This window comes from Streptomyces bohaiensis, from assembly GCF_012033785.1.
Taxonomy (GTDB): Bacteria; Actinomycetota; Actinomycetes; order Streptomycetales; family Streptomycetaceae; genus Streptomyces; species Streptomyces bohaiensis.
In genome coordinates this window covers 1-48,366 of record NZ_JAAVJC010000010.1, presented here as the reverse complement: position 1 = coordinate 48,366, position 48,366 = coordinate 1, and the positions used below count along the sequence as shown (strand labels likewise).

Here is a 48,366-nt window from a genome sequence, read left to right as displayed (position 1 = left end):
GCCCTTGGGGCGGCCGGTGGAGCCCGATGTGTGGATCAGGTAGGCGGGGTCCTGGGGCCGCGGGGCGTCCGGGGCGTCCGGGGCGGCCGGGGCGGCCCGCAGCAGCCGCAGCACCGCCGGGCGGTGCCGCCGCCAGACCCGGGGCCAGTTCCCCAGCCGCCCGAACAGGTAGGCCAGCAGGGCACCGAACGCCACGTAGTAGAGGTAGGTGACGGACGCGTAGGTGCGGGTGCCGCTCCAACCGTCCGTGGTCACCCACTCCAGCGGCCACAGCCACACCCGGATGTAACCGTTCCAGCACAGCGACCAGACGAGGAGGCCGCCGAGCAGGGCCAGCAGCGCCGCGCCGTGCAGTTCCCGGTCCCCCAGTGGTTCGGCGTCCTCCGCGGGGCGGGGCGTGTGGCCGAACCGCCAGACGCCGGGGGACGTCGCGGGACGGGGGGCATGGAGCCATCCGGCGAGCGAGGGGGCTGCGGCGGGTGGCGGGGGCGGAGGGAGGCGCCGGTCGGGCGGGGTACCGCGGTCCGTGGGCAGGGTGCTGGGACTCTCGTGCGGTCCGCGCCGCGCGCCGTCCGTCGTCATGGCCTCCGCCGATCCCGGGCGGCCGCTGGGCACAGCCGCCCGTCACTGTGCTGGTCGTCCCCACCCTAGAGGCCCGGCACACCCCGAACGCGGTGTCGCCGCACTTCCAACTGCGCTCCTGTCGCGCGTGGTTGCCCGGGAGCTGCCGGGGCCTGCGGTGCGGCGCGGCAGGCACGCCCCCCCGGGGCGGGGTGGGCAGCGTGCCGCCCCGTGCGCCGACGGGGCCCCGGCCCCCGGGCTCGCGCGGCTGTACCCGGGTCGCGCCGCCCCGGTGCGGAGGATCGTGTGCTACGCCGCGGCCAAGACACGCGAGTGACTGTGCCGTGGCGGTGCATGTCGGCATTGCCCCGATGGCCCTAGCCTGCGAAGTGCAAGCACGGACGCCGGAACCGTGGTGCACGTGACCCCGTCCCGGCACCGAGGCGTCCGCCGCCATCACGTCCGGAGGAGCGCTTCCGATGAGCATCACCCAGGATCTGTCCGGAGGACCGGCGCTGGCCCAGGAGCGCCGTGTCGTCACCGAAATCCCCGGCCCGAAGTCCCGCGAGCTGATGGCGCGCAAGCAGGCGGCTGTCGCCGACGGCGTGGGCGCCGTCCTCCCCGTCTTCGTCGAACGTGCCGGTGGGGCGGTGATCGAGGACGTGGACGGCAACCGTCTGATCGACTTCGGCTCGGGCATCGCGGTGACGTCGGTGGGCAACAGCGCCGAGGCGGTGGTACGGCGGGCGACCGAGCAGCTGACCCGGTTCACGCACACCTGCGCCATGGTCACGCCGTACGAGGGGTACGTGGCGGTGTGCGAGGAACTCGCCGCTGTGACGCCCGGTGACCACGCGAAGAAGTCAGCCCTGTTCAACTCGGGAGCCGAAGCGGTCGAGAACGCCGTCAAGATCGCCCGGACGCACACCGGGCGCCAGGCGATCGTCGTCTTCGAGCACGGCTACCACGGCCGGACCAACCTGACGATGGCACTCACGGCGAAGAACATGCCGTACAAGAACGGGTTCGGACCGTTCGCGCCGGAGATCTACCGCGTTCCCGTCGCCTATCCGTACCGCTGGCTGACCGGTGCGGACAACTGCGCGCAGGAGGCGGCCGCCCAGGTCATCGACCAGATCACCAAGCAGGTCGGCGCGGAGAACACGGCCGCCATCGTCATCGAGCCGTTGCTGGGCGAGGGTGGCTTCATCGAGCCGGCACGCGGGTTCCTGCCGCGGATCGCCGAGTTCGCCCGGGAGAACGGCATCGTCTTCGTCGCGGACGAGATCCAGAGCGGGTTCTGCCGCACCGGGCAGTGGTTCGCGTGCGACGACGAGGGTGTGGTCCCCGACTTGATCACCACGGCCAAGGGCATCGCCGGGGGCATGCCCCTCGCGGCGGTGACCGGCCGCGCGGAGATCATGGACTCCGCGCACGTCGGGGGCCTCGGCGGGACCTACGGCGGCAACCCGGTCGCCTGCGCCGCGGCGCTCGGCGCGATCGAGACGATGCGAGAGCTCGACCTCGCGGCGCGCGCCCGGCGGATCGAGGAGATCATGAAGCCGCGGCTGCAGCAGCTCGCGGAGGAGTTCCCCGCGGTCGGCGAGGTGCGCGGGCGGGGTGCGATGCTCGCGCTCGAGCTGGTGCGTCCCGGCGGTAAGGAGCCCGACCCCGAGCTCACCGCCGCCGTCGCCCGACGGTGCCACCAGGCCGGCCTGCTGGTTCTGACCTGCGGCACGTACGGCAACGTCCTGCGCTTCCTGCCTCCGCTGGTCATCGGCGAGGAACTGCTGAACGAGGGGCTGGACGTCCTGCACGAGGCCTTCGCGGCCTCGGTCTGACGGAGCGCTCCGTGTTCCGCCCCGCGCGGGCGGAACACGGAGCCGCCCGCGCGGGGCAGGGCTCGAAGCGGGACGCCCTGCCCCCGTCCGTCGTGGCGGACGGAGCTGCTCGACGGCGACCTCCCCACCGGGCGCGCCCGTGGTCGACGACCGGGCCCGGTCAACCACGCCGCGACGCCCCACCGTCCGTCCCGACTGCGCCCGTAGCCGCACCGCCGTCGGAACGGCCGGCGACGGGGCGCGTGGTTCCGGCTTCACCCCCGCACAGCGGGGAGAGGGAACGGCGGGGCGCCCCCGGGGACTGGGCCGGCGCGGTGCGCCGGCCGAGCCCCGTGCGACGGAAGGTGAGGGCGAAGGCCTCGTGCATCGCCGACTCCAGTCGCCCGAGATCGGTGAGACGGCCGCTGCCGTCGGGACCGACCAGCCACCGCACCTCGCCCGCGACGACGTCCGGGCGCGGCGTGAGGAGGCGGGTGCCGGTGCCCAGCGCGCGCACCCCAGTGGCCAACCACGCCCCCGCGCTCCCGGGAGGCACGAAGTAGGCGACCGTCCCCGCGCCGCGATCGAGCAGCACGGGGCCGGCCCCGCCTCCCGTGCGATGCAGCACCGCCAGCGTCTCGATCCCCAGGTGCGAGGGCAGCACCAACGCGTCCCAGCGGGCGCCCGCCGACAGTTCGACCGGGCCCCCGCCCCGCGCCCACCGCCGGCGGCAACGCTCCGGGTCGGCCGCTGCCGCCGCGAGCCACAGGACCGCTCCGTCCGTACCGATCGCCCTGCTCATCGTCACTCTCCTCCCGTAGGGCCCCGCGGGGCCGCGTGCCGTCGCAGGGGAGAGGGGCCCGGGCGGGTGTCCTTACGCGGGTTCTCGAAGCCGAGCAGGTTCGACCCGCGTGATCCGCGTCACACCGCCGAGTCGAGTGATCCAACCCCAGGCTTCCGCCGCGGTGCCGGCCGCCTACCATGGCTGCGCCGCCGGAGCGGTGACCCGTCCCCGGGCAGCAGGCGCCCAGGGGCCTCACCGCCGGACTAGGGAGTCACCGATGGACCAGGCCCCGGCCACCACACCGGACCGCGCCACGCTCCGTGCCTTCGTCGCGGACCTGCCGAAGAGCGAACTCCACGTGCACCACGTGGGATCCGCCTCGCCCCGCATCGTGGCGGAGCTCGCAGCCCGGCACCCGGACTCCCCCGTGCCCAAGGATCCCGAGGCGCTGGCCGAGTACTTCACCTTCCGTGACTTCGCGCACTTCATCGAGATCTACGTGTCGGTCGTCGACCTGATCCGGGACGCCGAGGACGTCAGGATGCTGACCTACGAGGTGGCCCGCGAGATGGCCGCCCAGCGCATCCGGTACGCCGAACTGACCGTCACGCCCTACGGAATGACCAAGCGCGGCATTCCGGAGGAAGCGGTGATGGAAGCGCTCGAGGACGCCCGCGGTGCCGCTGCCCGCGACCTCGGCGTGCAGCTGGCCTGGTGCTTCGACATCCCGGGCGAGCTGGGCCTGCCGGCGGCGGAGGCGACCGCCCGGATGGCCTGCGAGCTGCGCCCCGAGGGGCTGGTCTCGTTCGGTCTCGGCGGGCCGGAGATCGGCGTGCCGCGCGGTCCGTTCAAGCCCTACTTCGACCGCGCGATCGCCGAGGGGCTGCACAGCGTTCCGCACGCGGGCGAGTCGAGCGACGCGCAGTCGGTGTGGGACGCGCTCGTGGAGCTGCGCGCCGAGCGCATCGGCCACGGCATCCGCTCGGTCGACGACCCCCGGCTGCTGCAGCACCTGGCCGAGCGCGGCATCCCGCTGGAGGTGTGCCCGACCTCCAACGTGGCAACGCGTTCGACACCATCGCTGGCCGATCACCCGCTGCCCCGGTTGGTGGCAGCCGGGGTGACCGTGACCGTCAACAGCGACGACCCGCCCATGTTCGGCACGGACCTCGCCACGGAGTACCTGGTCGCGGCGGAACTGCTGAACCTGGACGAGGCGGGCATCGCGGGGCTGGCGCGGAACGCGGTTCAGGCCTCGTTCCTCGACACGCCCGCGAAATCACGCCTCGTGGGGGAGATCGACGCTTACCTGGCGTCATGGCGACGCACCCAGGAACCGACGTGACGGCCCCCGCGGCGTGGACAGAGCCCCGCCCCGTGCTGGCGATCGCCCACCGCGGCGACCCCTTCCACCACCCGGAGAACACGCTTCCCTCGTTCCGGTCGGCGCTGGATGCCGGTGCGGACGCGGTGGAACTCGATGTCCGGCTGACCCGGGACGGTGTTCCGGTGGTGCTGCACGACGCCGGCCTGAAGCGCGTCTGGGGCCACGACTGCCCCCTGCGGGAGCTCACCCTGGCCGAGGTGACGGAGCTCTGCGGCGGGTCCGTGCCGACACTGCGCCAGGCCCTGGCGTCGACCTTCCCGAAGCTCACCCTGGTCGACCTGCCGGAACCGGACGGGCGGCTTGCCCGCGAGGTCGTCGCGACGGTCCGGGAGGACGGCTCCATGGGGAGGGTCCGGTACTGCGGGGACCCCGCCGCGCTGCGCGCCGTGCGGGAACACGACTCCGCCGCGGACATCGCCCTGACGTGGAAACTCCCGACACCGATCCGGCGCAGCCTGCTCGCCGACATCGCGCCGACCTGGCTCAACCTCCGCTTCGGGCTGATCGACCGGCGGCTGGTGGAGCGGGCCCATGAGCGCGGCTACCTCGTCGGGGCGTGGACCGCCGACACACGGCGCACCATGCGGCGGCTCATCGGTCTCGGTGTCGACGCCGTCACCTCCAACCGCGTCGCGGTGCTGCGTGAGGAGATCGACCGCACCGGGGACGGTGCGGCGCCGCGGCCACCGCTCTGATCCGCTCCGTCGCCGACCGACATGCCACGAGCGGAACACCCCGCGGGGGTCACGGCGCCCGACAGGCACCGTGACCCCCGCGGGTCTGTGGTCCGCGAGTCAGCAGAGCCACCCACCGGGGACGGGGTCGCAGTGGTTCGGGTGCGGCTGGTCGGCGGCGGCAGCCGTGGCGGCGGCGCCACCGGCGAACATGCCCAGGGCGGCGAGCACGACGGCGAGACGGGTCATGGCGCGGTGCCGAACGAGAGTGCGCATGGTGGGTCCCTTCGGGGGTGGGGGTGGAGCCCCTCGGCGTCGGTCCGGTGGCCCGGCGCGTCGGGACAGCCACCGAACGTAGCAACAGCCGATCCGCGCCACACACGCCCATCAGGCCAACATCTGCCCCACAGGCACCCTCACGCAACCGTCGCACGGGGTGACGGTCCCGGCGGCCCCGCGCCCCCGTCGTCGGGCCCGCACGCTCCGCCCCGCCCCGTGTCCCGGCGGGGAGCCGAGAGCACACGGCAGTGGCGGGGAACCGAAGCCCCCCGCCACTGCCGTGTGTTCGCGACCGGCGCCCTCAGAGAGCCGTCATGACGTGCTTGACCCGCGTGTAGTCCTCCAGTCCGTAGGCCGAGAGGTCCTTCCCGTAGCCGGACTTCTTGAAGCCGCCGTGCGGCATCTCACCGACGAGCGGGATGTGGGTGTTGATCCAGACGCAGCCGAAGTCGAGCGCCTTGGACATCCGCATGGCCCGCTTGTGGTCGGTGGTCCACACCGAGGACGCGAGCGCGTAGTCGACCCCGTTGGCCCACTCCAGCGCCTGGGCGTCGTCGGAGAAGCGCTGCACCGTGATGACCGGGCCGAACACCTCGTTCTGGATGATCTCGTCGTCCTGTCGCAGCCCCGTGACAACGGTCGGGGCGTAGAAGTAGCCCTGCTCCCCCACTCGGTGGCCACCGGTCTCCACCTTGGCGTGCGCCGGGAGCCGGTCCACGAAGCCGGAGACCTTGGCCAGGTGGTCCGCGTTGTTGAGCGGACCGTAGAAGCAGTCCGGGTCGGTGACGTCGCCCGTGCGGACCTCCCCGGCGGCCTTGACCAGCGCCTCGACGAAGGCGTCGTGCACCGAGTCGTGCACGAGGACCCGGGTGGCCGCGGTGCAGTCCTGCCCGGCGTTGAAGAAGCCGGCGTCACGGATGCCCTCCACGGCGGCTTCGAGGTCGGCGTCGCCGAACACCAGACAGGGGGCCTTTCCGCCCAGCTCCAGGTGGACGCGCTTGAGGTCCTTGGCCGCACTCGCCGCCACCTCCATGCCGGCCCGCACGGAACCGGTGATGGACGCCATCGCGGGGACGTCGTGCTCGACCATGAGCCGACCGGTGTCCCGGTCACCGCAGACCACGTTGAACACGCCCTTGGGGAGCACCGCCCCGATGAGCTCCGCGGCGAACACCGCCGAGGCCGGGGTGGTGTCGGACGGCTTCAGGACGACGGTGTTGCCCGCCGCCAGCGCCGGGGCGAACTTCCACACCGCCATCATCACCGGGTAGTTCCACGGCGCCACCTGCGCGCAGACACCGATCGGCTCCCGCCGGACGAAGGAGGTGAGCCCCGCCATGTACTCACCGGCGGACTTGCCCTCCAGCATGCGCGCGGCGCCCGCGAAGAAGCGGATCTGCTCCAGCATCATCGGCAGCTCCTCCTCCCGCGTCAGCTCGAGGGGCTTGCCGGTGTTCTCGCACTCGATCGCCAGCAGTTCGTCCGCGCGCTCCTCGAACGCGTCCGCGATCCGCAGCAGCGCCAGCTGGCGGGTGGCGGGTGTGGCATCACGCCACGCCGGGAACGCTGCCGCGGCCGCGGCCATCGCCGTGTCGACGTCCTCGGCACCGGAGAGCGGCGCGGTGGCGTAGGCCCTGCCGGTCACCGGGTCGACCACCTCGGTGGTCCGGCCGTCCCGGGCGTCCCGGAACTCTCCGTCGATGTAGTTGCGGAGCCGACGCAGTTCGCTGGTCACGGCACCCCTCCTGGTCGCCTTGCACGGGTCTGGAACCCCCAGCCTATGCACGCGCCCCCCGAATGGACACCGGAACAACCACCGAGATCCAGCCCGCCGACAACAAACTTTGCGGTTCACGGTCAGTGACACCGCGAAGCTGCCTGTCCAGAGTGGTCTGGCCGGTTCTTTTCGCTCCGGGACCACCCGATGGAGGGGTTGACGCCCCGAGCACCCCCATACGGCTGCATCTGCACTGTTTATCGCGGCACGACCGAATCCGTGACCATGATCCGACATGTCGCGTTGGTACTGTCGCTGACCAGCCGACCAGCGGAGGTGCCCCGGTGAGCGCCGCCTCATCCGACAACGACATGCTGTGGACTCGCGAGCTGCACTGCGTCCGCGAGGGCACCACCGCCCTGCAGGACGTGGAACTGTCGGTCGCCAAGGGCGAGATCGTCGCCCTGACCGGCCCTCGCGGCAGCGGCAAGACGACCCTGCTGGGGTGCCTTGCCGGCCTGCTCCCGCACCGCGGAGAGGTGTGGTTCGACGACATCCCCGTGCACGAGCTGCCCGCCGGCGTCCGCGACCGGCTCCGCCGCGAACGGTTCGGGAGGGTCTCCGACACCCCCGAGCTGCTGCCCGAGCTGACCGGCTGGGAGAACGTGGCACTGCCGCTCCTCCTCAACGGCACAGGCCACCGCACGGCGCGCCGCGCGGCGACGGAATGGCTGGAGCGGCTGGACGCCGGCGACTGCGCGCGCAAGCGACCCGCCCAGCTGCCGCGCCATCGGCAGCAGCGGGTCGCCATCGCGCGGGCGCTGGTCCACGGGCCCGCGGTCCTCTTCGCGGACGAACCGGCCGCACCCCTGCACCAGGGCGACCGTGCCCAGGCGCTTCGGACGCTCGTGGCTGCCGCACGGTCCCACACCATCACCACGGTCATCAGCGGTCGACCGGACGAGGTCGCGCCCCTGGCCGACCGCACCGTGCGGCTGCTCGACGGCCGCATCACCGCCATCGACGACTCGGCCACGGCGACGGGCTCCGCATGCTCTCTCTCCGCCTAGTGCGTGGGGCCCGGCCCCACGCACATCTGCGACGCCTGACGCTTGCCGGGGCGGCGGGGGGCGCGGGTTTCCTGCTGCTCGCCGCGCTCGCCCACGCGGCCGCCGCACCGGAGAACGCGGCCCAGGGCCTGGCTCTGCTGGCGTGGAGCGCCCTCCCGGTCGCCGCGACAGCGCAGCTCGCCGCCTCGGTGGCGCGCGCCGACCCGGTCAGCGAGCCGCGGTCGGCCCTGGACGCGGTCTCTCTGGGCGTGTCGAGACAGCGCACGCACGCCGCGCTGTCGACCACATTGGCAGCGGGGACGGGAACGCTGCTGGCACTGCTGCTCTTCCTCCAGTTGACCGGCCGTCTCGGCTCTGCGGCGTTCTTCGACGGCGCGGTGCTGGGGCTCCCGGCCGACGGTGGACGCGTGCCGCTGGGCGGGGCGCTGACACTCCTGGTGCTGGTCCCGGTGATCGTGGCCCTCGCCGCGGCCCTGGCGGTACCGGACCGGGAGGGCGGCGCCACCACGGGCGCGCTGCCGTGGGGCGCAGCCCTCGTCGCGGCAGGAGCAGCGGTCAGCGGTTACGCCGCCGCGGTGTCGGACGGCGGGCGGGCGAGCCTCCCGGGACCGCTCGGGGACGTCCCCTCGGGCGTGCCGGCGGGCTGGGGACTGAGCCTGGCAGGAGTGATGCTCGCCTCTCCCGGGCTCACCCGGGCCGCGTCCCGCCTGCTGACGCTGGGCAGCCCCGGCGCTCTGCGGCTCCTGGCGGGCCGCAGCCTGCAGAAGGAGGCCGGTCGGCTGGGCATGCAGCTGGGCACGGTCGCCGTGACCCTGGCGGCGCTGTTCGTCGTGGCGGGGCTGGGCCCGGCGGATTCGGGATCGGCCCCGTTCGGCGTGCTCGGAGCGCTGGGCGCCGTCGTGGTGCTCGTCGCCGTGGGGGGTGCCGCGCTGACCACGGCGGCGACGCTCCGGTCCGCACGCGCGCCGGTCACCCGCACCCTGCGCGAGCTCGGCGCCTCGCCGCGACTGCTCCGCCGCACGCGCCTGGTGCGGGCCGGGGCGCTCTTCGCCGTCTTCGCTCCCCTGACGTGGTCGACGGCACTGCTGCTGGCCCTGCCGCTCCCCGGGTGACACCGCGGGGTCGGCGCCTGGGGCACCGACGACGTGCTGGGCGGGCACCGCTGCCGGAGCCCGCCCAGCACGAGGCGGCGACCGCCGGCGCACGGGAGGCCCCGTGCGCCGGCGGCATGTCTCAGGAGAGGTCGATGTAGGTTCCGAGCCGCGCCTCCGTGACCTGGCCGCGGTCGACCTTCACGGCGGTCACCGGGGCTCCCACCACACCGCGCGGCAGGTCGACGGTCACGAGGTAGACCCCGGGATCGACATGGGCGAAGCCGAACCAGCCGTCGCCGTCGGTGGTGGCGGACACGGGCTGGGAGCGGTTGGTGAGCGGCTTCAGGGTGACGTCGGCCTGGTCGAGCACCCCGCCGCCCCGGACGGCGAGCCGTCCGGTGACATGACCGTCGGACGGCGTGTCCTTCCAGGTCATCGCGGGCACCGAGGCGGGTTCCGAGAAGGGTGCTCCCGGCCCCTGGGTCAGGGCCTCCGTGAGCGCGTCCCGCTCCGCGGACCGGTCCTGCCAGCTGCCGTCGACATGGGTACTGGACGGGTTGGCGTAGGCGTAGCCGCTCCAGCCGGCGACGGTGTTCCCGGCGGCTGTGGGGGCGAGCGCCTGCTGCGCCTGAGCAAGGCTGTCACCGACCGGGTTGAGGTAGAGGCCGGGCCCGTTCACGGTCTGGCGGCCCATCTGGTTGTCCGCCATGAACTCCGACCACTCGGCGAACATCTGCTGTTGGGCGGGCTGCCAGTTCCGCTTGTAGTTCATCGTCATCACCGTGTCGGTGACGCCCTCGTCCAGCCAGCCGACCCAGTCCTGCAGGACCTCGCTGTAGGTGCGGGTGTTCTCCCAGCCCCCGACGGCCTGCGGGCCGTTGCCGTAGGTGATGGCGTTCACGGACAGCCGCGCGGCGGGGTCGATGTCCCAGAGCGTGAGGTAGAGCTTGCGCACCAGGCCGGTCACCTGATCCCGACGCCAGTCGGTCCACTCGGCATCGTCCGGCTCGGGCACGTCGGCTCGACCGGCTGCCTCCTGGAACCGCGCGACGGAGACGTCGTTGTAGCCCCAGTCGCTGTGCGTCGTGGTGGAGTTGTGGTCCGGGTAGCGGATGTAGTCGAGGTTGACGCCGTCCACGTCGTACTCGCTGACGATGCTGCTGACAGCGCTCACGATGTAGTCGGCGACGTCCGGGTGGCCGGGGTCGACATAGACGTTGGCGCCCTGGACCTCCGTGCCGTCAAACTTCTTGTTCAACCAGCGGTCCGCGCCCTCGACATCGGGGCCGTGCTGGTTGTACACGTGCTCGGGTGAACGGGGCGGGGTGGTGCTGTTCCACAGCGTGTTGACGTTGACCCAGGCGTGCACCTCGAGCCCGGCGGCGTGCGCCTGCTCGATGATCTCGTCGAGCGGGTCGTAGGGCGCCGGGTCGACGGCCGCGTCCGTCCGCGGGTAGTCGGCGCGGTTGCAGAAGCAGTCGTACCGTCGGCCGACCTGGACGATCAGGGCGTTGGCGTTGATGTCCAGCGCGTCCTGGACGGTCCGGGCGGCCTGCTCCGGCGTGTAGAGCCCCTCGTTGAAGGCGTCGACCCAGTAGCTGCGCCACTGTTCGGGGCGGTCGTCCTCGGCCGGCGCCGCAGCGGCGGGTCCGGCGAACACCAGGCTGGAGGCCAACAGGCCGAGGCCGGCGGCGAGGGTGGGCAGGATGCGTCTCATACGGGAGAACTCCTGGGACGGTCGTGGCGTGTTCGGGTCAACGCCGCTCGGCCTGACAATTTAGATCGCCGAAGATGCCCCGTCCAGACGAAAACTTTCATCACTTTGCTTTTTCTTCACCAACGGTGACGCCGGATCACATGCTCGGCGGCAGCAGGACGGTCTCCGCGGGGTCGATCGCCACGCGCACGGCGGCCCCCTCCTCGGGGGCCGTGCGCAACGAGCAGGTCGCCTCAAGAGCGGGCCCTCGCTCCGGCTGGAGGTGCAGGACGACATGGTCGCCGCGGAACGTCCGGCTGCGGACGACGCACCCGAGCCCCGTCGCCGGCCCATCGGCGCCCGGGCGCCCGCGACCGACGGCGGGTGCACCGGTCGCGGCCACGTGGACACCGCCCGGGCGGACGAGCAGCGCGGCCGGTCCCTCGACTGCGCCCTCGGACACCTCGATAGCGCCCCAGGCGCAGTGCGCCGTGCCCGCGGCCACCGTCGCCGCCACCACGTTGGAGAAGCCGAGGAAGCGCGCCACGAACTCGGAGGCGGGACGGCTCCACACCTCGACAGGGGAACCGGCCTGCTCGACCCGCCCCTCGCGCATCACCACGACCCGGTCGGCCAGGGCGAACGCCTCTCCCTGGTCGTGGGTGACCGCCAGCACCGTCGTGCCCAACCGGCGGAAGAGCGACCGCAGCTCCACCACGAGCCGCTCCCGCAGCCCGCGGTCCAACTGCCCCAGCGGCTCGTCCAGCATGAGCAACCGCGGGCCGGGAGCCAGCGCACGGGCCAGCGCCACGCGCTGCTGCTCGCCGCCGGACAGCGCCGTGACGGTGCGGCTCCCCGCACCTGCCAGGCCGACCAGCCCGAGAAGTTCCGCCACGCGCGCAGCCCGTTCCGTCCGTCCCGCGCCCCGCACCCGCAGTCCGAACCCGACGTTGGCCGCGACGTCGTGCTGGGGGAAGAGCTGGTGGTCCTGGAACATCAGGCCCACACCCCGGCGGTGCACCGGCACACCCGCCTGGTCGTGTCCGCCCAGCAGCACTCTGCCCTCCGCCGGCGGCGCCAGCCCCGCCACGGCGCGCAGCAGCGTCGACTTCCCGCTGCCGCTGGGGCCGAGGACGCAGACCGTCTCCCCCGCGCCGACCGACAGGTCGACCCCGTCGACCACGGAGCGGTCCCCATAGCGCACCGTCAACGACTCCAGACGCACCATGCTGTCCGGTGGCTTCGGTCCGCTCTGCGGCACGATCGACTCCTTCATCAGAACTCCCCGGAGCGCGCGGGGCGGACACGTTCGAGGGCGAGCAGTGTGGTGGCGCAGACCAGCATCAGCACGGTGCTCAGGGCCATCGCCTGCCCGTAGTTCGCCTCACCGGCGCGCCCCAGCAGCCGGGCGATGGCGACCGGCAGGGTCGGCTCGTCGGGACGGGCGATGAACACGGTGGCGCCGAACTCCCCGAGGGAGACGGCGAACGCGAAGCCCGCGGCGAGCACGAGCGCGCGTCGCACGAGGGGGAGATCCACCTCCCACCACGCCCGCAGCGGCGAGGCCCCCAGCGTGGCGGCAGCCTGTCGCAGTCTGTCGTCCACGGCCCGCAGCACCGGGAGCATCACGCGGATGACGAACGGCACGCCCACGAGGGCCTGGGCCAGCGGTACGAGCAGCCAGGAGGAGCGAAGGTCCAACGGTGGCGAGTCCAGCGCGATGAGGAAACCGAACCCGACGGTCACCGCCGACGTCCCCAACGGCAGCATCAGCATGGCGTCGAAGCCCCGTACCAGCCGACCGGCGCCGCGGGTGAGCGCGGCGGCGGCCGACCCGCCGACCACCAGGGCGATGAGCGTCGCGACCGCCGCGATGCGCAGCGAGTTGCCGACCGCCTCCAACGGGGGGACGACGAAGGTCCCCGTCTCCGTGGTGGCCAGCGCCCGGTAGTGGTCGAACCCGTAGCCGTCGGGGCCGCGGAGCGAACGCTCGACGAGGACACCGAGCGGAAGCAGCACCAGCACGGAGACCGACGCGAGCACTCCGGCGAGCAGGCACCGTTCCCCCGCCCCCCGCGGCGGTCGGTCGGTGGCGGCCGCGTCCACGAGTCGCAACGCGGACTCCCGTCGCCGCACCGTCCAGGCGTGCACACCGAGCATCGCTGCCACCGCGGCGAACTGGAGCAGGGTCAGGACGGCAGCGGTCGGCAGGTTCAGCAGTTTGGCCGTCTGCCGGTAGATCTCGACCTCGAGGGTCGCGTAGCCGGGACCGCCGAGAATCTGGACGACCCCGAAAGAGGTGAAGGTGAAGAGGAACACCATGAGGGCCGCCGCGGCCAGGGCGGGCAGCAGGGCGGGCAGCGTCACGCGGCGCCACGCCCCGAACGCGCCGGCGCCCAGCAGCCGGGCCGCCTCCTCCTGGCGGGGGTCGAGCTGTGACCACAGCCCGCCGACGGTGCGGACGACGACCGCGTAGTTGAAGAACACGTGGGCCAGCAGGATGGCCCAGACGGTCGTGTCCAGCCGCAGCCCCCAGAGGTCGTCCAGCAGCCCGCCCCTGCCGATGAGGCCGAGGAAGGCGGCCCCGACGACGACCGTGGGGAGCACGAACGGCACGGTGACCACAGCTCGCAGCACCCGCTTGCCGGGAAAGCTGAACCGGGCCAGCACGTACGCGCCAGGCAGCGCGAGGAGCAGGGTCAGCACGGTCGACGCGGCGGCCTGCCAGGTCGTGAACCAGAGCACCTGGCGGATGCCCTCGTCGGTGAGCACCTCGCCGACCTGCCCCAACTCCCACTGCCCGTCGGGACGAAGACCGCGGTCGACGATCGCGGCCACCGGGTAGCCGAAGAACAGGGCGAAGAAGACCACCGGCCCGACCATCAGGGCCGGGGCGGTGAACCGACGCGGCCCGGCGCCCGCGCGGAGCTTGGCCGGCGGACCGCTCGGGGGCGGGGGGCCGGGGACGGGGGCGGCGTCACTCATCGCGCTGTCCAGCCGTATACGACGGCGCACGGGGCGCCGAAGCGGTGCACGGGGCGGGGGCAGGACGGGGCACGCCCCAGGCCGACGACACTCCGCGCCTGCCCCGGCGCCGGCCGGCCGCGGACGGGGCGGCGCCGCGTCGCTGTCAACGGACGACCAGGTTGGTCCACTCGTCCACCCAGTCGCTGCGGTGCTCGGTCACCGCGTCCGCGTCCAGCGTCAACGGGGACTCGACGGTCGCGCCGTGCCGGGTGAACAGCTCCGGCAGCGCGGCGTCCTCACGCACCGGGTGGACGAACATCTGCAGGGGGACGTCCTCCTGGAAGTCGAGGGAGAGCATGAAGTCGAGCAGCGCCGCCCCGCCTTCGGGGTTCTCCGCCCCCTCCAGCAGCCCGGCGAACTCGATCTGGCGGAAGCAGGTGCCGGTGGAGACACCGGTGGGCGCCTCCTCGATGTCCGGGTCGGGGCCGTACAGCACCTCCGCGGGCGGCGAGGTCGCGTAGCTGACCACCAGCGGCCGGTCCCCCTCGCCGGAGGAACCGGAGAAGTCCTCGTAGTACGCCTGCTCCCACCCGTCGACAACGCGCACGCCGTTGTCCGCGAGCTGCTGCCAGTACTCCTGCCACCCGCCCTGCCCGAACTCGGCAACGCTGCCGAGGAGGAAGCCGAGGCCGGGGGTGGAACTCGCGGCGTTCTGGACGACCAGCAGGTCGCGATAGGCGGGGTCGGCGAGGTCCTCGAGGTCCTGCGGAGGTTCGATGCCCGCCTCCGTGAACCACGCACGGTCGTAGTTGACGCAGATGTCGCCGTGGTCCACGGGCGTCACCCGCCATTCACCGGCGTCCAACTGGAACTCCTCGGGGACCGCGTCGAGCCCCTCGGCACGGTGCGGTGCGAAGACGTCCGCCTCCAGGGCGCGGGTCAGCAGCGTGTTGTCGACGCCGAACAGCACGTCGCCCTGGGGGTTGCCCGCGGACAGGACGGCCTGGTTGACCATGACGCCGCCGTCGTCGGCGCGCAGCACCCTGACCTCGTAGCCGGTGCGCTCGGTGAACCCGGCGAGGACGTCCTCCGACACCTCGAAGGAGTTGTGGGTCACCAGCGTCACGGTGCTCCCGCCGGCGGTCGTGGCGTCGTCCTCCGATTCCGAGCCGCAGGCGGCGAGGAACGTGGTGCCGAGGAGGACCGGAAGGGCCAGCGTGGCGGTGCGCCAGGAGGTGCGCTTCATGTGGCTGCTTTCGTCGGTACGACGAGGCAGCGGAGCACGCGTCGACGTGCTGTCATCCGAGCTCCCTACCCGGCGCCATGAGCTCCGGGCGAGGTTCGAAGGGTCTGCGGCGGATGCCGCACTCTCAGCGCTGGACGCGCTCCCCTGCCGGTCGATATGCGTGAATGGTGTGTCGTGCACGTGTGCGACCACACGATAGCCCACCGCACGGGGCAACCGCGTCCCCGGGGCGCCACGCCACGTGGCGCCCCGGGAGCGGGCCCGTCAGCGCTCCGAGGCGGCCAGCTGGCCGCAGGCCCCGTCGATCTCCTGGCCGCGCGTGTCGCGCACCGTGGTCGGCACACCATGGGCCTCCAGGGCCGCCACGAACGCCCGCTCGTCCTCCGGGCGGCTCGCCGTCCACTTCGAGCCCGGTGTGGGGTTCAGCGGGATCAGGTTGACGTGCGCGCCGCGCCCCTTGAGAAGCCGGCCCAGCAGGTCGCCGCGCCACGCCTGGTCGTTGATGTCCCGGATGAGCGCGTACTCGATCGAGATCCGCCGGCCGGAGCGGTCGGCGTACGCCCACGCGGCGTCGAGCACCTCGCGAACCTTCCATCGCGTGTTGACGGGGACCAGGGTGTCCCGGAGCTCGTCGTCGGGGGCGTGCAGGGAGACCGCCAGCCGGCACTTCAGCCCCTCGTCCGCGAGCCGGTTGATGGCCGGCACCAGTCCGACGGTCGAGACGGTGATGCCGCGCTGCGACAGCCCCGCGCCGTCGGGCTCCGGGTCGGTCAGGCGACGGATCGCACCGACCACGCGCTTGTAGTTGGCGAGGGGCTCCCCCATCCCCATGAAGACGATGTTGGAGAGCCGCGTCGGGCCGCCGGGCACGTCGCCGTCCCGCAGGGCCCGCATGCCGTCGATGATCTGGTGGACGATCTCGGCGGTCGACAGGTTGCGGTCGAGGCCGGCCTGCCCCGTCGCGCAGAACGGGCAGTTCATCCCGCAACCCGCCTGCGAGGAGATGCACATCGTCACCCGGTCCGGGTACCGCATCAGCACCGACTCGACCAGGGTGCCGTCGTGCAGCCGCCACAGCGTCTTCCGGGTGGCGCCCTCGTCACAGCTGATGTGGCGGACCACCGACATCAGCGGCGGAAGCAGTTCCTCGGCGAGCCGCGCCCGGGAGCCCGCGGGGATGTTGGTCCACTGCTCGGGCTCGGCCGAGAGCCGCCCGAAGTAGTGCTGCGAGAGCTGCTTGGCTCGGAACGGCTTCTCTCCGAGCGCCGCGACGGCTTCCTTGCGTTCGGCGGGCGTCAGGTCGGCGAGGTGCCGGGGCGGCTTCTTGGCGCCGCGCGGGGCGACGAACGTCAGCTCGCCGGGTACGGGTCGTGCCATGGCGGGACGTCTCCTCGGTGGGACAGCGGGCGCCACAGGGCGCAACAGCGCCACCTGCGGCACGGTGCGGTCTCTCCCCGCACCTCGACGGTCGGTGCACGGGCCCCGCGGCCCCGGAGGGCACGGCACTCCGTGACGCCGATCCAGCGTACCGGTGTCACGACCGCGTCCCCGCCCCCGCGGACGTGAGGCGTCACACCGCAGGCCCGCCGAGGGGAGCGTGCCCCTCCGCGGGGTCAGGAACCGACGAAGACGAGGAACAGCACCCAGACCACCGGGGCCGTCGGCAGTATCGAGTCGAGCCGATCCATGATCCCGCCATGGCCCGGCAGCAACGTCCCCATGTCCTTGATACCGAGATCACGCTTGATCATGGATTCGCCGAGGTCCCCCAGCGTGGCGGTCACCGCGACCGCCAACCCCATCAGCAGCCCCTGCCACCAGGCACCGCCCTCGATCAGGAACTCCAGCGAGAGCGCCCCCGCGGCCATCGCGAAGGCGACGGCTCCGAACAGCCCCTCCCGGGTCTTTCCGGGGCTGATGCGGGGTGCGAGCTTCCGCTTCCCGAACCGCCAGCCGACGGCGTAGGCACCCGTGTCGCTCACCACGGTCAGCAGCAGGAAGACCAGGACCCGCCAGGACCCGTCGTCAGCTGCCAGGACCAGCGCCACGAACGTGGCCAGGAAGGGCACATACAGCACGGCGAACACGGAGGCCGTGACATCGCGCAGGTACTCGTGGGGCGGCCCCGCCATGCGCCACAGGAACACCGCGAACACCGTGAGCGCCATCGCCACGAACGCCGCGCCCGCCCCCTCGACGTAGCCGGCCACCACCGTGGCGGCGCCCCCCACCGCCATGGGCAGGAGCGGGGCGCGCACCTGCTTGCGCTCAGCGAGGCGTGACGTGAGCTCCCACAGCCCGACGATCACCGCGCCGGCGATCACCGCGACGAAGGCGGGCTTGTAGACGAACAGGGTGACGAGAATGAGCACGCCCAGTCCGGCGCCCACGCCGATGGCCGCGGGCAGGTCCCGGCCCGCCCGCTTGGCGCGCCGCGCTGCGCGGCCCTCCGCCGCCGTGCCGTCGTCCCGGGCTCCGCCGCCGACGCCCTCGCCGGATGCACCCCCCACGGGGCCGACGGGTTCCTGGCCGGCACGACCGCCGTCCAGCGGGCCTCCGGTGCCCCCGCCCGTTCGGTCCAGCTGTCCCCAGGGTGACTCGTTCACGCGCTCATTTCCGTTCGTTCTCCCGCCCGCGCCCCGGCATCTCCCACGGGCGCGGGCAGCACTTCGACCCCAGCCGACCGCCGCACGGCGGTCGAAGCTCAGACCTCGAGCAGCTCGGCTTCCTTGTGCTTGAGGAGTTCGTCGACCTGTGCGACGTACTTCGCGGTGGTGTCGTCCAGCTCCTTCTCACCGCGGCGCCCGTCGTCCTCGCCGACCTCGCCGTTCTTCACCGCGCCGTCGATGGCTTCCTTGGCCTTCCGGCGTACACCGCGGATCGAGATCTTGGCGTCCTCGCCCTTGGCCTTGGCCACCTTGATGTACTCGCGACGGCGCTCCTCCGTCAGCTCCGGGAAGTTCACCCGGATGATCCGGCCGTCGTTCGACGGGTTCACGCCCAGGTCGGAGTCGCGGATCGCCTGCTCGATGTTGCGCAGCGCGCTCGCGTCGAACGGGGTCACCACCGCCATACGGGCCTCGGGGACCGAGAACGAGGCGAGCTGGTTGATCGGCGTCATCGCGCCGTAGTACTCGGCGACGATCTTGTTGAACATCGCCGGGTGCGCACGCCCGGTGCGGATGGCCGCGAAGTCCTCCTTGGCCACCACGACGGCCTTCTCCATCTTCTCCTCGGCCTCGAGGAGAGCTTCTTCGATCACCACGTGCTCCTATTCGATGTGTGAGGCAAACCGGCGCGTGGACGGGATCTCAGTCCCGCCGGCCCAGGCTGTTCACGAGTGTGCCGATCTTCTCACCCTTGACGGCACGGGCGATATTGCCCTCCGTGAGGAGTTCGAAGACCAGGATCGGCAGATCGTTGTCCCGGCAGAGAGTGACCGCCGTGGAGTCCGCGACCTTCAGGTTCCGGGTGATGACCTCGCCGTAGTCGAGTGCGTCGAACCGCACCGCGTCCGGGTTCTTGGCCGGGTCGGAGTCGTAGACACCGTCGACGCCGTTCTTGCCCATCAGGAGGGCCTCGGCGTGGATCTCGAGACCGCGCTGCGCGGCTGTGGTGTCGGTGGAGAAGTAGGGCATGCCCATACCGGCGCCGAAAATGACGACACGGCCCTTCTCGAGGTGGCGGATGGCACGGAGCGGAATGTACGACTCCGCCACCTGCCCCATGGTGATGGCAGTCTGCACGCGGGAGTCGATTCCCTCCTTCTCCAGGAAGTCCTGCAGCGCGAGGCAGTTCATCACGGTGCCGAGCATGCCCATGTAGTCGGACCGGGCACGGTCCATCCCGCGGTGCTGGAGCTCCGCGCCGCGGAAGAAGTTGCCGCCGCCGATCACGACGGCGATCTGAGTGCCCTCCCGTACCACCGCGGCGATCTCGCGGGCCATCTTGTGCACGATGTCGGGGTCGACGCCGAGACCGCCACCTCCCGCGAACGCCTCTCCGGACAGCTTCAGCAGGTAGCGGGACGGCCGGCCACCCGTCGGGGCGGGGGTCTCCTGGTTCATGGAATTCTCCTCGTGCACATACGAAGGAGGCCATTGCCGACGGTTCCTCTCGGTTCCGTTCCGGCGACGGCCTCCTCGTCACAACAGCGGTGTCACAGCCCCGCGGCGCGCCGCTCGCGGGCTCTGTGCCCGACAATAGCGGTGCCGGGGCGCTGACGACGCCGACGGCACGGGGGTGACGGGGGTCCGTCGCCGACGAACCCCCGTCGGACGGTGCGTCAGGCGCCCACGCGGAAGCGGGCGAACGCCTGGAGCGAGAGCCCGGCCTCGTCGAGCACCTTCTGGACGGACTTCTTGTTGTCCTTGGCGAAGGGCTGGCCGAGCAGGGTGTTCTCCTTGAAGAAGCCGTTCACCCGACCCTCGACGATCTTCGGGAGCGCAGCCTCGGGCTTGCCCTCCTCGCGCGAGGTGGCCTCGGCCACACGGCGCTCGTTCTCCACGACGTCGGCCGGGACGTCCTCACGGGACAGCCACTTCGGAGAGAACGCCGCGATGTGCTGGGCGATGTCCCGGGCGACCTGCGCCTCGGGCTTGTCCAGCTGCACGAGCACGCCCACCTGCGGCGGCAGGTCGGGGCTGGTCCGGTGCAGGTAGGTGGCGACGAAGCCACCCGTGTACTGGGCGAAGCGGTCCAGCACGATCTTCTCGCCGAGGTTGGCGTTGGCCTCGTCGACGTAGGTCTGCACGGTCTTGCCGGGCTCGATCTCCGAGGCGAGCAGGGCCTCGATGTCGGCCGGGGAGGTCTTGGCGACGTGCTCGGTGATCGCCTGCGCGACGGCCTGGAACTTGTCACCCTTGGCGACGAAGTCCGTCTCGCACTTCAGCTCGACCAGCACGCCGGAGGCGTCGTCGTCGGCGATGAGCGCCACGACGGCACCGTTCTCGGCGGTGCGGCTCTCGCGCTTCGCGACGCCCTTCTGGCCCTTGACCCGCAGGATCTCGACGGCCTTCTCGACGTCGCCCTCGGCCTCGTCCAGCGCCTTCTTGCAGTCCATCATGCCGGCGCCCGTGAGCTCACGGAGCTTCTTGACGTCGGCGGCGGTGAAGTTCGCCATGGTGGTGTGAGTCTCTTCCCGAATGGTCGGTGTGTGGGATCGCGGTACGGGTTCGCGGCGGGCCGGGGCTTTCGGCCCCGGCCCGCCGCGACCCGGAGGGGTGGTGCGTCAGCCCTGCTCGGCCGGAGCCTCGGCAGCGGTCTCGGCCGGAGCCTCAGCGGCGGTCTCGGCGGAGGCCTCGGCCGGAGCCTCGGTGGCCGGAGCCTCGGTGGCAGCCTCCGCGGGGGCGGCCTGCTCGGCGCCCTCGGCGGGGGCGGCGGCCTTGGCCTCGGCGCCCTCCAGCAGCTCGCGCTCCCACTCCGGCAGCGGCTCGCCGGCGGGCTTGTCGCCCTCCTTGGCCGCGTTGGCGGCACCGGAGCGGGCGATCAGGCCCTCGGCGACGGCGTCGGCGATCACGCGGGTGAGCAGCGTGACCGAGCGGATCGCGTCGTCGTTGCCCGGGATCTTGTAGTCGACCTCGTCGGGGTCGCAGTTGGTGTCCAGGATGGCGACGACGGGGATGTTGAGCTTCCGCGCCTCACCGACCGCGATGTGCTCCTTCTTGGTGTCCACGATCCAGACGGCGCTGGGCACCTTCTGCATGTCGCGGATACCGCCCAGCGTCTTCTCCAGCTTGGCCTTCTCGCGGGAGAGGACCAGCAGCTCCTTCTTGGTCAGGCCGGAGGCGGCCACGTCCTCGAAGTCGATCTGCTCGAGCTCCTTGAGGCGCTGAAGGCGCTTGTGGACGGTCGAGAAGTTGGTCAGCATGCCGCCCAGCCAGCGCTGGTTGACGTAGGGCATGCCCACGCGGGTCGCCTGCTCGGCGATGGTCTGCTGGGCCTGCTTCTTGGTACCGACGAACATCACGGCGCCGCCGTGGGCGACGGTCTCCTTGACGAACTCGTAGGCGCGGTCGATGTACGACAGCGACTGGAGCAGGTCAATGATGTAGATGCCGTTGCGCTCGGTGAAGATGAAGCGCTTCATCTTCGGGTTCCAGCGGCGGGTCTGGTGCCCGAAGTGGACGCCGCTCTCCAGCAGCTCCCGCATCGTGACGACGGCCATGGCCGTTCTCCTTGGGGTGTGACTCGGTTGTCAGCGCCGACCGGGACGGTCGCCGCTCCTGACGCCCCTGCGCGTCCTACCACGAACGCCGTGTGGGGTGTCGTGGACCGAGGGACGCGGCCTCCGGGCCAGGTGCTTCGACCGGGCCGGCGGCGGGGCGTGCGAGGTCGATCCGGGACCCGGATCGCCAGGGAAAGTGTACGGGACCCCGGAGCCGCCGGGCGACCGGCCCTGCGGCGCTGCCTCTTCCGGCCGGCAGCGCGTGCGATCGGCCCTGCCGTCACCCCGCCGCGGGCGCCCCGACCGATGATTCGGGTGCTCCGCGGCGTGGCCGGGCGCGCGCACTGAGCTGCACTCTCCCTTGCACGCCCCATACCCCACAGCCGGGCGCACAGTGCCATGACGGTCCCGCCCCGACGGCTCGGGGACGGCTGCCTCCGACTCCGCGGTCTTCCCGCACGGCGTCAATCCCGCCCCGGCCGTCACTCCGAAGGGTGGCCGAGTTCTCCACAGGCACCGGGTTGTCCACAGCCCCGTGCGGCGACGGCGCCCACTGGTCCACGGTGTGCCCCGGAGGTGAGGCTCGATGAATCGACGACGAGCTCTGGGACGGTACGGGGAGCAGGTCGCAGCACGCCTGCTGGAGCAGAGCGGCCTGACGGTCATCGACCGCAACTGGCGCTGCCGGAGCGGTGAGATCGACATCGTGGCGCGGGGGACGGACGTGGACACAGCCGGCCGGCGGCCCCGCGACCCCGCGGCCGCGGTGGTGGTCTGCGAGGTGAAGACCCGGACTGCAGGCGGACCACAGCACCCGATGGCGGGGCTGGGACCACGGCAGCTGGACCGGCTGCGGTGGCTGGCCGAGGAGTGGTTGGCCGCCCGGTGGCTACCGCGCTACGGGGGCCCTCCCGCCGGCGGGGTGCGCATCGACCTGGTCGGCGTGCTGGTGCCGCGCCGGGGGCCCGCCGTGGTGGAACACGCGCGAGGAGTGGGCTGATGGTCTTCGCTCGGACGTGCTCGGTGGCGGTCACCGGGGTCGAGGGCGTGGTGGTGGAGGTCCAGGCCGACCTCGAACCCGGCGTCGCGGCCTTCACCCTGGTGGGGCTGGTCGACAAGTCGCTCAGCGAGGCACGCGACCGGGTCCGCTCCGCCGTGGTCAACTCCGGGATCGCCTGGCCGCAGAAGAAGCTGACGGTCGCGCTCAGCCCGGCCGCGCTGCCCAAGGCGGGCTCCGGCTTCGATCTCGCCGTGGCCTGCGCGGTGCTGGCGGCGGGGGAACACGTCGAGCCCGCGGCGGTGGCGGAGCTGGTGCTGGTGGGCGAGCTCGGCCTGGACGGCCGGGTGCGCCCGGTCCACGGCGTGCTGCCCGCGGTGCTCGCGGCCGTCGACGCCGGGTGTCGGCGCGTGGTGGTCGCCGAGGCCAACGCCACGGAGGCCTCGCTGGTCCCCGGGGTCTCGGTGCTCGGTGTGCGCAGCCTCCGGCAGCTGGTGGCCGTCCTGACCGGCGCGGAGCCGCCCGAGGAACCCGTGACCGAAGGCCCCGACGTCTCCTCGGTGCTGCCGCCCGGTGCGGCCGCGGGGCTCTGCTCGACGTCACTGGGCGGGGAGCACCGCCCGGACCTGGCGGAGGTCGCCGGGCAGCGCACCGCCAGGCGGGCACTGGAGATCGCCGCCGCCGGGCGGCATCACCTGTTCCTCAAGGGCACCCCGGGGGCCGGGAAGACCATGCTGGCGGAGAGACTGCCGGGGCTGCTTCCGCCGCTCACCCGGCAGGAGGCGCTGGAGGTCACCGCGGTCCACTCGGTCAGCGGCACCCTCCCGGAGGGACGGCCGCTGCTCGACAGACCTCCCTACTGCGCGCCCCACCACTCCGCTTCCATGGCAGCCCTGGTCGGCGGTGGCTCCGGGCTGCCGAGGCCGGGGGCGGTCTCCCTCGCACACCACGGTGTCCTCTTCCTCGACGAGGCGGCGGAGATGAGCGGGCGGGTCCTCGACGCGCTGCGCCAACCGCTGGAGTCGGGGCTGGTCGTCATCGCCCGATCGGCGGGTGTCGTGCGCCTGCCCGCGCGGTTCCTGCTCGCGCTGGCGGCGAACCCCTGCCCCTGCGGACGGCACGGCTCCGCCGCCGGCGGGTGCGAGTGCACCCCTCACACCGTCCGCCGCTACCGCGCGCGCCTCTCGGGCCCGCTCATGGACCGCGTCGACCTGCGGGTCCCGGTGGAGCCGGTGGGCCGCGCCGAACTGCTCTCCGCGGGGCGCAGCGAGAGTACGTCGACCGTGGCGGCACGCGTCGTCGCCGCCCGGGAGCGCGCCGCGGCCCGCTATGCGGACCGCCCCTGGCAGGTCAATGGATCGGTCCCCGGCCACGAGCTGCGTTCCCGCTGGGCGCCCGCGCCGGGCGCACTGCAGCGGGCCGAGCAGGACATGGACCGCGGGTTGCTGACCGCACGCGGCCTCGACCGGGTGCTCCGCGTCGCGTGGACGGTCGCGGACCTGGCGGGCCACGACCGTCCGACGGCGTCCGACATGGATGCGGCGCTGTCCCTGCGGTCGGGCGTGGTGCGGGGTGCGGGGCTCGTGGGGAGCCTGCCGTGACGCGCCCACGCGGTTCGGACGGTGGCGATCCCGCCGGGAACAGCCGGACGGACGACTGCGGGGTCGACGTGTGTGCCCCGGAAGCGCACGACCCGGGCAGCCCTGGAGACCGCGGCGACGGACGGGCCCCAGGCCGCTGTCCCGCGGCCCAGGGCGGCGACGCCCTCCGGCCCACCGACGAGGAACGCCTGGCGCGAGTGGCACTCTCCGCCGTGGTGGAGCCCGGGGACCCCGTGGTCGGCGGCTGGGTGGCACAGCACGGGCCGGTCGAGGCGTGGCGGGACCTGCAGGACGGGAGGCGGGACGGCTCGGTGAGCCGACGCCGCTGGGAGGGGCTGCGGCACCGGGCCGGCCGGACCGACCCGCGGGCGTCCCTGGCGGAGGCGGCCGCCTGCGGGGGCCGGTTCGTCGCCCCCGGCGACCCCGAGTGGCCCAGTCAGCTGGACGACCTGGGCGCCGCGGCACCGGTGGGTCTCTGGGTTCGCGGGACAGCCTCGCTGCGGCTGCTGGCCGTGCGCTCGGTCGCCGTGGTGGGCGCCCGCGCCTGCACGGACTACGGGGCGTGGGTGGCCACGGACCTGGCACGGTCACTGGCCGCCCGCGGCTGGACAGTCGCCTCCGGAGCCGCCTACGGCGTCGACGGGGCCGCCCACCAGGGAGCCCTGAGGGGAGGCGGGCAGACCGTGGCGGTGCTGGCCTCGGGGGTGGACACCGGCTATCCGGCGGGCCATGCCGGTCTGCTGGAGCGGGTCCGGGCGCAGGGCCTGATGGTGAGCGAACTGCCGCCGGGTGGCCACCCGACCCGCCACCGCTTCCTGCAGCGCAACCGGCTGCTGGCGGCGCTGACCCGCGGGACGGTGGTCGTGGAGGCCGCGCCGCGCAGCGGGGCGCTGGCGACCGCCCGCCGCGCCGCCGCGTTGGGACGCCATGTCATGGGGGTCCCGGGCTCGGTCCTGTCGGCGCAGTCGGACGGGGTGCACCAACTGCTGCGGGGCGGCGCCCACCTGGTGTCGCGCGCCGAGGAGGTGATCGAGCTGGTGGGGGCGATGGGTGAGCTGGCGGACGTCGCCGGAACCACCGACCCCCGGGACCTGCTGACCGAGCCGGCGGGGCGCGTGCTCGGAGCGGTGCCGCCCGGCGGGGCGGCGGCGGTCGAGCAGATCGCAGCGGACGCGGGCTGTGGTGTCGCCGGCGCGCAGGCCGTGCTGCTGGAGCTGTGTGCGCTCGGCTACGTCGAACGGAGCGGCGAGTCGTGGTCCCTGCGCCGCTGAGCGCCGACCGGCGCGCCGTCGGCGCGCCCCGGGCGCGCCTGGCACCGTCACACCACGGTGCGGTGGGCGGAACGTATCTGCGCATGAGCGTCCCAGGGCTATATGCGCAGTGCGGCGCCGATGTCACGCTACGCTCACCGAGGTTCCGCTCGAACCGGCACCATTCGCACAGACCACCGTAGAACGGTTGCAGACGACGCATGCCACAGCGCACCCCCGGGCCCCCCGCGCCGGTTCCGGAAGCCCCGGACGCGGCCGCGCCGGAGAGGACCGTGCCCCACCGTCCCCCCACCACCCTCGAGGAGCTGTGGCACCGCTACAAGGCGACGGGGGGAGAGCGGCTCAGGGAGCAGTTGATCCTTCACTACTCGCCGCTGGTCAAGTACGTCGCCGGCCGGGTGAGTGTCGGTCTGCCGCCCAACGTCGAACAGGCGGACTTCGTCTCCTCCGGCATCTTCGGCCTGATCGACGCCATCGAGAAGTTCGACCCCAGCCGCTCGATCAAGTTCGAGACCTACGCGATCACCCGTATCCGCGGGGCCATGATCGATGAGCTGCGGGCCCTGGACTGGATCCCGCGCTCGGTGCGACAGAAGGCGCGCGCGTTCGAGCGAGCCCATGCCGCGCTCGAGGCCGAGCTGCGCCGCACCCCGTCCGAGGGCGAGGTGGCGCAGGAGATGGGCATTCCGGTCGAGGAGCTCCACGCCTTGTTCGGGCAGTTGTCGCTGGCGAACACGGTGGCCCTGGAGGAGATGCTCCATGTGGGCGGCGAGGGCGACCTCAGCCTCATGGACACCCTGGAGGACCGGTCGGCCGACGACCCCGTCGAAGTGGCGGAGGACCGGGAGCTCCGGAGGCTGTTGGCCCGGGCCATCAACACGCTCCCTCAGCGGGAGAAGACCGTCGTCACCCTCTACTACTACGAGGGGCTGACGCTCGCCGAGATCGGGCAGGTCCTCGGCGTCACCGAGAGTCGCGTCAGCCAGATCCACAGCAAGTCGGTCCTGCAACTGCGGGCGAAACTGAGCGACGTCCGACGCTGACCGGCTCGGACGGCACGGAGAGCGGCGGGCACACGTGGGTGGGGGCGCTGCGGCGACACCGGCGGACGGATCGGTCGGCCACGCCCGGCTTCGCCGGCCGTCCGGCCCCACCGCGCGGTTCCCCCGGTCCGTGCGCAGGGGGCGTGCCGTGGGCGCCGGTCACCCCCACGGGTTCCGCGAGGAGGGGCGGGCCGGCGACGCCCGGCCGGCGGCAGCACGGATGTGTACCGGGACGGTGCTCCCCCGCGAGCGATGGCTCTAGGCTGGGAGCGTGCCGAGGATCACTGCGGCCTCCGTGGCCGAGCACCGTCGCCAGCAGCGCGAGGCGCTGCTGGCTGCCGCCCGTGAGCTCCTGTCCTCGGGCGGGACCCGAGCGCTCACTTTTCCCGCACTCGCGGAGCGCACCGGGTTGGCCCGGTCCTCCGTCTACGAGTACTTCCGGTCCCGCGGAGCCGTGGTCGAGGCGCTGTGTGCGGCCGACTTTCCGCGGTGGGCCGCGGAAGTGGAGGAGGCTGTCCGCGGTGCGGCCACTCCGCAAGGGCGGCTGGAAGCCTACGTGCGGGCGCAGTTGGCGCTTGCCGGGGACGACCGCCATCAGGCGGTGGTGGCGATCGCCGCTGCCGAGTTGGACACAGCAGCGCGCGAGCAGATCCGCGCCGCGCACGGAGCGCTCGTCGATCTGGTGGTGCAGGTGATGACGGAGTTGGGCCACCCGGACCCCCGGCTGGCGGCCGTGCTGGTGCAGGGTGTGGTCGATGCCGCTGTGCGGCGGGCGGCACTCGGTGTCGAGGACCGGAGACTGGTGGCGGAGAGCGCTGTGACTCTCGCGCTGCGCGGGGCCGCCGGCTCGCTGCCCTGAGGGAGCGCCGCCCTCTCCGTCCGGACGACGCGTGGTACCGCGACGCGCTCACGTGCCGTGGGACGAGCTCCTCCTGTCGGTGGTCGCGCTGCGGGACCACCGACGCCCGCACCGCTGCCCGCCGGCCGCGGACAAGTGCAGGGGGCGTCCGGCCCGGCCCGATCGTTCCGGCGCGGCGTCTCCGCGCGGTGCCGAGCCACGCGGGAACCGACGCTCAGCTGCGTGGCGGCCCCGCCCTCTCCGGAACAGGGGGCCGCTGCGGGCCGTCACCTGCCCTCGGCCCGCGTGCCGGTCCGCGCGCCGAGCGGGTGCGCCGGTCCGCACGCTGCGAACGGTGCGATCGCTGCCCGGCGGCGCGACGCGGGACCGCCGGGCGAGAAGGAGCGGCCTCCGCGCGGGACTCGTGCTCGCTGCGGCCCGTCGGGAGGGGGACGTCCAGCACGGGAAGCAGCCGGGACGGGCCACGCCGGAGCAGCGTCAGCGGATCCAGATAGGTGCGGCCCTCGAGAAGGCCCCAGTGGACGCAGCCATCGGCGCAGTGGAACGGACCGTCGGCGACCGCGCCCACGAGCTGCCCGCGCCGGACCGCGCTGCCGACCGCAACCCGGGCGGTGACCGGCTCGTGCGTCATGCGCAGATTCGTGCCCGCCACCGTGATGACCAGGACGTCGCGGCCGGCGACAGCCCCGGCGAAGGAGACATGACCGTCCACCGCCGCTCGTACGAGGTCTCCCGGACTCGCGGCGAGGTCCACCCCGCGGTGCCCGGGTGCCCACGGTGCCGGAGGCGGCTCCCAGAGGCGCAGGAGCGCCGGAGCCGGCGACAACGGCCAGTCCGCGCCGCTGCCGGGCTGCCAGGGCCGGGCTGCCGGCGCATGGGCGGTGCCGCCGTCGGGCCCGGGCCGAGGTCCCACCGGGGAGGGGGCGGCGTCAGCCGCGTCCGGCGGTTGGGGCCCCACCGTGGGGGGAGCGGGCCGCGTGGGCGGCGCCGGCAGCACAGCCTTGGCCCGATCCCCCGGAGAAGGGCTCGGGTGCGCCGGCTCGTCGGTCTCCTCCGAGCTGCGGGCCGCATCCGCCGCCTCGGAGGCCGAGGCGGCGGGGACGGACCGCAGCGGCGACGCGGTCCGTGCGCGCCCTTCGCGGCAGTCGGGGCAAGGACTGCGCTCCGCAGACCGGGGCGGGGTCTCCGTCGCATCGGACGCCCCACCGCCCACGCGGGCGGTGGCTGCGACCAGGGGCACGGAGACGGCGCAGACCAGAGCGGCGGCCGCCAGGGCGACGGTGGAGACGAGCAAGCGGCTGAGTGAGCTTCGCGGTGCGACCATGTGCGGAGACTGGCAGCCGCACCGCCACCGTTGTCGATCTTGGTGGACAACCGGTCGACTGTGGATAACTTCGTCACCCCGCAGGGTGACAGTGTTCACCGGGGTGACACGCCGGGCCGCCGCCTCGGCCTCAGCCGCCCGATTCGCCGGACGAGCCGAAGCCCGAGTCCTGGGTGAGGTCCAGCTCGCTCCGGTTCAGCTCCTCGATGTTCACGTCCTTGAACGTGAGCACCCGCACCTGTTTGACGAAGCGAGCGGGCCGGTACATGTCCCAGACCCAGGCGTCCGCCATGGAGACCTCGAAGAACACCTCGCCCTGCACCGAATGGACCTGCATCTCGTAGTCGTTGGTGAGGTAGAAGCGCCGGTCGGTCTCGATCACGTAGGTGAAGAGTCCGACCACATCCCGATACTCCCGATAGAGCTTCAGCTCCATCTCGGTCTCGTACTTCTCGAGATCCTCGGCGCTCATCGCGTGATCCCTTCAGCCGTTCACGTCCACACATTGTGCTTCACGGCGGAGCGAGCGCGCACGATGTCACACGCGGTCACCCAGTGTCACGCCTACCGCCAGAGTGAACGTTACGCCTTCCGGCGCGCGACACGCGCGGTAATCGCGCCCGTGGTCGAACCCACCATGATCAGGACGGCCCCGACGACGGTCGACGTCACGAGCAACCTGAGCGGACCGGGGTCCGAAACTCCGCCGGGGAGCTCCGCGAACGACCCGGGCCGTGAGATCAGGCCCGCCCGACCGGGCGGCCACGCCACCGCCTCGACGCGGGCCACCACGGCGTCCGTGCTGACCGTGCCGGTCCCGCCCTCGGCCAGCAGCGACCGGGAGTCGACCGAGTCCAGCCGCTCGTCCCCCAGCAGGAAGAGCTCCCCTTCGGGGACCCGCGCGTCGAAGTCATGACGGGAGGCGGGGCCCCCGCCGGTCCGGTAGGGCTCGGGCACGGGCGCCCCGTTGACCTGCAGCAGGCCGCGGTCGTCACAGCAGGTCACGTGGTCGCCGCCCACCCCGACGACCCGCTTCACCATCGGCAGTTCGCTCCAGGCGGTGTCCCTGAAGACAACGATGTCGCCACGGCGCACCTCGTGGCCGTCGATCCGCTGCGCGACCACCCGGTCGTCCGCCGAGACGGTCGGGGCCATCGAGTCGGTGGGCACGAGGTAGGGCTGGTAGAGGAAGGCCGCCATCACGAAGCCCCCGAGAAAGAGAACACACCCCACGGCCACGATGAGGTTGGCGAGCAGGCGCCCGAGGCGTCCTCGACCGCGACGTGCTGCGCTCATGACGTCCTCCCACTTCCCTACCTCGGAACCGTGACCCTACCCAGCGGGCGCGGGAACCGCTCCCGCCGCCCGCCCCGGCCCCGCACCGCCTGTGTCGGAACGACAGCCGGCGCCCGAGATGGCGCACCGGCGATCCGTCGAACGCCGGGCCCGCTGCGCGGCGAACCCCGCCCGCGCGCACGACGGCCACCGGCACGTCGGCAGAGCCGTCGGTGTTCGCCGGGAGGGTCAGCGGCGCGCGGCGGCTGTGAGGTGACGCCGAAGCAGCACCAGAGGGACGGCGCCGGCCAGCCCCAGGGCGCCCGGTGCCGCCACGGCCATCGCGTTGTCCAGGGAAGAGTAGCCCGAGGGGACGGACAGAACCGACCACCGGTTGATCGGCCAGGCCACGACGACGGCCCGGCCGACCACGCTGTCCTCGGAGACGGTGCCGCCGCCGGGACCGTTCATGTGGAAACGCGAGTCCTGGGAGTCCTGCCGGTGGTCACCCATGACCCACAGGCGTCCTTCCGGGATGTCGATCGGGCCGAACGGCCGGTCGTCGCACGCCGTGTTACCGGGGAAGATGAAATCCGTCTCCTGGACCGCCACGCCGTTGACGGTCACAGGACCGCCCTCCTGGCACTCCACCGTGTCCCCACCGACGGCGATGACGCGCTTGATGAGGTTCTGGTCCTCGGCGGACGGCATGAGACCGATCTGACTCAGCCCTTCCTGCACCGCCGGCCAGAAGCCGCCCTCGTCGGCGGGGGGCGGAAGCCACCCGCCCGGATCACGGAAGACGATGACCTCGCCGCGGTCGGGCGTCGCGCCGAACCAGGGGGTCAACTTGTCGACGAGTACCCGGTCCCCCCGCTGCAGGGTGTTCTGCATCGAGTCCGAGGGGATGGAGAAGGCCTGCAGGAGGAAGGTCTTGATCAGCAGAGCCAGCACGAGGGCGACGCCGATGAGGATCGGCAGTTCCTTCCAGAACGAACGGTTCTTCGTCCGTCCGCGCCCTTCCCGGCCGCCGTCCTCGCCCTCGCCGGGCTCGGCTGGTTCAGGTGTTCGACCGTCCATCTCACCGCTCTCGTCGGCCCCGTGCGCGTTCGGCTCGGGATCTCCCGTAGCCGGACGCCGCTCCGGTCCGTCGGCGCCCCCGGACCGTGCTCCGACTGCCACATCCCCCACATCGACTCCTCAGCGCTCGGCGACCTGCCCGAGGGACGGAACAGGCTCACAGGTTCACTCCCATAACGAGCGGGAGTTCCGCAGGGGTCGGGAGTTCTGTCTTTTCTTTCTGCCCCGGCCGCACGGTGCCGCAACGACTGCGCCGTGCGGCGACCGGCTACGGCTCGGGCACCGTGTCGAACACCCCCGAACCGCCGAGACGACCCCAGTGAGCATACGGCCAGGCGATGACCCCTGCCCTGCCGACCACCAGATCGACAGGCACCGAGCCCCCTGCCGGGCCATCGAGGTGGAACCGCGAGTCCGCCGAGTTCGACCGGTGGTCCCCCATGACGAAGACATGGTCCTGAGGCACCGTCACGTCGAACGGTATGGTCGACGGCTCATTGCCGGCATGCACGTACGGCTCCGCCACCGGCACGCCGTTGACCGTGACGCTGCCCGCCTCGTCGCAGCAGACGACGGAGTCCCCGCCCACCCCGACCACGCGCTTGATCAGGTCCTCGTCCTCCTTGGGCAACAGACCGATCCAGCTGAGAGCGGTCTTGAGCTCGCCGATGACAGGGGGGTCGCCGGCGCGGGGCGGTCCGCTCTCCGTCTCCAGCCAGCCGCCGGGGTCCTTGAAAACCACCACGTCGCCGCGGTCGGGCTCCCACCCGAACCAGGGCGTGAACTTGTTGACGAGCACCCGGTCGTCGACCTGGATCGTCGGCTCCATCGAGCCGGAGGGAATGACGAAGGCCTGTACCAGGAACGTCTTGATGAGCAGAGCTATCCCGAGCGCTATCCCGACGAGCATCGGTATCTCGCGGGTCGCGCGCAGCCTCCGCCGCCGTCTGATGCGCCGTGCGACTCGCCTGCGGGCGGCCCTGCCTCCGCCGAGGCGGTTGGGTGGCAGACCCCCGGTGCCCGGTTCCGGCTGGACGCGTGACGGTGGTGTGCCGCGCGGACGCCCGCGGCTACCCATCGGCCTGCCGCAGCCCTCCGGTGCGGGCCGGGGGCCAGACAACCGCCTCGGCCCGGCCGATCACCCGCTCCTCGGGCACCATGCCGCCGCCGGGAGAACCGAGGTGGTCGCGGGAGTCGCTGGAGTCGGACCGGTGGTCGCCCAGCACCCACAGCCGACCGGCCGGCACCGCCACGTCGAACCCGACACCCGACGGCTCGTCCCCGGGGTACAGGTACGGTTCGCGCACAGGGTCGCCGTTCACCGTGATCCGCCCGTCGTCGTCACAGCAGACGACTCGATCCCCGCCGATCCCGATCACCCGCTTGATGTAGTCGGTGTCCCCGGACGAGGCCAGTCCCAGGTACGCGCCCGCCGAGCGGGCGGCGCGCACCACGGGGCCGGGTTCGGACGTACCGTGAACGAACGAACCCGTTCCGTCGAACACCACGATATCGCCCCGCCGAATGTCGCCAAAGCGATAGGCAAGCTTGTTCACGACGACCCGGTCACCCACTCGGAGGGTGTTCTCCATGGAGCCGCTGGGGATGAGGAACGCCTGCATCACGAAGGCACTGGTCAGAGCGAAACCCGAGACCAGCGCCAGGAAGCAGGCGCCCCACACACGCCAGGAGCGCGACCGCCTCTCGCCGTCCTCCGGGGAGGAGGGAGAGGGGTCGCGCTCCTGGGGCGCTGCGTCGGAGTCGGTCACGTCGAGATCGTAACCGCACCGCTCGAACGAACGGCGCTCAGTTGTCGCGCTTCTCCTTGATCTTGGCGGCCTTGCCGCGCAGCTCACGGAGGTAGTACAGCTTGGCGCGGCGCACGTCGCCGCGGGTCACCAGCTCGATCTTCTCGACGACCGGGGTGTGCACCGGGAAGGTGCGCTCCACGCCGACGCCGAAGCTGACCTTGCGGACGGTGAAGGTCTCACGGACACCGGAGCCCTGGCGACGGATGACGACGCCCTTGAACTGCTGCACACGGGAGCGGCTGCCCTCGATGACTCGCACGTGCACGTTGACGGTGTCGCCCGGACGGAAGGCCGGGATGTCGCTGCGCAGCGATGCGGAGTCGACGCTGTCCAGAAGGTTCATGCTCTACTGCTCTCTTCGCCGATGCCACAGGTCAGCGGCGGAATCATGGTGACGGGTGGAGGGAGCGCCGGGGGCGCCTCGGCCGTCGCCGCGGTGTCGTTCCCCCTGTGGCAGGGTCACACGCCGGCGGACGGCAGCGGCTCATTCTTCCACGTCGGGTTCGGTTGGCCCAAATCGGCCGTCGGGCCCGGGCTCCCACCCGAGCTCGGCAAGGGTCGCGCGATCGGCGCGGTCGGTCGTGGTCGGGTCCGTCGCTCGGAGCAGCTCCGGACGGTTCCGCGCGGTGCGGCGCAGCGCCTCGTCCCTGCGCCAGCGGGCGATCCGCCCGTGATGCCCGCTGAGGAGAACCTCGGGAACCTCGCGGCCGCGCCAGTCGAGCGGCTTGGTGTAGACCGGGCCCTCGAGAAGCGAGGCCATGGCGCCGTCGGCGAAGGAGTCGTCGCGGTGGGACTCGGCGTTCCCGAGCACGCCGGGGAGCAGCCGGGCCACCGCTTCCACCATCACCAGGACAGGGGCCTCGCCACCGGCCAGTACGTAGTCACCGACGGAGAGCTCGCGCACCTCCACGCGCTCCGCGTAGGCGTCGATGACGCGCCGGTCGATTCCCTCGTAGCGTGCGGGCGTGAACACCAGCCACGGGGCGGTGGAGAGCTCCGCGGCCACGCGCTGCGTGAACGGAGTGCCGCTCGGGGTCGGCACCACGAGCACGGGGCGGGCAACAGCCGACGGCTCGGCGTCCGGCACCCCCGCGTCGGGAGCTCCTTCCGCCCCGCACCCGCCGATGATCTCGTCCAGCGCCTCGCCCCACGGCTCCGGCTTCATCACCATGCCGGGACCGCCGCCGTAAGGAGTGTCGTCCACGGTGCGGTGGCGGTCGTGCGCCCACTGCCGCAGGTCGTGCACGCGCACGTCGAGGAGCCCACTGCGCCGGGCCTTGCCGACGAGCGACACGTCCAGCGGCGACAGGTACTCGGGGAAGATCGTGATGACGTCGACCCGCATGACGTCAGCCCTCCTCGGCCACGTCGGGGTCCAGGAGCCCCGGGGGCGGCGTGACGACGGCCCGCTGACGCTCCATGTCGATCTCGGGCACGAACTCCGCGACGAACGGAATCATGACCTCGCTGCCGTCCGGGCGCTCGACGACGAGCAGATCCTGGGACGGCAGGTGCGCGACCTCCGTCACCCTGCCGACCGCGGCGCCGTCCGCGGTGACGACGTCGAGGTCGACCAGCTGGTGGTCGTAGAACTCCTCGGGGTCCTCCGGCCGCTCCTCCGGGTCCACCTCGGCGATGAGAAGCGTGTTCCGGAGCTCCTCGGCAGCGGTGCGGTCGTGCACGCCCTCGAAGTGCAGCAGCAGCCGGCCGCTGTGGACGCGGCCCGTCTCGACCGTGAGCGGGCCCCGCTCGGGCGGGTCCGTCATCAGCACCGCGCCCGGCCCGAGACGCAGTTCGGGTTCGTCGGTGCGGACCTCCACGGTCAGGTCTCCCTTGATGCCGTGGGCCCGTCCGATACGGGCGACGACTAGCTGCACTGCAGTGGTTCCTTTCTGTGCACGGTGCGCGCCCCGTGCGGATCGAGGGGCCGGTGCCGCGCCATGCGGATCTCCGGCTGACACGACCGCAGTCAGGGGCGTGGGAACGCGGCACGGGCCGGGGACGGCTCATGCCGTCCCCGGCCCGTGCCGGTACGCGAGATGTCAGCGGACCTCGTCCACGTCGACCAGGTCGACGCGGATGCCGCGACCGCCGAGCGCGCCCACGACCGTCCGCAGTGAACGGGCGGTGCGACCGTTGCGGCCGATCACCTTGCCGAGGTCATCCGGGTGAACCCGGACCTCGAGCACCTGTCCACGACGCTGGTTGCGTGAGGCGACCTGGACCTCGTCGGGATGTTCGACGATGCCCTTCACCAGGTGCTCGAGGGCCTCCTCGAGCATCCTCAGGCCTCGGCCGGCTCGGCCGCGGCCTCGTCGGCCTTCTTGTCCGACTTCTTCGCCTTCTGGGTGATGGCCTCGCCCTTGGGCTCGTCCGACCCTGCGGCCTCGAACGCGTAGCCCTGCTCGGACTTCGGCTCGGCGACCTTCATCGGCTCCGGCGCGGGCAGGCCCTTGAACTTCTGCCAGTCGCCGGTGACCTTCAGGATGGCAAGGACGGGCTCGGTCGGCTGAGCACCGACACCGAGCCAGTACTGCGCGCGCTCGCTGTCGACCTCGATCCGGGAGGGGTTCTGCACCGGGTGGTACAGACCGATCTCCTCGATCGCACGGCCGTCACGGCGGGTGCGGGAGTCGGCGACGATGATGCGGTAGTGAGGCGACCGGATCTTGCCCAGGCGCTTCAGCTTGATCTTGACTGCCACAGCTGTGGTGTCTCCTGTGTGATTGAGGTGGGTGCGCCGTCGGGCCGCGTGGGGTTGCGGGCGAGGCCCACCCGAGGACGCGCCGGACGGAGGCGAGAGGGTTCCTACTCGCCCGGCGAGTTCAGCTGGCCATTCTGCCACACCCGCTGTGCGCATCGTGCGCCAGGAGGACTGCCCCCGGTCGGCTGCAAGGAACCCTCGGAACCCGGCATCGGGAGGGGCGGGGAGAGCGACTGCCGACCGGTACCGGGGCGGGACGCGGTCGGCGGGATCAGGGCCGGGCTGCGCGGGAGCGGAACGGGCGCGTGCCGAGCGAGGGAAACAGCGGCGTGCCACGGCGGGGTGGCCGCCCGCGGTGCCGGCCAGGGGCACCCGGGCGCGTGGGCGCGTGGGGCGCGGCTGGGCCTGCCGGCGGGCTGGAGCACCGGCAGGCTGGGGCCATGGGACCGTCGGCTCCGCGCTACGTGGGGCGGGCGGAATGAGCTGAGGTCGAGCAGCCGGGAGCGGGTCGCTCACGCAGCGGCGACGACCGTCCCCGCGATGCGGAAAGGCTTGCCGCAGGCGCCGCAGACGATCGGGGCCTGGGCCAGCACCGACGGTACGACGCGGACGTTGCGGCCGCAGTCGCAGACGGCCTTGACTCTGACCCCACCGCCGGACGAGCCGTGCCGAGCAGCCGGACCGCGGAAACTTCGGGTGGTCTCCCCCGAGGTCGCGGCGGAGTGGGCGGAAAGCGCCCGGTGGAGCCGCTCCGCGGTCGCCCGGTAACGGCGCCGGGTCTCCGTGGTCATGGCGACCACGGAGAAGCCACTGCTGGGATGCGGATCGTGTGCATGGGTGAGGCCGAGCTCCTCGGCCACGGACAGGAAACGACGGTTGTGGTAGCGGCCGGCGCGCGAGGTGTCGCGAACGCCGCGGGCGGCGGCGATTCCGTGCACGGCCTCGTGCAGAAGGCGTTCGAAGGAGAGCTCCGATCCGCAGGCGGACGAGGACTCCCCGATCAGGGATTCGGGCGCTGCCAGGTTGGGGAGCTCCGGGTGGTGCCGCTGGATATCGGCCCACGCGAGCGCCAACTCGGCGGCGAGAACTGGTGGTGTCGTGCTCACGTCGGGACTAACGAGCAAGCCCACCAAGGTGTTCCGATTCCCGGCCAACTCTCCGAATCCGCACCGTGGCCTCGGCGGCGGATGGACCCGACGACCGGCCGAACGCTGCACCTCGCGGAGTGGGTGAACCGCAGGTCGGACACCCCGCGCGGGGCCGCCCACGGGGCGGCTCCGCCGCGCTCCGGGCTCGGAGTGCACGGTGGCCGACACGATCAGGCACCACGCACCCTCTCCGCGGGCACCTCTGGTCACTCGTTCGGCGCATTCGATGGCCCTCGATGCCACGCCACCGGTGCCCCGCCGCCCCTGGGCGGGCGTAGGCGCCGGAACGCGGCCGCCGGGACCTGGCCGCGGAGCGCCACCCCCGGTCGGACGGGGGCGCTCCCCCTTTCGTGGCACGCGTCACGGGCGGGTGCACGCCGTCCGCGACTCCTCGGAAGCACCGGGGAGGGCTCCTGCGTCGCGCCCCTCCGCGAGCCGGTTCCGGCGAGCCACCGTGCTCCCGGGAGGGCCGGTTGTGGGCCCTGGCCGCATCTGGACGACAGGAGCCGAGCGGAGTTTTCTGTCATACAGGACGAGGGGACATTCATCGGCCGACGGCCGCCGCACACCCGTCGATTGGGGCTCGGTCTTGACACCCACGCTGACTCACCACGACTCCCGCCGTGTCGACCGACGTGGCGGCAGCCCGACGACCCGGGCGCGCGACTGGGCGGAGATCCAGGAGCGGATGTTCGTCCCGCTCTACGACTCGGTGTACCGGGATGTCGGTGTCGGCCCCGGAACACGCCTGCTGGGGCTGGGCTGCGGTTCGGGGCTCGCCCTGCTCCGCGCCGCGTCGCTGGGGGCCGAGGTCACCGGCACCGACTCCGACGCCGACCTGCTGGGGATGGCTCGGCAGCGCCTCCTCCCGGCGCCTGAACAGGGCGGGCGTCGCTGGCCCGCGCACCTCGCCCCGGAGCTGTTGCCGGAAGCAGGGGCGGCACCGTTCACGCTGATCACCGCGTTCGGTGGTGCCCCGGACCCCGAGGTACTGCGCCGCGCGAGCGCATGGGCCGCGCCGGGGAGCAGCGTGGTGGTGGCGGGAGCCGGGGATCCCGGCGCCTTCGCTGCCACCATCACGGCCCACCTCGCGGGGCGGGGCGACGAGACGGGCCCGCTCGCGGACCCGTCGCCGGCCGCCCCGTTCGGGGCGACGGTCACGGAGGACGGCCGCCGCGAGTTGGAGGAACGGTGGCTGCTGGCTGTCGTGAAGGCTGCGGGGCTGCGGGGCCCGCGGATCGGCGTTGCCAACTGCCCGTTCGGCTACCCGGGCCTCGACGGGGCGCTGCGCGGCCTGCTCGCGTCAGGTGCGTTCGATGCGGCCATCAACACTGCGGGCGCGGATCAGGTGGTCAAGGAACTGGTGGAGGCCATCCGCCCGTGCGTGCGCGAGGACGGCACCGTCTGGCTCCCCAACCCGCTTCCCTACGTGGTGGCGAAGGTCTGAGGAGCGCCGCCGGCCACCCCACGCGCCGATGCGGCCCCGTGCGCGTCGATGCCGCCGGCCGAGGTCACGAGGACCGGGGCCGACGACCGCTCCGAGTCGGGTCCGCGCACGGGGCGCCGACGCGTACGGCGACACCGGCGGGCCGACCACCGCCCGACGGGGCGCGGGACCGGCCGCCCGGGCAGCTCGCGCTCCGCACGCCCGGACGGCCCGTCGCCCCGCCTACTTCTCGGGGGGAAGCATGTCCCGGAACTCCCTGGGAAGCTCGAAGTCCCCCGCGTCCTGCCCGGCGCCGGGAAGGCCGAAGGAACCGCTACCGGCCTTGCGCTCGGCGGCGGCCTGCTCGTCCGCCTTGCGCTTCATGGGGTTGCCACTGCGGCGCTTGCCCTTGGCCTTCTTCGGGGGCTGCTTGCCGCGCTTCTTGCCGGCGCCGCCCCCCATGCCCGGCATCCCCGGCATGCCGGGCATCCCCGGCATGCCCCCGCCCTGCGCCATCTTGGACATCATCTTGCGCGCCTCGAAGAAGCGCTCGACGAGGTTCTTGACGGCGCTGACGTCGACGCCCGAGCCCCGCGCGATACGTGCACGCCGCGACCCATTGATGATCTTGGGATCCTCGCGCTCGGCAGGCGTCATCGACTTGATGATCGCCGCGGTACGGTCGACGTCCCGCTCGTCGAGGTTGTTGATCTGGTCCCGCATCTGCCCCATGCCGGGCATCATGCCGAGCAGTTTCGAGATGGAGCCCATCTTGCGGACCTGCTCCATCTGGGCGAGGAAGTCGTCCAGCGTGAACTGCTTGGGGCCCTTCGACAGCTTCTCGGCGAGCTTCTCCGCCTCCTGCTGGCTGAAGGTCTGCTCGGCCTTCTCGATGAGGCTGAGGACATCGCCCATGCCCAGGATGCGGGACGCCATACGGTCCGGGTGGAAGGCGTCGAAGTCGTCGAGCCCCTCCCCGTTCGAGGCGAACATGATCTGCCGGCCCGTGATGTGTGCGACCGAGAGGGCCGCGCCGCCTCGAGCGTCACCGTCGAGCTTGGAGAGCACCACGCCGTCGAAGCCGACGCCGTCCCGGAAGGCCTCGGCAGTGGTGACGGCGTCCTGACCGATCATGGCGTCGACGACGAACAGCACCTCGTCGGGGCTGACGGCGTCACGGATGTCGGCCGCCTGCTGCATCAGCTCGGCGTCGATTCCGAGCCGCCCCGCGGTGTCGACGATCACGACGTCGTACTGCTTGTCCCGCGCGAAGGCGACGGAGTCGCGTGCGACAGCGACCGGGTCCCCGACTCCGTTGCCCGGCTCCGGCGCGAAGACGGCGACTCCGGCGCGTTCGGCGACCACGCCGAGCTGGTTCACGGCGTTGGGGCGCTGCAGGTCGCAGGCGACCAGCAGCGGGCTGTGGCCCTGGCCCCGCAGCCATTTCGCGAGCTTGCCGGCGAGGGTCGTCTTTCCCGCGCCCTGGAGGCCCGCCAGCATGATCACGGTCGGCGGGTTCTTGGCGAACCTCAGACGACGCGTCTCGCCACCGAGGATGCCCACGAGCTCCTCGTTGACGATCTTGATGACCTGCTGGGCGGGGTTGAGCGCCTTGGACACCTCGGAGCCGGCGGCTCGTTCCTTGACCTGCTTGATGAAGGCGCGCACCACCGGCAGCGCGACGTCCGCCTCCAGCAGCGCGATGCGAATCTCGCGGGCCGTGGCCTCGATGTCGGCCTCGGACAGGCGGCCCCGGCCTCGGAGGTTCTTGAACGTCGCACTGAGACGATCGGAAAGAGTGTCGAACACGGCGTCGCGGGTCCTCGAAGTCGGGGGGTTGGCTCTGACGCCACCAAGGGTATCCGCCCGCGCCGCGGGACGGTCACGAGCGGGCGACGGGGCGGGGTACGGAGCGCGGCGGGCGCGGGGCAGGGGGCGTTCGCCGCACGGCGGGACTTCCCGGGCCCTCGAGGGCGTTCGCCCGTCGCCGGAGCGCTCGGGGGCAGACGACGCGCCGGCCCCCGAGCGGCGGGGCGGACGACGGTTCTCCGGAACCGGGGGCACAGCCTGCACGGACGGGAGTCGGGAGGCGCGGTCAGCTCCGCAACGCCGCCTCCAGGCTCGCCACCACCTCCGCCCCCGCCTCAACGGTGAGGGGGCGGTCCGCCGTGTCGGTCAGGTAGAAGGAGTCGACCGCGTCGGCGCCCAGCGTGGCGACGTGGGCACTCCGCACCCGCACCCCCCGGCCCTCCAGTGCGTCGCCGATGCGGTACAGCAGGCCGGGGGCGTCGGGGGCACGCACCTCGAGCACGGTGGCGCGGCTTCCCGCAGAAACGATCTCGACCCGGGGCGGGGGCTGCTGCGGGTAGCGACGGCGCCGGGGACGGGTAGCGCGCTCGCGCTCCGCCAGGCGTTCCGCCACATCCAACGAGCCGTCCAGCGCACGCTGGACATCCGCGCGCAGCCGGTCGACCTCGGGGAGAGCCCCGTACACGGCCGCGACGCGCCACTGCATGAGCAGTGCGGTCCGCCCCTCGCCGAGGGCCAGGGCGCGGAGGGTGGCGGACCGCACCGTGAGGCGGTGAAGGGCAAGCACGCCCGCGACCGCCGGCAGCGCCCCGGGGCGGTCGGGCAGCGCCACCGTCAGGGCGACGCCCACGGGCTCGGCTTCGCCGTGCGCCGTGTCGTCCGGGTCGCCCCGTTCGGCGGACCCGTCGGGCGTTCCGGACCGCGGCGCCGCTTCCTGTCCGGACAGGAGGAGCACCGGAGCGGCCTGGGCGACCGCCGACCGCGCCAGCTGCTCGGCCTCGCCCGTCAGGTCCGGGGGCCACGGCGCCGGGTCACCCGACACCGGCGACGCGTCGTCCAGCTCGGCCCGGACCCGGGTGACGAGCTCGTCCACGAGGGAGGCGCGCCACCGGGACCAGGCCGCCGGTCCCGTGGCGAGGGCGTCCGACCGGGTCAGCGCATGGAGCAGTTCGAGGGTGCTCACGCTCCCCACCGCGTCCGCCACGCCGCGGACGGTGACCGGGTCATCGAGGTCGCGCCGGGTGGCGGTGTCGACGAGCAGCAGGTGGTGCCGTACCAGCGCGGCGAGCACCGCGGTGTCCTCCGGTCCGAAGCCGAGGCGGGTCGCCGTGTCGCGGGCGATGGTCTCGCCGACGACGCTGTGGTCCCCCGGCCATCCCTTGCCGATGTCGTGCAGCAGCGCCGCGACGAGCAGGAGGTCGGGGCGGTGCACGGTGCGCGTGAGGCCGGCGGCGTGCACGGCCGTCTCGACGAGGTGCCGGTCCACGGTCCACCGGTGGACCGGGTTGCGCTGCGGCCGACAGTGCACCCTCTCCCAGTCGGGCAGCAGCCGGGTGACGAGACCGACCGCGGTCATCGCCTCCCACACCGGCAGGAGGCCCCGCCCCGCGCCGAGGAGGGTGACGAACTCCTCCCGCGCCTCGGCGGGCCACGGGACCGGCAGCGGCGCGTCGGTCCCGGCGAGCCGCCGGAGCGACGGGAGCGCGAGCGGCAGCCCGGCCCGCGCGGCCGCCGCCGCGGCACGGAGCGGGAGCACCGGGTCCCGGTCGGGCCGCGCCGTCCGTGCGAGCGGGCGGCGGTGTGCCCCGTCCCGTGCCGTACGAGCCGGGAAGGGGGTCGGTGAGCGGGTCGTCGAGGGCGCCGATGGCCGCCGCGTAGTCGTCGGGGACCGGCGTGGCCGCCGGTGGTTCCCAGCCGCCGCCGTCGCCGTGGCCCGCCGCGGTCATCGCGGGCCCCCGGTCACGCCGCCCCCCGCCGTCGGCCGGTCACGCCGCGGTCCGGTCGCCCGGACGGTCGGCGGACCGGTGGCCGGGGCGCCCCACCACGGGGGCGAGCCCTGCGGAGCGGGCCGGTGCGTCGGTGTCACCGCAGACCGCGAGCCAGTTGGCGAGCATGCGGTGGCCGCCCTCGGTCAGCACCGACTCCGGGTGGAACTGCACGCCCTCGACGGCGAGCGTGCGGTGACGCAGCCCCATGACGACGCCGGGGGTGCCGTCGGCGCGCTCGGTGCGGGCCGTGACCTCGAACTCGGCGGGCACGGTGCCCTCCACGACGGCCAGTGAGTGGTAGCGGGTGACCGTCAGCGGGGACGGCAGCCCGGCGAAGACCCCGCTCCCGGAGTGCAGCACCGGTGAGGTCTTGCCGTGGAGCAGTTCGGGCGCACGGTCCACCACGCCGCCGTATGCGACGGCCATCGCCTGGAGACCGAGGCAGACTCCGAAGACCGGCACCCCGGTCGCGGCGCAGTGCCGCACCATCTCCACGCAGACACCGGCCTGTTCGGGGGCGCCCGGGCCGGGGGAGAGCAGCACCCCGTCGAAGCCGCCCTCCGCCACGTGCTCGGGCCGTACCGCGTCGTTGCGCAGCACCTCGCACTCGGCACCGAGTTGGTAGAGGTACTGGACCAGGTTGTAGACGAAGCTGTCGTAGTTGTCGACGACCAGCACGCGGGGAGCCATAGTCGGAGTGTTCCTCATTCCTGTTCCTCGGTCGTCATCCCTCGACGGTGACGTCGTTGAACGGCAGCAGCGGTTCGGCCCAGGGGAAGACGACGGTGAAGAGCAGGTAGACCGCGCCGACGATCAGGACCAGTGAGATCAGGGACCGCACCAGGGTGTTGCCCGGCAGGTGCCGCCAGATCCAGCCGTACATGGTGGAGGGTTCCCTCTCTGTCTTCCTCGGGCGCGTGGCCCTGCCGCGGGCCGCCCCGCCGGCCGCTGCGCGTGGCCGTGCGAGCCCAAGCGTACGACGCGGTGCCGGGCCGCCGGTCGGCATCGCGGTTTTGGGGCGCGATCCGGCCGGGCGCGGTCACTCCACGGGGGTGGCGTGCTGCAGCTCGGTCGATCCGGTGTAGCCGGGGAGGGTGACGGCGGAGCGCTGGTCGACCTGCCAACCGAGCCCGTACGCCTCGACGTACAGCTGGTACAGCTCGATCGCGGGGGAGGTGTCCAGCGCCTCGCGGAGCCGGTCGGTGTCGCCGACGGCGGTGACGACGTACGGCGGGGAGTAGAGCTGCCCCTGGAGGATCAGGGTGTTGCCGACGCACCGCACGGCGCTGGTGGAGATCAGCCGCTGGTCCATGACCTGGATCCCCTCGGCGCCGCCGGCCCACAGGGCGTTGACGACGGCCTGGAGGTCCTGCTGGTGGATGACCAGGTCGTCGGGGCGGGGGTCGCGGACGTCCGGGAGCAGCGGCACGGCGTCCGGGGGCGCGTCGGTGAGGGTGACGGTGAGGCCGTCGCCGGTGATCTCCTCCAGCCCGGCCTCGGCCTCCTGCGCGGCGAGCCGCTCGGAGCCGGCGGGGTCGGCGCCCGCGTCGCGTTCACGCAGCTGCTGCACCTCGGTGCGGAGCTGGGCGGCGGTCGCCTCCAGTCGCGCGTTCTCGCGGCCGCGGTCGCGTATGAGGTCCGACATCTGGAGCAGCGAGTCGTCCGTGCGGATGTTGGAGCCGCCGGAGACGCTGAAACTGGTCCAGAAGATCAGTCCGGCCAGCATGAAGACACCGATGGTGCCCAACCGCGCCGGGCGGAAGCGGAAGTCCCCCACCGCACCCTGCTCCCTTCATCGACACTTCACGCACTACGCTATCCGAACATCCCGCACCGTGTTCTGCTGTGTGACCGCAGCGCGTAGACAGGAGAGGCTCTCGTGCCGAAGTCCCGGATCCGGAAGAAGAAGGACGGCTCCGCCGCGAAGCCCGAGAAGCAGCAGATCGGCGAGCGGAAGCTCGCGGGTGACGCCAAGGGCGACAAGGGCGACAAGAGCGACCAGAAGGTCGATCGGAAGAAGCCGCAGAAGATCGACATGCGGACCGGTGGCGGTGTGCGCCGCTGGGTGGCGCCGCTGATGCTGGCGCTGTTCGTCATCGGTCTGCTGTGGATCGTCGTCTACTACGTCGCCGAGGGCGATCTGCCGATCGGTGCGATCGGTGCCTGGAACATCGTCGTCGGGTTCGGCTTCATCGGCGCCGGCTTCGTGGTTTCCACGCAGTGGAAATAACGGCGCCGAGTTATCCACAGGATGATCGAAGATCACAAAAGCTGTGGATAACTCGGCGGTAGCAGGGAGGTCGCGGCGCCGCCAGTGCGGCGCCGCACCCGTGTTCGCCTGCGGAAATGTCACTCGAACGCAGGTTCGGGGGGTGTGTCCACAGGAGTTGACGAATCGCGCACCGGCTGTGGATAACCAGGTACCCCAGGGTGGTGACCGCAGGTCGCGCCGCGCGTCGTGCTCGTCCCCGGGCACCGCCGCACGAGCCGCCGCGCCGCGCGGCCGTCAGGTCAGCTGGAGGGTGCGCGCCACGCATACGCCGACCAGCACCAGCAGCACCAGGACGCAGACGCCCACCTGGTACGCGGTCCGGTTGCGTCGCGGCGCGTGCACCATCCCGTAGGCGATCGCGGCACCCGCCACCAACCCGCCGAGGTGCGCCTGCCAGGCGATGTTCAGCCCCGGCAGGAAGGTGATCACCAGGTTGACGGCGAGCAGCACCAGGACCGGCCGCATGTCGTAGCGCAGCTTGCGCAGCAGCACGGCCAGCGCTCCGAAGAGTCCGAAGACCGCGCCTGAGGCACCCAGCGAGAACTGGTTCTGCGCCGCCAGCGCGAACGAGGCCGTGGAGCCGGCCAGCGCCGAGATCAGGTACAGCGCCAGGAACCGTCCGCGGCCGAGCGCCGCCTCCAGGTTCGGCCCGAGGAACCAGAGCGCGAACATGTTGAAGGCGATGTGGAAGATCGCCTGGTGCATGAAGGCCGAGGTCAGCAGCCGGTACCACTCGCCGGTCGCGACACCCATGAGCTCCGGCGACCCGGGCGCCCAGGCGTACCCGAGCATCGCGAAGTCGCGGATCAGGCCGAACTCGCCGCCGCCCAGGTACTCGCTCGCCTTGAGCCCGACGAAGACGGCGAGGTTGACACCGATCAGGCACAGCGTGACCAGCCTGGTGTCGGTGCGCAGCCGCCCCCCGGCGATCGTGCGCGGCTGGGTGGCCGCCTGCTCGGCGGCTCCCTGCCGGACGCACTCGGGGCACTGGTAGCCGACCGCCGCGTCGATCATGCAGTCCGGACAGATCGGCCGTTCGCAGCGGGTGCAGTGGATGCCGGTGTCCCGCTCCGGGTGGCGGAAGCAGGCGCTCAGGCCGGGCTGCCGCTCGTGCTGCGTCATGGTGTCCTCTCGCCGCCGTGGCCGCGCGGCGCGGCCCTGAGGGGTCTTCCCCGCGGGGAGCCGGGCACACGCCGGCCCCCTGAATCCTACGGATCAGGGGGCCGGATGGTTCCCGAACGGCGCCCGGCGACCGGGGCCGGCGGTGGTGCCGGACTCAGCCGTCGCGGCGCTCGATGGTGACGGACTCCACCACGACGTCCTGCAGCGGACGGTCGGTGCGGGCGTCGGTCGCCGTGCCGGCGATCGCGTCGACGACCTTGCGGCCCTCGGCGTCGGTCACCTCGCCGAAGATGGTGTGCTTGCCGGTGAGCCAGGTGGTGGCGCCGACGGTGATGAAGAACTGCGAGCCGTTGGTGCCCGGGCCGGCGTTGGCCATGGCGAGCAGGTACGGCTTGGTGAAGGCGAGATCGGGGTGGATCTCGTCACCGAACTCGTAGCCGGGACCGCCGGTGCCGTTGCCCAGGGGGTCGCCGCCCTGGATCATGAAGCCGCTGATGACACGGTGGAAGACCGTGCCGTCGTAGAGCTTCGTGGCGGCCTGCTCGCCCGTGGCCGGGTTGGTCCACTTGCGGGTGCCCTCCGCGAGTTCCACGAAGTTCTTCACCGTCTTCGGCGCGTGGTTCGGGAAGAGCTGGACCTCGATGGGGCCATGATTGGTCTTCAGGGTCGCGAAGAGCTGCTCGGCCACGTTGTACCTTCCGTCGTCCTTGGGCTGACCGTGCATGATCCTCCCATGCCCGCGCGACACGCGGTGCCCCGGATGCCCGTTTCGCGTGCCTGAGCCGGTCTCACCCGGCATGATTTGCGTACGAGTGGACAGGCGGCACAGCGGTGCCAGGCGTCTGTTGAGACTGCTGGATGACCGCACGATGACCGCAACAGCGAACCACCGACAGGAGGGTCTGTCCCGTGAACCGCAAAGAACGCGTGCGCGCCGCCGGCGACAACGCGAGGGAGACCGCGCGTCACGCGGCGGACGTGGTGGGGCCCTACGCCGCCTCCGCCCGGGAGTCCGCGTCGCAGTACGCACACGAAGCGGGCGCCTACCTGAAGCCCCGTGCCCGCAAGGCGGCCTCCGCCGCCCGTGAGAACTACGCCTCCCACGTCGTCCCGCGGCTGGAGCAGGCCCGCCAGTCGCTCCCCGAGGGCGTCGACGAGGCCGCCGGCCGTGCCGCCGACCGCACCCGCGGCGTGGCCCGCAAGGCCCGCGCCGCCGCGGCACCGCGGCTGGAGCAGGCCCGTGCCGCCGCCGGACCCGCCGCCGAGAAGGCCGCCGCGCGGTCCGCCGCCGCCTACGCCGGTCTCCGGGGCGACCTCTCCGCGAAGGACGTCCGCAAGGCCGTCCGGCGCCGTCGCCGCCGCGCCGCGGCCTGGACGACCACCAAGTGGGTCGGTGTCGCCGGTGTGATCGCCGGTGGCGCCTACGTGGCGTGGCGCTGGTGGGACCAGCAGGCAACCCCGCGACCCAGGTCGCCACCAGCGCCGCCGTGGTGGTGCGGGAGTCCGCCGAGGGCTCCGGCTACGTCTCGCGCGGCGGGCACAAACTCGCGGGCGCCCTCGCCGCGTTCGCCCCGACCGGGCTCCGGGTCCTTGGCCGCCGCGCGCTGGACGCGGGCGCGTCCACGGGCGGGTTCACCGACGTGCTGCTGCGCTCCGGCGCCGCCCACGTCGTCGCCGTCGACGTCGGCTACGGCCAACTCGCCTGGTCGCTGCGGAACGACGCACGCGTCACCGTCCGGGACCGCACCAACGTCCGGGAACTGACCCCGGCGCACCTCGACGACCGACCCGCTGAACTGATCACCGGTGACCTGTCGTTCATCGCGCTGACCACCGTGCTGCCCGCCCTCGCCCGCTGCGCCGCCACCGACGCCGACCTGGTGCTCATGGTGAAGCCGCAGTTCGAGGCGGACCGTTCGCGGCTCGACGGCGGAGTGGTGCGCGATCCTGCGGTCCGTGCCGCCACCGTCCGGGCCGTGGCGGCACGCGGGTGGGAGCTCGGGCTGGGCACCGCCGGCGTCACGGCCAGCCCGCTGCCCGGCCCTTCGGGGAACGTCGAGTATTTTCTGTGGCTGCGCGCCGGTGCGCCCCAGGCGGACCCGGCCGACATCGACCGCGCCGTGACGGAGGGCCCCCAGTGACCACGACCGACCGCGCCGTTCTCCTGCTGGCCCACACCGGGCGGCCCGCGGCCGTCCGCAGCGCCGAGCTGCTCGTGCGGGGACTCGTCGCCCACGGACTGCGGGTCCGCGTCCTCGCCGACGAGGCCCCCGACCTGCCGCTGCCCGACGGCGTTGACCGGGTCACCGCCGGGCCCGAGGCCGCCGACGGCTGCGAACTCCTCGTCGTCCTCGGCGGCGACGGCACCCTGCTGCGCGGCGCCGAGCTCGCCCACGCGACCGGCGTCCCGATGCTCGGCGTCAACCTCGGCCGGATCGGCTTCCTCGCCGAGGCCGAACGCGACGACCTCGACCAGGTCGTCAGCCGGGTCGTGCGCCGTGACTACGACGTCGAGGAGCGCATGACCATCGACGTGACCGTCTACAGCGACGGCACCGCCGCCGGTCGACCCGTGCACACCGACTGGGCGCTCAACGAGGCCTCGGTCGAGAAGGTCTCCCGGGAGCGGATGCTGGAGGTCGTCACCGAGGTCGACGGCCGGCCCGTCTCCCGGTTCGGCGGCGACGGTGTCGTCTGCGCCACCCCGACCGGTTCCACTGCCTATGCCTTCTCCGCCGGCGGCCCGGTGGTCTGGCCCGAGGTCGAGGCGCTGCTGATGGTCCCCATCAGCGCGCACGCGCTCTTCGCCAAACCGCTGGTGACCGCGCCCGCTTCCGTCCTGGCGGTCGAGGTCCAGCCGCGGACGCCCCACGGCGTGCTGTGGTGCGACGGACGCCGCAGCTTCGACCTGCCCGCGGGGGCGCGCGTCGAGGTGCGGCGGGGCCGGTTGCCCGTGCGCCTCGCCCGCCTGCACCGGGCGCCCTTCACCGACCGGCTCGTCGCCAAGTTCGCCCTGCCGGTGGCCGGTTGGCGCGGCGCCTCCCGCTGAACCCCTCCGCTGTCCGGTGACCCGACCGCACCGGCCCGCGCGGGGGCGGCGCCCGGCGACACGCGCGGGTGAAAACCGGGATCGCCGCGGTCGTCGCGACCGCCGTGGCGCGGCGCTGCCGCGCGC

Annotated in this window: 45 protein-coding genes and 3 pseudogenes; 15 read left to right on the top strand and 33 right to left on the bottom strand. The window is 72.7% G+C overall.

From position 1 onward, the window contains the following. Window positions 1–582: AMP-binding protein (locus tag HCN52_RS02880; RefSeq protein ID WP_168086744.1), on the bottom strand; the 582-nt coding region annotated here is incomplete at its 3' end. A 458-nt stretch (window positions 583–1,040) separates the two neighbouring features. Here HCN52_RS02880 and gabT point away from each other — a divergent pair. After that, window positions 1,041–2,402 carry a 4-aminobutyrate--2-oxoglutarate transaminase gene (gabT, locus tag HCN52_RS02875; RefSeq protein ID WP_168086743.1) on the top strand — a complete coding sequence of 454 codons (1,362 nt, stop codon included), beginning with the start codon at window positions 1,041–1,043 and terminating at the stop codon, window positions 2,400–2,402. A 160-nt stretch (window positions 2,403–2,562) separates the two neighbouring features. On the opposite strand, the gene HCN52_RS02870 is transcribed toward gabT, so the two are convergent. Then, complete coding sequence (locus HCN52_RS02870) at window positions 2,563–3,183, bottom strand: hypothetical protein (RefSeq protein WP_312876500.1); 621 nt, start codon at window positions 3,181–3,183, stop codon at window positions 2,563–2,565. 259 nt (window positions 3,184–3,442) lie between these two features. Here HCN52_RS02870 and HCN52_RS02865 point away from each other — a divergent pair, with 259 nt between their 5' ends. Further along, entirely contained in the window at window positions 3,443–4,510 is a 1,068-nt protein-coding gene (locus tag HCN52_RS02865) for an adenosine deaminase (protein WP_168086742.1), read from the top strand. Further along, on the top strand, window positions 4,507–5,247 hold the full coding sequence (locus HCN52_RS02860; protein ID WP_312876499.1) for a glycerophosphodiester phosphodiesterase: 741 nt from the start codon (window positions 4,507–4,509) through the stop codon (window positions 5,245–5,247). Before HCN52_RS02865 ends, HCN52_RS02860 begins: the two co-directional genes overlap by 4 nt. A gap of 99 nt (window positions 5,248–5,346) precedes the next feature. On the opposite strand, the gene HCN52_RS02855 is transcribed toward HCN52_RS02860, so the two are convergent. Both HCN52_RS02855 and HCN52_RS02850 read right to left on the bottom strand, forming a co-directional pair. Further along, window positions 5,347–5,502: a hypothetical protein gene (locus HCN52_RS02855; RefSeq protein WP_168086740.1), complete on the bottom strand. Its 156-nt coding sequence runs from the start codon at window positions 5,500–5,502 to the stop codon at window positions 5,347–5,349. 304 nt (window positions 5,503–5,806) lie between these two features. After that, entirely contained in the window at window positions 5,807–7,240 is a 1,434-nt protein-coding gene (locus HCN52_RS02850; RefSeq protein WP_168086739.1) for a gamma-aminobutyraldehyde dehydrogenase, read from the bottom strand. A gap of 353 nt (window positions 7,241–7,593) precedes the next feature. Here HCN52_RS02850 and HCN52_RS02845 point away from each other — a divergent pair, with 353 nt between their 5' ends. Together HCN52_RS02845 and HCN52_RS02840 are read left to right on the top strand one after the other, a co-directional pair. Further along, window positions 7,594–8,292: an ABC transporter ATP-binding protein gene (locus tag HCN52_RS02845; protein ID WP_168086752.1), complete on the top strand. Its 699-nt coding sequence runs from the start codon at window positions 7,594–7,596 to the stop codon at window positions 8,290–8,292. After that, window positions 8,274–9,404, top strand: coding sequence for a hypothetical protein (locus HCN52_RS02840; protein WP_168086738.1), 1,131 nt, complete (start codon window positions 8,274–8,276; stop codon window positions 9,402–9,404). The genes HCN52_RS02845 and HCN52_RS02840 overlap by 19 nt, the downstream gene beginning before the upstream one ends. A gap of 121 nt (window positions 9,405–9,525) precedes the next feature. On the opposite strand, the gene HCN52_RS02835 is transcribed toward HCN52_RS02840, so the two are convergent. The 10 genes from HCN52_RS02835 to rpsB all read right to left on the bottom strand — a co-directional run bounded on the left by HCN52_RS02835 (window position 9,526) and on the right by rpsB (window position 21,461). Beyond that, window positions 9,526–11,103, bottom strand: coding sequence for a family 10 glycosylhydrolase (locus tag HCN52_RS02835; RefSeq protein WP_168086737.1), 1,578 nt, complete (start codon window positions 11,101–11,103; stop codon window positions 9,526–9,528). Between the two features lie 136 nt (window positions 11,104–11,239). Next, window positions 11,240–12,310 carry an ABC transporter ATP-binding protein gene (locus HCN52_RS02830; RefSeq protein ID WP_168086751.1) on the bottom strand — a complete coding sequence of 357 codons (1,071 nt, stop codon included), beginning with the start codon at window positions 12,308–12,310 and terminating at the stop codon, window positions 11,240–11,242. 47 nt (window positions 12,311–12,357) lie between these two features. Further along, on the bottom strand, window positions 12,358–13,965 hold the full coding sequence (locus HCN52_RS02825) for an ABC transporter permease (protein WP_168086750.1): 1,608 nt from the start codon (window positions 13,963–13,965) through the stop codon (window positions 12,358–12,360). A gap of 247 nt (window positions 13,966–14,212) precedes the next feature. After that, complete coding sequence (locus tag HCN52_RS02820) at window positions 14,213–15,295, bottom strand: thiamine ABC transporter substrate-binding protein (protein WP_168086736.1); 1,083 nt, start codon at window positions 15,293–15,295, stop codon at window positions 14,213–14,215. A gap of 264 nt (window positions 15,296–15,559) precedes the next feature. Continuing rightward, window positions 15,560–16,672 (bottom strand): dual-specificity RNA methyltransferase RlmN, encoded by a 1,113-nt coding sequence (gene rlmN / locus HCN52_RS02815; RefSeq protein WP_168086735.1) that lies wholly within the window; start codon window positions 16,670–16,672, stop codon window positions 15,560–15,562. 236 nt (window positions 16,673–16,908) lie between these two features. After that, entirely contained in the window at window positions 16,909–17,901 is a 993-nt protein-coding gene (locus HCN52_RS02810; protein ID WP_376767080.1) for a phosphatidate cytidylyltransferase, read from the bottom strand. Between the two features lie 98 nt (window positions 17,902–17,999). Further along, window positions 18,000–18,557 carry a ribosome recycling factor gene (gene frr, locus HCN52_RS02805; protein ID WP_167974546.1) on the bottom strand — a complete coding sequence of 186 codons (558 nt, stop codon included), beginning with the start codon at window positions 18,555–18,557 and terminating at the stop codon, window positions 18,000–18,002. 49 nt (window positions 18,558–18,606) lie between these two features. Next, the gene (gene pyrH, locus HCN52_RS02800) at window positions 18,607–19,362 is read right to left on the bottom strand and encodes a UMP kinase (RefSeq protein WP_167974548.1); all 756 of its coding nucleotides are present in this window, start codon (window positions 19,360–19,362) and stop codon (window positions 18,607–18,609) included. A gap of 218 nt (window positions 19,363–19,580) precedes the next feature. Next, a complete protein-coding gene (tsf, locus tag HCN52_RS02795) occupies window positions 19,581–20,417 on the bottom strand; it encodes a translation elongation factor Ts (protein ID WP_168086733.1) in 837 nt (278 codons plus the stop codon). A gap of 108 nt (window positions 20,418–20,525) precedes the next feature. Beyond that, window positions 20,526–21,461, bottom strand: a complete 936-nt coding sequence (gene rpsB / locus HCN52_RS02790; RefSeq protein ID WP_168086732.1) for a 30S ribosomal protein S2 — start codon at window positions 21,459–21,461, stop codon at window positions 20,526–20,528. A 586-nt stretch (window positions 21,462–22,047) separates the two neighbouring features. Here rpsB and HCN52_RS02785 point away from each other — a divergent pair. From HCN52_RS02785 to HCN52_RS02765, 5 genes are all read left to right on the top strand, one after another. Then, window positions 22,048–22,461 carry a YraN family protein gene (locus HCN52_RS02785; RefSeq protein ID WP_168086731.1) on the top strand — a complete coding sequence of 138 codons (414 nt, stop codon included), beginning with the start codon at window positions 22,048–22,050 and terminating at the stop codon, window positions 22,459–22,461. Continuing rightward, window positions 22,461–24,059 carry a YifB family Mg chelatase-like AAA ATPase gene (locus HCN52_RS02780; protein ID WP_168086730.1) on the top strand — a complete coding sequence of 533 codons (1,599 nt, stop codon included), beginning with the start codon at window positions 22,461–22,463 and terminating at the stop codon, window positions 24,057–24,059. Before HCN52_RS02785 ends, HCN52_RS02780 begins: the two co-directional genes overlap by 1 nt. A gap of 197 nt (window positions 24,060–24,256) precedes the next feature. Then, window positions 24,257–25,330 carry a DNA-processing protein DprA gene (gene dprA / locus HCN52_RS02775; RefSeq protein ID WP_312876498.1) on the top strand — a complete coding sequence of 358 codons (1,074 nt, stop codon included), beginning with the start codon at window positions 24,257–24,259 and terminating at the stop codon, window positions 25,328–25,330. A 200-nt stretch (window positions 25,331–25,530) separates the two neighbouring features. Then, window positions 25,531–26,373, top strand: a complete 843-nt coding sequence (gene whiG, locus HCN52_RS02770) for an RNA polymerase sigma factor WhiG (protein WP_168086729.1) — start codon at window positions 25,531–25,533, stop codon at window positions 26,371–26,373. A gap of 295 nt (window positions 26,374–26,668) precedes the next feature. Continuing rightward, a complete protein-coding gene (locus HCN52_RS02765) occupies window positions 26,669–27,232 on the top strand; it encodes a TetR/AcrR family transcriptional regulator (protein ID WP_168086748.1) in 564 nt (187 codons plus the stop codon). A gap of 214 nt (window positions 27,233–27,446) precedes the next feature. Here HCN52_RS02765 and HCN52_RS02760 read toward each other — a convergent pair whose 3' ends face one another. The 12 genes from HCN52_RS02760 to HCN52_RS02705 form a co-directional block, all read right to left on the bottom strand. Continuing rightward, window positions 27,447–28,556 carry a M23 family metallopeptidase gene (locus HCN52_RS02760; protein WP_168086728.1) on the bottom strand — a complete coding sequence of 370 codons (1,110 nt, stop codon included), beginning with the start codon at window positions 28,554–28,556 and terminating at the stop codon, window positions 27,447–27,449. Window positions 28,557–28,686: 130 nt separating this feature from the next. Next, window positions 28,687–29,028 carry a DUF2469 domain-containing protein gene (locus HCN52_RS02755; RefSeq protein ID WP_168086727.1) on the bottom strand — a complete coding sequence of 114 codons (342 nt, stop codon included), beginning with the start codon at window positions 29,026–29,028 and terminating at the stop codon, window positions 28,687–28,689. A 110-nt stretch (window positions 29,029–29,138) separates the two neighbouring features. Next, entirely contained in the window at window positions 29,139–29,852 is a 714-nt protein-coding gene (lepB, locus tag HCN52_RS02750) for a signal peptidase I (protein ID WP_168086726.1), read from the bottom strand. Window positions 29,853–30,080: 228 nt separating this feature from the next. Beyond that, window positions 30,081–31,013: a signal peptidase I gene (lepB, locus tag HCN52_RS02745; RefSeq protein WP_168086725.1), complete on the bottom strand. Its 933-nt coding sequence runs from the start codon at window positions 31,011–31,013 to the stop codon at window positions 30,081–30,083. A gap of 166 nt (window positions 31,014–31,179) precedes the next feature. Then, the gene (gene lepB / locus HCN52_RS25145) at window positions 31,180–31,821 is read right to left on the bottom strand and encodes a signal peptidase I (RefSeq protein WP_245174827.1); all 642 of its coding nucleotides are present in this window, start codon (window positions 31,819–31,821) and stop codon (window positions 31,180–31,182) included. Between the two features lie 160 nt (window positions 31,822–31,981). Next, a complete protein-coding gene (lepB, locus tag HCN52_RS02735; protein WP_168086724.1) occupies window positions 31,982–32,680 on the bottom strand; it encodes a signal peptidase I in 699 nt (232 codons plus the stop codon). Window positions 32,681–32,717: 37 nt separating this feature from the next. Continuing rightward, window positions 32,718–33,065 carry a 50S ribosomal protein L19 gene (gene rplS / locus HCN52_RS02730; protein ID WP_168086723.1) on the bottom strand — a complete coding sequence of 116 codons (348 nt, stop codon included), beginning with the start codon at window positions 33,063–33,065 and terminating at the stop codon, window positions 32,718–32,720. A gap of 141 nt (window positions 33,066–33,206) precedes the next feature. After that, window positions 33,207–34,067: a tRNA (guanosine(37)-N1)-methyltransferase TrmD gene (gene trmD / locus HCN52_RS02725; RefSeq protein ID WP_168086722.1), complete on the bottom strand. Its 861-nt coding sequence runs from the start codon at window positions 34,065–34,067 to the stop codon at window positions 33,207–33,209. A gap of 4 nt (window positions 34,068–34,071) precedes the next feature. Further along, on the bottom strand, window positions 34,072–34,599 hold the full coding sequence (gene rimM / locus HCN52_RS02720; protein ID WP_168086721.1) for a ribosome maturation factor RimM: 528 nt from the start codon (window positions 34,597–34,599) through the stop codon (window positions 34,072–34,074). 165 nt (window positions 34,600–34,764) lie between these two features. After that, window positions 34,765–35,004, bottom strand: a complete 240-nt coding sequence (locus HCN52_RS02715) for an RNA-binding protein (RefSeq protein WP_130796141.1) — start codon at window positions 35,002–35,004, stop codon at window positions 34,765–34,767. A gap of 2 nt (window positions 35,005–35,006) precedes the next feature. Further along, window positions 35,007–35,426 carry a 30S ribosomal protein S16 gene (gene rpsP / locus HCN52_RS02710; protein WP_167967846.1) on the bottom strand — a complete coding sequence of 140 codons (420 nt, stop codon included), beginning with the start codon at window positions 35,424–35,426 and terminating at the stop codon, window positions 35,007–35,009. 512 nt (window positions 35,427–35,938) lie between these two features. Beyond that, complete coding sequence (locus tag HCN52_RS02705; protein WP_168086720.1) at window positions 35,939–36,532, bottom strand: hypothetical protein; 594 nt, start codon at window positions 36,530–36,532, stop codon at window positions 35,939–35,941. 631 nt (window positions 36,533–37,163) lie between these two features. Between HCN52_RS02705 and HCN52_RS02700 the strand changes: the two genes are divergently transcribed. Further along, window positions 37,164–38,021 (top strand): class I SAM-dependent methyltransferase, encoded by an 858-nt coding sequence (locus HCN52_RS02700; protein ID WP_245174826.1) that lies wholly within the window; start codon window positions 37,164–37,166, stop codon window positions 38,019–38,021. Window positions 38,022–38,243: 222 nt separating this feature from the next. Here the strand turns inward: HCN52_RS02700 and ffh are convergent, their stop codons facing one another. The 5 genes and pseudogenes from ffh to HCN52_RS02675 all read right to left on the bottom strand — a co-directional run bounded on the left by ffh (window position 38,244) and on the right by HCN52_RS02675 (window position 43,523). Beyond that, a complete protein-coding gene (gene ffh, locus HCN52_RS02695; RefSeq protein WP_168086718.1) occupies window positions 38,244–39,809 on the bottom strand; it encodes a signal recognition particle protein in 1,566 nt (521 codons plus the stop codon). Between the two features lie 286 nt (window positions 39,810–40,095). Continuing rightward, window positions 40,096–41,676 (bottom strand): annotated as a pseudogene (locus HCN52_RS02690) (ACT domain-containing protein); the annotation flags it as partial. Window positions 41,677–41,794: 118 nt separating this feature from the next. Then, a complete protein-coding gene (locus HCN52_RS02685; protein WP_168086716.1) occupies window positions 41,795–42,487 on the bottom strand; it encodes an aminodeoxychorismate/anthranilate synthase component II in 693 nt (230 codons plus the stop codon). Window positions 42,488–42,521: 34 nt separating this feature from the next. Next, complete coding sequence (locus HCN52_RS02680) at window positions 42,522–42,680, bottom strand: hypothetical protein (protein WP_168086714.1); 159 nt, start codon at window positions 42,678–42,680, stop codon at window positions 42,522–42,524. Between the two features lie 156 nt (window positions 42,681–42,836). Further along, the gene (locus tag HCN52_RS02675; RefSeq protein WP_168086746.1) at window positions 42,837–43,523 is read right to left on the bottom strand and encodes a DUF881 domain-containing protein; all 687 of its coding nucleotides are present in this window, start codon (window positions 43,521–43,523) and stop codon (window positions 42,837–42,839) included. A 153-nt stretch (window positions 43,524–43,676) separates the two neighbouring features. Between HCN52_RS02675 and HCN52_RS26065 the strand changes: the two genes are divergently transcribed. Next, window positions 43,677–44,027: a cell division protein CrgA gene (locus HCN52_RS26065; protein ID WP_168086712.1), complete on the top strand. Its 351-nt coding sequence runs from the start codon at window positions 43,677–43,679 to the stop codon at window positions 44,025–44,027. 276 nt (window positions 44,028–44,303) lie between these two features. Here the strand turns inward: HCN52_RS26065 and HCN52_RS02665 are convergent, their stop codons facing one another. Further along, a complete protein-coding gene (locus HCN52_RS02665) occupies window positions 44,304–45,191 on the bottom strand; it encodes a rhomboid family intramembrane serine protease (protein ID WP_168086711.1) in 888 nt (295 codons plus the stop codon). Between the two features lie 154 nt (window positions 45,192–45,345). After that, window positions 45,346–45,879: a peptidylprolyl isomerase gene (locus HCN52_RS02660; protein WP_167974393.1), complete on the bottom strand. Its 534-nt coding sequence runs from the start codon at window positions 45,877–45,879 to the stop codon at window positions 45,346–45,348. Between the two features lie 221 nt (window positions 45,880–46,100). On the opposite strand from HCN52_RS02660, the pseudogene HCN52_RS26330 reads away from it, so the two are divergent. From HCN52_RS26330 to HCN52_RS02650, 3 genes and pseudogenes are all read left to right on the top strand, one after another. Then, a pseudogene (locus HCN52_RS26330) lies at window positions 46,101–46,595 on the top strand (DUF5324 family protein); the annotation flags it as partial. Window positions 46,596–46,639: 44 nt separating this feature from the next. Next, window positions 46,640–47,332: pseudogene (locus HCN52_RS25140) on the top strand (TlyA family RNA methyltransferase); the annotation flags it as partial. Beyond that, window positions 47,329–48,240, top strand: coding sequence for an NAD kinase (locus tag HCN52_RS02650; RefSeq protein ID WP_168086710.1), 912 nt, complete (start codon window positions 47,329–47,331; stop codon window positions 48,238–48,240). The pseudogene HCN52_RS25140 and the gene HCN52_RS02650, both read left to right, overlap by 4 nt. Window positions 48,241–48,366: the final 126 nt, after the last annotated feature.

What these genes read in the sequence shown, in the direction of transcription:
- HCN52_RS02835 (WP_168086737.1), bottom strand. Translation starts at nt 11,103, where the DNA reads ATGAGACGCATCCTGCCCACCCTCGCCGCCGGCCTCGGCCTGTTGGCC.
- HCN52_RS02830 (WP_168086751.1), bottom strand. Translation starts at nt 12,310, where the DNA reads ATGGTGCGTCTGGAGTCGTTGACGGTGCGCTATGGGGACCGCTCCGTG.
- HCN52_RS02680 (WP_168086714.1), bottom strand. Translation starts at nt 42,680, where the DNA reads ATGTACGGCTGGATCTGGCGGCACCTGCCGGGCAACACCCTGGTGCGG.
- HCN52_RS02870 (WP_312876500.1), bottom strand. Translation starts at nt 3,183, where the DNA reads ATGAGCAGGGCGATCGGTACGGACGGAGCGGTCCTGTGGCTCGCGGCG.
- HCN52_RS02760 (WP_168086728.1), bottom strand. Translation starts at nt 28,556, where the DNA reads ATGGTCGCACCGCGAAGCTCACTCAGCCGCTTGCTCGTCTCCACCGTC.
- lepB (WP_168086726.1), bottom strand. Translation starts at nt 29,852, where the DNA reads ATGAGCGCAGCACGTCGCGGTCGAGGACGCCTCGGGCGCCTGCTCGCC.
- whiG (WP_168086729.1), top strand. Translation starts at nt 25,531, where the DNA reads ATGCCACAGCGCACCCCCGGGCCCCCCGCGCCGGTTCCGGAAGCCCCG.
- HCN52_RS02675 (WP_168086746.1), bottom strand. Translation starts at nt 43,523, where the DNA reads ATGCTGGCCGGACTGATCTTCTGGACCAGTTTCAGCGTCTCCGGCGGC.
- HCN52_RS02755 (WP_168086727.1), bottom strand. Translation starts at nt 29,028, where the DNA reads ATGAGCGCCGAGGATCTCGAGAAGTACGAGACCGAGATGGAGCTGAAG.
- HCN52_RS02785 (WP_168086731.1), top strand. Translation starts at nt 22,048, where the DNA reads ATGAATCGACGACGAGCTCTGGGACGGTACGGGGAGCAGGTCGCAGCA.
- HCN52_RS02715 (WP_130796141.1), bottom strand. Translation starts at nt 35,004, where the DNA reads ATGCTCGAGGAGGCCCTCGAGCACCTGGTGAAGGGCATCGTCGAACAT.
- HCN52_RS02780 (WP_168086730.1), top strand. Translation starts at nt 22,461, where the DNA reads ATGGTCTTCGCTCGGACGTGCTCGGTGGCGGTCACCGGGGTCGAGGGC.
- lepB (WP_245174827.1), bottom strand. Translation starts at nt 31,821, where the DNA reads ATGCTCGTCGGGATAGCGCTCGGGATAGCTCTGCTCATCAAGACGTTC.
- HCN52_RS02685 (WP_168086716.1), bottom strand. Translation starts at nt 42,487, where the DNA reads ATGGCTCCCCGCGTGCTGGTCGTCGACAACTACGACAGCTTCGTCTAC.
- HCN52_RS02845 (WP_168086752.1), top strand. Translation starts at nt 7,594, where the DNA reads ATGCTGTGGACTCGCGAGCTGCACTGCGTCCGCGAGGGCACCACCGCC.
- HCN52_RS02825 (WP_168086750.1), bottom strand. Translation starts at nt 13,965, where the DNA reads ATGGTCGGGCCGGTGGTCTTCTTCGCCCTGTTCTTCGGCTACCCGGTG.
- HCN52_RS02820 (WP_168086736.1), bottom strand. Translation starts at nt 15,295, where the DNA reads ATGAAGCGCACCTCCTGGCGCACCGCCACGCTGGCCCTTCCGGTCCTC.
- HCN52_RS02665 (WP_168086711.1), bottom strand. Translation starts at nt 45,191, where the DNA reads ATGACGCAGCACGAGCGGCAGCCCGGCCTGAGCGCCTGCTTCCGCCAC.
- HCN52_RS02855 (WP_168086740.1), bottom strand. Translation starts at nt 5,502, where the DNA reads ATGCGCACTCTCGTTCGGCACCGCGCCATGACCCGTCTCGCCGTCGTG.
- tsf (WP_168086733.1), bottom strand. Translation starts at nt 20,417, where the DNA reads ATGGCGAACTTCACCGCCGCCGACGTCAAGAAGCTCCGTGAGCTCACG.
- rpsB (WP_168086732.1), bottom strand. Translation starts at nt 21,461, where the DNA reads ATGGCCGTCGTCACGATGCGGGAGCTGCTGGAGAGCGGCGTCCACTTC.
- trmD (WP_168086722.1), bottom strand. Translation starts at nt 34,067, where the DNA reads ATGCGGGTCGACGTCATCACGATCTTCCCCGAGTACCTGTCGCCGCTG.
- rplS (WP_168086723.1), bottom strand. Translation starts at nt 33,065, where the DNA reads ATGAACCTTCTGGACAGCGTCGACTCCGCATCGCTGCGCAGCGACATC.
- rlmN (WP_168086735.1), bottom strand. Translation starts at nt 16,672, where the DNA reads ATGGCACGACCCGTACCCGGCGAGCTGACGTTCGTCGCCCCGCGCGGC.
- HCN52_RS02865 (WP_168086742.1), top strand. Translation starts at nt 3,443, where the DNA reads ATGGACCAGGCCCCGGCCACCACACCGGACCGCGCCACGCTCCGTGCC.
- HCN52_RS02840 (WP_168086738.1), top strand. Translation starts at nt 8,274, where the DNA reads ATGCTCTCTCTCCGCCTAGTGCGTGGGGCCCGGCCCCACGCACATCTG.
- pyrH (WP_167974548.1), bottom strand. Translation starts at nt 19,362, where the DNA reads ATGAACCAGGAGACCCCCGCCCCGACGGGTGGCCGGCCGTCCCGCTAC.
- gabT (WP_168086743.1), top strand. Translation starts at nt 1,041, where the DNA reads ATGAGCATCACCCAGGATCTGTCCGGAGGACCGGCGCTGGCCCAGGAG.